This is a genomic window from Curtobacterium sp. RIT-PI-V (assembly GCF_025642935.1).
In the GTDB taxonomy this organism is placed as follows: domain Bacteria; phylum Actinomycetota; class Actinomycetes; order Actinomycetales; family Microbacteriaceae; genus Curtobacterium.
Map to the genome: position 1 here is coordinate 277,636 of NZ_JANZKM010000001.1, position 55,764 is coordinate 333,399.

Annotated in this window: 57 protein-coding genes (2 of these 57 cut by a window edge); 35 read left to right on the top strand and 22 right to left on the bottom strand. The window is 72.1% G+C overall.

The window, feature by feature from the left end; translation table 11 throughout:
- The 3 genes from OGL88_RS01455 to OGL88_RS01465 all read left to right on the top strand — a co-directional run.
- Positions 1–1,516, top strand: the 3' portion of a protein-coding gene (locus tag OGL88_RS01455; RefSeq protein WP_263055065.1) for an ATP-binding protein. 977 nt of this gene lie to the left of the window's left edge; the window shows 1,516 of its 2,493 coding nt (coding positions 978–2,493); the start codon falls outside the window, past its left edge; its stop codon occupies positions 1,514–1,516.
- The gene (locus tag OGL88_RS01460; RefSeq protein WP_263055064.1) at positions 1,513–2,193 is read left to right on the top strand and encodes a response regulator; all 681 of its coding nucleotides are present in this window, start codon (positions 1,513–1,515) and stop codon (positions 2,191–2,193) included. The genes OGL88_RS01455 and OGL88_RS01460 overlap by 4 nt, the downstream gene beginning before the upstream one ends.
- Positions 2,194–2,445: 252 nt before the next feature.
- Positions 2,446–5,934 (top strand): SdrD B-like domain-containing protein, encoded by a 3,489-nt coding sequence (locus OGL88_RS01465; protein ID WP_263089348.1) that lies wholly within the window; start codon positions 2,446–2,448, stop codon positions 5,932–5,934.
- Between the two features lie 3 nt (positions 5,935–5,937).
- Here the strand turns inward: OGL88_RS01465 and OGL88_RS01470 are convergent, their stop codons facing one another.
- A complete protein-coding gene (locus OGL88_RS01470) occupies positions 5,938–6,783 on the bottom strand; it encodes a helix-turn-helix transcriptional regulator (protein ID WP_263055062.1) in 846 nt (281 codons plus the stop codon).
- 111 nt (positions 6,784–6,894) lie between these two features.
- Here OGL88_RS01470 and hxlB point away from each other — a divergent pair, with 111 nt between their 5' ends.
- The 5 genes from hxlB (at position 6,895) to OGL88_RS01495 (ending at position 12,398) form a co-directional block, all read left to right on the top strand.
- Positions 6,895–7,458: a 6-phospho-3-hexuloisomerase gene (gene hxlB / locus OGL88_RS01475; protein ID WP_205463368.1), complete on the top strand. Its 564-nt coding sequence runs from the start codon at positions 6,895–6,897 to the stop codon at positions 7,456–7,458.
- A gap of 11 nt (positions 7,459–7,469) precedes the next feature.
- On the top strand, positions 7,470–8,093 hold the full coding sequence (hxlA, locus tag OGL88_RS01480; RefSeq protein ID WP_263089349.1) for a 3-hexulose-6-phosphate synthase: 624 nt from the start codon (positions 7,470–7,472) through the stop codon (positions 8,091–8,093).
- A gap of 123 nt (positions 8,094–8,216) precedes the next feature.
- Positions 8,217–8,957, top strand: a complete 741-nt coding sequence (locus OGL88_RS01485) for an alpha/beta hydrolase (protein WP_263055060.1) — start codon at positions 8,217–8,219, stop codon at positions 8,955–8,957.
- Positions 8,958–9,042: 85 nt separating this feature from the next.
- Positions 9,043–9,810 carry an HAD family hydrolase gene (locus OGL88_RS01490; protein ID WP_263055059.1) on the top strand — a complete coding sequence of 256 codons (768 nt, stop codon included), beginning with the start codon at positions 9,043–9,045 and terminating at the stop codon, positions 9,808–9,810.
- A 77-nt stretch (positions 9,811–9,887) separates the two neighbouring features.
- Positions 9,888–12,398, top strand: a complete 2,511-nt coding sequence (locus OGL88_RS01495) for a glycoside hydrolase family 65 protein (protein WP_263055058.1) — start codon at positions 9,888–9,890, stop codon at positions 12,396–12,398.
- A gap of 40 nt (positions 12,399–12,438) precedes the next feature.
- On the opposite strand, the gene OGL88_RS01500 is transcribed toward OGL88_RS01495, so the two are convergent.
- Together OGL88_RS01500 and OGL88_RS01505 are read right to left on the bottom strand one after the other, a co-directional pair.
- Complete coding sequence (locus OGL88_RS01500; protein ID WP_263055057.1) at positions 12,439–12,825, bottom strand: VOC family protein; 387 nt, start codon at positions 12,823–12,825, stop codon at positions 12,439–12,441.
- Positions 12,822–13,337 carry a DUF1697 domain-containing protein gene (locus OGL88_RS01505; protein WP_263055056.1) on the bottom strand — a complete coding sequence of 172 codons (516 nt, stop codon included), beginning with the start codon at positions 13,335–13,337 and terminating at the stop codon, positions 12,822–12,824. Before OGL88_RS01505 ends, OGL88_RS01500 begins: the two co-directional genes overlap by 4 nt.
- A 90-nt stretch (positions 13,338–13,427) precedes the next feature.
- Between OGL88_RS01505 and OGL88_RS01510 the strand changes: the two genes are divergently transcribed.
- Positions 13,428–14,000: an ArsR/SmtB family transcription factor gene (locus OGL88_RS01510; protein ID WP_263089350.1), complete on the top strand. Its 573-nt coding sequence runs from the start codon at positions 13,428–13,430 to the stop codon at positions 13,998–14,000.
- The gene (locus tag OGL88_RS01515; protein ID WP_263055054.1) at positions 13,997–15,256 is read left to right on the top strand and encodes an MFS transporter; all 1,260 of its coding nucleotides are present in this window, start codon (positions 13,997–13,999) and stop codon (positions 15,254–15,256) included. The genes OGL88_RS01510 and OGL88_RS01515 overlap by 4 nt, the downstream gene beginning before the upstream one ends.
- Positions 15,257–15,275: 19 nt before the next feature.
- Here OGL88_RS01515 and OGL88_RS01520 read toward each other — a convergent pair whose 3' ends face one another.
- Positions 15,276–15,539: a hypothetical protein gene (locus OGL88_RS01520; RefSeq protein ID WP_111083527.1), complete on the bottom strand. Its 264-nt coding sequence runs from the start codon at positions 15,537–15,539 to the stop codon at positions 15,276–15,278.
- Positions 15,540–15,671: 132 nt separating this feature from the next.
- On the opposite strand from OGL88_RS01520, the gene OGL88_RS01525 reads away from it, so the two are divergent.
- Positions 15,672–16,124, top strand: a complete 453-nt coding sequence (locus tag OGL88_RS01525) for a hypothetical protein (RefSeq protein WP_205463359.1) — start codon at positions 15,672–15,674, stop codon at positions 16,122–16,124.
- Positions 16,125–16,266: 142 nt separating this feature from the next.
- Here the strand turns inward: OGL88_RS01525 and OGL88_RS01530 are convergent, their stop codons facing one another.
- On the bottom strand, positions 16,267–17,739 hold the full coding sequence (locus tag OGL88_RS01530; protein WP_123339432.1) for an NCS2 family permease: 1,473 nt from the start codon (positions 17,737–17,739) through the stop codon (positions 16,267–16,269).
- A gap of 275 nt (positions 17,740–18,014) precedes the next feature.
- Between OGL88_RS01530 and OGL88_RS01535 the strand changes: the two genes are divergently transcribed.
- From OGL88_RS01535 to OGL88_RS01560, 6 genes are all read left to right on the top strand, one after another.
- The gene (locus OGL88_RS01535) at positions 18,015–18,938 is read left to right on the top strand and encodes a hypothetical protein (protein ID WP_263055053.1); all 924 of its coding nucleotides are present in this window, start codon (positions 18,015–18,017) and stop codon (positions 18,936–18,938) included.
- Between the two features lie 114 nt (positions 18,939–19,052).
- Positions 19,053–19,646, top strand: coding sequence for a GTP cyclohydrolase I (gene folE / locus OGL88_RS01540; protein WP_263055052.1), 594 nt, complete (start codon positions 19,053–19,055; stop codon positions 19,644–19,646).
- Positions 19,643–20,581 (top strand): dihydropteroate synthase, encoded by a 939-nt coding sequence (folP, locus tag OGL88_RS01545; RefSeq protein WP_263055051.1) that lies wholly within the window; start codon positions 19,643–19,645, stop codon positions 20,579–20,581. The genes folE and folP overlap by 4 nt, the downstream gene beginning before the upstream one ends.
- Entirely contained in the window at positions 20,578–21,348 is a 771-nt protein-coding gene (locus OGL88_RS01550; protein WP_263055050.1) for a pyrimidine reductase family protein, read from the top strand. The genes folP and OGL88_RS01550 overlap by 4 nt, the downstream gene beginning before the upstream one ends.
- A 150-nt stretch (positions 21,349–21,498) precedes the next feature.
- The gene (locus tag OGL88_RS01555) at positions 21,499–22,152 is read left to right on the top strand and encodes an HAD-IA family hydrolase (RefSeq protein ID WP_205463356.1); all 654 of its coding nucleotides are present in this window, start codon (positions 21,499–21,501) and stop codon (positions 22,150–22,152) included.
- A 115-nt stretch (positions 22,153–22,267) separates the two neighbouring features.
- The gene (locus tag OGL88_RS01560; RefSeq protein WP_263055049.1) at positions 22,268–22,810 is read left to right on the top strand and encodes a type 1 glutamine amidotransferase domain-containing protein; all 543 of its coding nucleotides are present in this window, start codon (positions 22,268–22,270) and stop codon (positions 22,808–22,810) included.
- A gap of 61 nt (positions 22,811–22,871) precedes the next feature.
- Here the strand turns inward: OGL88_RS01560 and OGL88_RS01565 are convergent, their stop codons facing one another.
- Complete coding sequence (locus tag OGL88_RS01565) at positions 22,872–23,429, bottom strand: molybdenum cofactor biosysynthesis protein (RefSeq protein WP_263089381.1); 558 nt, start codon at positions 23,427–23,429, stop codon at positions 22,872–22,874.
- Between the two features lie 310 nt (positions 23,430–23,739).
- Here OGL88_RS01565 and OGL88_RS01570 point away from each other — a divergent pair, with 310 nt between their 5' ends.
- The 7 genes from OGL88_RS01570 to OGL88_RS01600 all read left to right on the top strand — a co-directional run bounded on the left by OGL88_RS01570 (position 23,740) and on the right by OGL88_RS01600 (position 29,910).
- Positions 23,740–25,332 carry an AlkA N-terminal domain-containing protein gene (locus OGL88_RS01570; RefSeq protein WP_441315710.1) on the top strand — a complete coding sequence of 531 codons (1,593 nt, stop codon included), beginning with the start codon at positions 23,740–23,742 and terminating at the stop codon, positions 25,330–25,332.
- A complete protein-coding gene (locus OGL88_RS01575) occupies positions 25,329–25,841 on the top strand; it encodes a methylated-DNA--[protein]-cysteine S-methyltransferase (RefSeq protein ID WP_111083519.1) in 513 nt (170 codons plus the stop codon). Before OGL88_RS01570 ends, OGL88_RS01575 begins: the two co-directional genes overlap by 4 nt.
- Before the next feature lie 28 nt (positions 25,842–25,869).
- Complete coding sequence (locus OGL88_RS01580; RefSeq protein ID WP_263089351.1) at positions 25,870–26,130, top strand: type II toxin-antitoxin system Phd/YefM family antitoxin; 261 nt, start codon at positions 25,870–25,872, stop codon at positions 26,128–26,130.
- On the top strand, positions 26,127–26,387 hold the full coding sequence (locus OGL88_RS01585) for a type II toxin-antitoxin system RelE family toxin (RefSeq protein WP_263055045.1): 261 nt from the start codon (positions 26,127–26,129) through the stop codon (positions 26,385–26,387). Before OGL88_RS01580 ends, OGL88_RS01585 begins: the two co-directional genes overlap by 4 nt.
- Positions 26,388–26,539: 152 nt before the next feature.
- A complete protein-coding gene (locus OGL88_RS01590; protein WP_263055044.1) occupies positions 26,540–27,358 on the top strand; it encodes an alpha/beta fold hydrolase in 819 nt (272 codons plus the stop codon).
- A 12-nt stretch (positions 27,359–27,370) separates the two neighbouring features.
- Complete coding sequence (locus OGL88_RS01595; protein ID WP_263055043.1) at positions 27,371–28,243, top strand: hypothetical protein; 873 nt, start codon at positions 27,371–27,373, stop codon at positions 28,241–28,243.
- A gap of 191 nt (positions 28,244–28,434) precedes the next feature.
- Complete coding sequence (locus OGL88_RS01600; protein WP_111083514.1) at positions 28,435–29,910, top strand: APC family permease; 1,476 nt, start codon at positions 28,435–28,437, stop codon at positions 29,908–29,910.
- A 14-nt stretch (positions 29,911–29,924) separates the two neighbouring features.
- Here OGL88_RS01600 and OGL88_RS01605 read toward each other — a convergent pair whose 3' ends face one another.
- The gene (locus OGL88_RS01605; protein WP_263089352.1) at positions 29,925–30,644 is read right to left on the bottom strand and encodes a LysE/ArgO family amino acid transporter; all 720 of its coding nucleotides are present in this window, start codon (positions 30,642–30,644) and stop codon (positions 29,925–29,927) included.
- Positions 30,645–30,714: 70 nt separating this feature from the next.
- On the opposite strand from OGL88_RS01605, the gene OGL88_RS01610 reads away from it, so the two are divergent.
- Complete coding sequence (locus OGL88_RS01610) at positions 30,715–31,641, top strand: LysR family transcriptional regulator ArgP (RefSeq protein WP_263055041.1); 927 nt, start codon at positions 30,715–30,717, stop codon at positions 31,639–31,641.
- Between the two features lie 31 nt (positions 31,642–31,672).
- On the opposite strand, the gene OGL88_RS01615 is transcribed toward OGL88_RS01610, so the two are convergent.
- Entirely contained in the window at positions 31,673–32,452 is a 780-nt protein-coding gene (locus OGL88_RS01615) for an Fpg/Nei family DNA glycosylase (protein ID WP_263055040.1), read from the bottom strand.
- Complete coding sequence (locus OGL88_RS01620; RefSeq protein WP_263089353.1) at positions 32,445–37,235, bottom strand: Lhr family ATP-dependent helicase; 4,791 nt, start codon at positions 37,233–37,235, stop codon at positions 32,445–32,447. Before OGL88_RS01620 ends, OGL88_RS01615 begins: the two co-directional genes overlap by 8 nt.
- 162 nt (positions 37,236–37,397) lie before the next feature.
- On the opposite strand from OGL88_RS01620, the gene OGL88_RS01625 reads away from it, so the two are divergent.
- On the top strand, positions 37,398–38,054 hold the full coding sequence (locus OGL88_RS01625) for a PadR family transcriptional regulator (RefSeq protein WP_111083510.1): 657 nt from the start codon (positions 37,398–37,400) through the stop codon (positions 38,052–38,054).
- 150 nt (positions 38,055–38,204) lie between these two features.
- On the opposite strand, the gene OGL88_RS01630 is transcribed toward OGL88_RS01625, so the two are convergent.
- On the bottom strand, positions 38,205–38,825 hold the full coding sequence (locus OGL88_RS01630) for an alpha/beta hydrolase (protein WP_263089354.1): 621 nt from the start codon (positions 38,823–38,825) through the stop codon (positions 38,205–38,207).
- 73 nt (positions 38,826–38,898) lie between these two features.
- On the opposite strand from OGL88_RS01630, the gene OGL88_RS01635 reads away from it, so the two are divergent.
- Entirely contained in the window at positions 38,899–39,441 is a 543-nt protein-coding gene (locus OGL88_RS01635) for an NUDIX hydrolase family protein (protein ID WP_205463352.1), read from the top strand.
- Between the two features lie 83 nt (positions 39,442–39,524).
- On the opposite strand, the gene OGL88_RS01640 is transcribed toward OGL88_RS01635, so the two are convergent.
- Positions 39,525–39,734, bottom strand: coding sequence for a CsbD family protein (locus OGL88_RS01640; RefSeq protein WP_111083508.1), 210 nt, complete (start codon positions 39,732–39,734; stop codon positions 39,525–39,527).
- 143 nt (positions 39,735–39,877) lie between these two features.
- Complete coding sequence (locus tag OGL88_RS01645) at positions 39,878–41,479, bottom strand: DEAD/DEAH box helicase (RefSeq protein WP_263089355.1); 1,602 nt, start codon at positions 41,477–41,479, stop codon at positions 39,878–39,880.
- 288 nt (positions 41,480–41,767) lie between these two features.
- Here OGL88_RS01645 and OGL88_RS01650 point away from each other — a divergent pair, with 288 nt between their 5' ends.
- Positions 41,768–42,601, top strand: coding sequence for an endo alpha-1,4 polygalactosaminidase (locus OGL88_RS01650; RefSeq protein ID WP_205463351.1), 834 nt, complete (start codon positions 41,768–41,770; stop codon positions 42,599–42,601).
- A gap of 113 nt (positions 42,602–42,714) precedes the next feature.
- Here OGL88_RS01650 and OGL88_RS01655 read toward each other — a convergent pair whose 3' ends face one another.
- The 3 genes from OGL88_RS01655 to OGL88_RS01665 form a co-directional block, all read right to left on the bottom strand.
- Complete coding sequence (locus tag OGL88_RS01655) at positions 42,715–43,074, bottom strand: GntR family transcriptional regulator (RefSeq protein ID WP_165901018.1); 360 nt, start codon at positions 43,072–43,074, stop codon at positions 42,715–42,717.
- Positions 43,075–43,084: 10 nt separating this feature from the next.
- A complete protein-coding gene (locus OGL88_RS01660; RefSeq protein ID WP_205464333.1) occupies positions 43,085–43,657 on the bottom strand; it encodes a DUF1684 domain-containing protein in 573 nt (190 codons plus the stop codon).
- Between the two features lie 131 nt (positions 43,658–43,788).
- On the bottom strand, positions 43,789–44,271 hold the full coding sequence (locus OGL88_RS01665; RefSeq protein ID WP_263089356.1) for a hypothetical protein: 483 nt from the start codon (positions 44,269–44,271) through the stop codon (positions 43,789–43,791).
- Positions 44,272–44,345: 74 nt separating this feature from the next.
- On the opposite strand from OGL88_RS01665, the gene OGL88_RS01670 reads away from it, so the two are divergent.
- Positions 44,346–45,113: a carbonic anhydrase gene (locus tag OGL88_RS01670; protein WP_263089357.1), complete on the top strand. Its 768-nt coding sequence runs from the start codon at positions 44,346–44,348 to the stop codon at positions 45,111–45,113.
- Positions 45,114–45,116: 3 nt separating this feature from the next.
- On the opposite strand, the gene OGL88_RS01675 is transcribed toward OGL88_RS01670, so the two are convergent.
- Positions 45,117–45,749, bottom strand: coding sequence for a GNAT family N-acetyltransferase (locus tag OGL88_RS01675; protein ID WP_263089358.1), 633 nt, complete (start codon positions 45,747–45,749; stop codon positions 45,117–45,119).
- Between the two features lie 97 nt (positions 45,750–45,846).
- On the opposite strand from OGL88_RS01675, the gene OGL88_RS01680 reads away from it, so the two are divergent.
- The gene (locus OGL88_RS01680) at positions 45,847–46,452 is read left to right on the top strand and encodes a hypothetical protein (RefSeq protein ID WP_263089359.1); all 606 of its coding nucleotides are present in this window, start codon (positions 45,847–45,849) and stop codon (positions 46,450–46,452) included.
- 67 nt (positions 46,453–46,519) lie between these two features.
- Complete coding sequence (locus OGL88_RS01685) at positions 46,520–46,822, top strand: DUF427 domain-containing protein (protein WP_111083501.1); 303 nt, start codon at positions 46,520–46,522, stop codon at positions 46,820–46,822.
- 18 nt (positions 46,823–46,840) lie between these two features.
- Here OGL88_RS01685 and OGL88_RS01690 read toward each other — a convergent pair whose 3' ends face one another.
- The 6 genes from OGL88_RS01690 to OGL88_RS01715 all read right to left on the bottom strand — a co-directional run bounded on the left by OGL88_RS01690 (position 46,841) and on the right by OGL88_RS01715 (position 52,359).
- Positions 46,841–48,100 carry an Nramp family divalent metal transporter gene (locus OGL88_RS01690; RefSeq protein WP_263089360.1) on the bottom strand — a complete coding sequence of 420 codons (1,260 nt, stop codon included), beginning with the start codon at positions 48,098–48,100 and terminating at the stop codon, positions 46,841–46,843.
- Between the two features lie 451 nt (positions 48,101–48,551).
- Positions 48,552–49,247, bottom strand: a complete 696-nt coding sequence (locus OGL88_RS01695) for a CGNR zinc finger domain-containing protein (protein WP_123311680.1) — start codon at positions 49,245–49,247, stop codon at positions 48,552–48,554.
- A 47-nt stretch (positions 49,248–49,294) separates the two neighbouring features.
- Positions 49,295–49,786 (bottom strand): SprT-like domain-containing protein, encoded by a 492-nt coding sequence (locus OGL88_RS01700; RefSeq protein WP_263089361.1) that lies wholly within the window; start codon positions 49,784–49,786, stop codon positions 49,295–49,297.
- On the bottom strand, positions 49,783–50,613 hold the full coding sequence (locus OGL88_RS01705; protein WP_263089362.1) for a hypothetical protein: 831 nt from the start codon (positions 50,611–50,613) through the stop codon (positions 49,783–49,785). Before OGL88_RS01705 ends, OGL88_RS01700 begins: the two co-directional genes overlap by 4 nt.
- A 125-nt stretch (positions 50,614–50,738) precedes the next feature.
- A complete protein-coding gene (locus OGL88_RS01710; protein ID WP_263089363.1) occupies positions 50,739–51,401 on the bottom strand; it encodes a hypothetical protein in 663 nt (220 codons plus the stop codon).
- A gap of 115 nt (positions 51,402–51,516) precedes the next feature.
- Positions 51,517–52,359 (bottom strand): spermidine synthase, encoded by an 843-nt coding sequence (locus tag OGL88_RS01715; RefSeq protein ID WP_123339452.1) that lies wholly within the window; start codon positions 52,357–52,359, stop codon positions 51,517–51,519.
- Positions 52,360–52,501: 142 nt separating this feature from the next.
- Between OGL88_RS01715 and OGL88_RS01720 the strand changes: the two genes are divergently transcribed.
- The 4 genes from OGL88_RS01720 to OGL88_RS01735 form a co-directional block, all read left to right on the top strand.
- Positions 52,502–53,089, top strand: a complete 588-nt coding sequence (locus OGL88_RS01720) for a hypothetical protein (protein WP_263089364.1) — start codon at positions 52,502–52,504, stop codon at positions 53,087–53,089.
- The gene (locus OGL88_RS01725; RefSeq protein ID WP_263089365.1) at positions 53,086–54,498 is read left to right on the top strand and encodes a sensor histidine kinase; all 1,413 of its coding nucleotides are present in this window, start codon (positions 53,086–53,088) and stop codon (positions 54,496–54,498) included. The genes OGL88_RS01720 and OGL88_RS01725 overlap by 4 nt, the downstream gene beginning before the upstream one ends.
- Positions 54,495–55,145, top strand: a complete 651-nt coding sequence (locus OGL88_RS17955) for a response regulator transcription factor (protein ID WP_263089366.1) — start codon at positions 54,495–54,497, stop codon at positions 55,143–55,145. Before OGL88_RS01725 ends, OGL88_RS17955 begins: the two co-directional genes overlap by 4 nt.
- 356 nt (positions 55,146–55,501) lie before the next feature.
- On the top strand, positions 55,502–55,764 hold the 5' portion of the coding sequence (locus OGL88_RS01735) for a hypothetical protein (protein WP_263089367.1). It continues 349 nt past the right edge of the window; 263 of the gene's 612 nt are visible here — the first part of the coding sequence; its start codon is at positions 55,502–55,504; the stop codon falls past the right edge of the window.

Sequence of the window (55,764 nt, forward strand, 5' to 3'; positions counted from 1 at the left end):
TCGCAGTCGGCTCGCCGCGGCCCTGACCGGCCCGGGCATCGGCAACACCGTGATCCGTGAGTCCGGCGACATCGACGTGCACGTCGTCACGCACGAGCGCGCCGGTGGTGGCTTCGCCCTGCCGAAGCTCGGCGGCAGTCTGTCCCGCGGACGGGTCCTCGCCGCGTTCGTACTCTCGGTCCTGGTCGGGCCCCTGCTCACCTGGGTCCTGTCGATCGGCAGCGACCCCGACGCCATCACCGTGGACGTCCTGGCGTACCAGTTGCTGGTGCTCGTCGTGGCGCTCGTCGGCGGGATGTGGCCAGCGGTGTTCACCGCGGTGCTGTCCGGACTGAGCCTCGACTTCTTCTTCGTCCAACCCCTGCACATGGTCACGGTGCAGCAGCCGTGGCACCTCTTCGCCCTCGTCATGTACGTCATCAGCGCCGTGCTCGTCAGCTTCGTGGTCGACCGGTCCGCCAGACGTTCGCGTGCTGCCCGTCGCGCCGCGGCGGAGTCCGGCCTGTTGATGGGGATCGCCGGCAGCGTCCTCCGTGGCGACGACGCCCTGCAGGCCCTGCTCGACCGCACCCGCGAGGCCTTCGGGTTTGCCGGCGTCCGGATCCGGCAGGGGAACGAGGAACCCGCCACGTCGGGGACGTTCGGCGAGACGCCGGACGCGGCCACGAGCCTCCCGTCCGGCGCCGTGCTCGAGTTCGCGGGCGCTGCGGACGACCCGACCCAGCGCCGGTTGCTGCGTGTCGTCGAGCAGCAGCTCGACGCCGCGGTCGAACACCGCTCGTTGACGCGCACCGCGTTGGACGCGGAGCGGATCGCGGCGGCGGACCGCGTCCGCAGCGCGATCCTCGCGGCCGTCGGCCACGACGTGCGTCGGCCGATCGCGGCCGCCTCGGCCGCCGTCCAGTCGTTGCGTGCGCTGGACGTCGACCTGTCCAGGGCCGACCGGGAGGCACTGCTCGCGACCGCCGACGAGAGCCTCGGTCAGCTGGCGGTGCTGTTGGCTGACCTGTTGGACGTCAGCCGGGTGCAGGCGGGTGTGCTCGCGGTCGCGTCCGGGCCGCTGGCCCTCGACACGGTGGTCGCCCCCGCGCTCGACGAGCTCGAGCTCGGGCCCGACGACGTCGACCTCGACCTGCCGGCCGACCTGCCGCCGGTGCTCGCCGACCCGGTCCTGCTGCAGCGGGTCGTCGTGAACCTGCTCGCGAACGCCGTCCGCTACGCTCCCGACGGCACCCGTGTGCGCGTCGCGGCGAGCGCCTTCGGCGGCGGGGTCGAGCTCCGGATCGCCGACCACGGTCCGGGTATCCCGTCGGACCGGGTCGACGAGGTCTTCCAGCCGTTCCAGCGCCTCGGCGACACCGACAACGAGACGGGCCTCGGGCTCGGTCTCGCACTCGCGCGGGGCTTCACCGAGGGCATGGGCGGCACGATCGAGGTCGATGACACCCCGGGTGGTGGGCTCACCGTCGTGGTGCGGCTGCCGATCGCCGGGCACGTGGGAGTGGAGCTCCGGTGAAGGTCCTGATCGCGGACGACGACGCGCAACTGGTCCGGGCCCTCTCCGTCACGCTCGCCGCCCGCGGGTACGAGGTCGTGACGGCGAAGGACGGCCGTGCGGCGATCGACGCCGTCATCACCGAACGGCCCGACCTGGTGCTGCTCGACCTGGGCATGCCCCGGCTCGACGGCATCGGGGTGCTCGAGGGCATCCGGGGGTGGTCGCAGGTCCCGGTGCTCGTGCTGTCCGGACGGACCGACTCGTCCGACAAGGTCGACGCACTCGACGCCGGCGCGGACGACTACGTGACGAAGCCGTTCCAGATGGACGAGCTGCTGGCGCGGTTGCGGGCTCTCGGGCGACGCCGTGCCCCGGCCGGTGTCGACAGCGCGCCGACGATCCGGATCGGCGACCTCGTCGTGGACCTCGTCGCGAAGCAGGTCACCCCGGCCAGCGGTCCCGCGATCCGGCTGACCCCGACCGAGTGGCGCCTGCTCGAGGTGCTCGTCACGAACCCCGACCGGCTGATGACCCGCGAGATGCTCCTGACCGAGGTGTGGGGGCCTTCACACGGCAACGACTCCGGGTACCTGCGGCTGTACATGGCGCAGCTGCGGCGGAAGCTCGAACCGGACCCGGCGCATCCGCGCTACCTGCTCACCGAGTCCGGCATGGGCTACCGCTTCGCGCCGTGAGGGCGATGCCCGCTGAGCTGCTCTCGCAGTTCGTGATGGTCAGCGTCGTCGAGCCATCGCTCGACCGTCGGTACCCGTTGTCGCGGTCGCGCCGGGTCACGCCCGCGAAGTGAACGGAGCGAGTTCCGAGCAGACCTTGGCGGTCGCAATGTGTTGCGTGTGAGATATCGCACTCATATGATCCTGAGCGGGGGCTGATCTGCTCCCTCGAATCGGCAGCCGATTCCGGCGTCGACGAAGACTTGGAGTCACATGCGATCCCGCAGTCCTGCACGCACGGCCCTCGCGATGTCGGCCGCACTCGGCATCGTCCCCGGACTCGTGTTCGCCGCAGTCCCGGCCCAGGCAGTCGGAGGGGACAGCACGGCCGCCGCCGAACGCCCCGCGGGCACGGTCGACAGCACCGTCGCCGTCGCCGTCGACGTCCTCACGGACGGGAACGGCCCCTTCACACCGGACGCGGTGCCGGGTGGTGACACCGGTTCGAAGAACGGAACCGTCCGGACGATGGACGCGATCACCTACCGCGTCTCCTTGAACTCGAACGACGGCAGCAGCACCAACGAGCGGTTCACCGCCACCGCACCGAGCGGGACGACCTGGGCCGGCGTGCCGAGCCGCTGCACGGGTGCCGGCTCGGCGATCGCCGGCGCGGAGCTGCTCTGCAACATCGGGACACTCACCGAGGGCAACACCGTCTTCGTGCCCATCGTCCTCAACGTCTCCGGCGACATGCGGAACGGGGACGCGATCAGCGTGCCCGTCACGGCCACCGCCGACGGCGCTGAGAACGGCTCCGTCGGCGCCACGTCCGACACCGTCACCGTCTCGGCCGCGGCCCGCTACAACCTGAGCAAGGACGTCCACGCAAGTCGGCTCATCACCGACGCCGTCGGCCCGGACGGCTCGCCGGGCCTGCAGGTCACGTACCCGATCGCCGTCGACTGGCAGCCCCTGGTCGCTGGTCAGGGCCTGCTCGGGTTCGAGAAGAGCGCAGGGCCGATGACGTTCACGGACGACCTGTCGAAGATCCTGGGCGATCTGCCCTCCGGTGCCGTGCTCTGGAACGCGGGGCGCCCGGTCTGCGGACACAACACGAGCGGACCCGGCGTCCTGCCGGGCCTGCCCGCAGGAGCCGGCGGGGGCGCGACCGGGGTCGTCGACTCCGGCCGCATCACCTGCGTGCAGGACGCCCCGGGGAGCGCTGTGGAGGTCACGATCACCGGGACCATCACCGACCCGACCCAGTTCCCGACCAAGAACGTCGACGGCGGCCCCGTCGTGGGCGGCGACAGGAACTACGTCGTGTCCGGCTACATCAGCCTGTGGATGCCGAACCCACCGACCGGCACGAGCGTCGATTCCGTGAACACCTTCACGCCGCTCCGGACGACCTCGATCAGCGGTGCGCAGAACTACCCCGGCGGCACCGAACCCACCTCGGACAACAGTGCAGCGCGCACCATCACGGAGTACGGCTCCGGAGGGATCTCCAAGCAGCTCTACCGCGTGACGAACGACACGGGCGACGTCATCCCTGGTTCGGCCAAGGCCGGTGAGCCCTGGCACACCCCTGGTGACGCGGTACGCAGCGACATCGGCATGTGGAACGACGGTCTCACCCCGTACGAGAACGCGATCCTGTGCGACACGTTCGACCGCAGCACCCAGCGCCTCACGCAGGTGGACGGGCAGTACAGCTGGGTCTCCGGCATGACGGGTGACGTGAAGGTGCAGTACGCGGCGTACGAGATGTCGAGCCCGGCGGCCGGGCAGCGCCAGGCGACCTGTGAGGACGATGCGGGCCCGTGGTTCGAGGATCCGGCTGACGTTCCCGGCGGCATCGACGCGATCGGCGCCGTCCGTGCCGTCGGCGACGTGCCCGGCGGGAGCACCGGGGCGCTCTACAGCTTCACGGAACTCCAGGACGCTGCGGACGGCACACGGGCGTACGACTTCGGTCACGGGTGGTTCGGCGATCGAGATCCGCGCTGGCAGCACGACACCTGGTCCGACGCCGACCTCGGGGCCGGCCCCCTGTCGGACAGTGTGCTGATCACCGAGAACCTGGCGCGCATCCAGAAGAAGGTCGTCGATCCCGGGCACGACGCCGGCGACACCCCCAACGAGACCAGCTTCGCCCTCGCCGGCGACACCGTCGACTACGCCCTGTACCCGTCGCTCACGAACGGGAAGGCCAGCGGCAGAGCGTCCACGGTCACCGTCCGCGATGTCCTGCCGCACCTCACGCGCTACGTGCCCGACAGCGCGTCCGTCACCCCGGAGATCGACACCACGACGGACGAGCGCGGCAGGGACGTCCAGCGACTCACCTGGACGTTCGACACGGAGCCGAACCAGCAGGTCGCGCCGATCACCTACCGGGTCCAGATCTCCGAGCTCTTCCCCCCGGGCGCGATCACGAACGTCGCCGGCATCGACTCGCCGACCGACAGGTCTCCGACCGATCTCCGCACCGCCGCGCGTGCCCTCCAGATCGTCAACACCGGCGGCGTCGGGGTCGAGAAGACCGCCGTCGAGCCGGTCGTCATCACCGGCGACCGCCTCGAGTGGACCCTCGGGTACACGAACATCGACGCCACCCCGATCGACGGCATCGACGTCATCGACGTCATCCCCCACCGCGGGGATGCCGGCCGCTCGACCTTCCACGGAACGTCCGGCCTCGCCGAGGTCGTCACGGTGGACGCTGCTGCCGGCGAGCGGGCGCTGTACACCAGCCGTGCCCCGCGGGACGTCGTCAACGACGCCGCCGACCCGTCCAACGCACCCGGTGGCGCGACCAGGTGGTGCACGGAGGCCGAGCTCGGTGCCGTCGGCTGCCCGACCGACCTGGCTGACGTGACCGCCTTCCGCATCCAACGCTCGGCCCCGGTCGGTGTCGGCGAGACGGTGACGCACGAGGTCGCGGTCGCCACCGACGGCCAGCAGGACGGCGACACGCACACCAACCGCTTCGGCCTCCGCGCGTCGAACCTGGCGCTCCCCGTGCAGTCCAACCCGGCCACCATCACCGTCGTCGCTGGCTCGATCGGCGATCTGGTGTGGTCCGACGATGACCGCGACGGCCTGCAGGACGACGACGAACCCGGTGTCCCCGGTGCGACTGTCCACCTCGCCGGCATCGACGACACGGGCGCCGCCGTGGACCAGCGCACCACCACGAACGCTGCGGGCGCGTACGCGTTCGACGGGCTGCGCCCGGGCACCTACACCGTGCGCTGGACCGCGGTCGACGGCCGCGACTTCACGACGGCGCTGGTCGGCGACGACCGGTCGGTCGACTCCGATGCTGCCGGTGACGGCACCACCCGCGCGATCACGATCGCGACGTCGGAGTCCGCCGAGGGCAGGATCGAGGGGGTCGAGCAGGACCGCACCATCGACGCCGGACTCCTGCCGGCTCCGGAGGGACCGGTGGAACCGCCGGTGGGCCCGGAGGAACCCGAGGGGCCGGGGGTTCCCGGAGACCCGGAGGGCCCCGGGGACACGGGAGGCGATGCTGCTCCCGAGGTGCCGCCAGGTCCTGCGGACTCGGGGAGCCCCGTGGGTGCGGATCGTGGGGCGGCAGCCTCCGCGACGGGCTCGGAGGGTGCGCTCGCGTTCACCGGAGCCGCGGGGCTCAGCCTGATCGCCGGTGCCGCCGCCCTGCTCCTCGTCCTGGGGGCAGCGGTGCTGGGGTTCCGCCGTCACCGCGCAGACCACGTGCCCGAGGAATGAGCATCAGCGTGCGTGACCGAGGGCCGCGAGCTCGGCGCGGGTCCGGGCGCCGTGCTTCCGGAGCAGGTTCGCCACGTGGTACTTCACGGTGTTCACACTGATGCCCAGGCCCTCGGCGATCTCGCGGTTGCCGACGCCCGTCGCCACAAGGCGCAGGACGTCGCGCTCCCGCGGGGTGAGGTCGTCGTCCGCGACCGAGTCCACCTCGGTCGGCGACGGGTCGAGGGGCAACGAGATGTCGAGCACCGAGCCCCAGTCCGGCGTGCTCGAGACCTGCACCCGGCCGTCGAGCGTGACGACCCGCTCCGCGATCGGCCGCATGGCGTCGTCGTGCACGTCGAGGGTGCCGGAGCCGTCGTCGCGGAGCTGCATGAGCAGGTTCCGGCCGTCGCAGTCCCACTGGATGCGGACCCGCTTGGCCGCACCACCGTCGACCAGGGCGAGCACGGCGGTCCGGACGATGGCCCGGGCCGCGTGGGCGACGTCGCCGGGCAGCGCGCGGCCGGTGGTCGGCGGCTCGACGAACTGCACGTCGAGGTCGCCGAACCGGACGAGCGGGCGCAGGTCGGCTCGGAGGCGCGAGAACGCCCCGGTGACCGGCTCGAGCAGGGTGCTGCGCTGGTGGTCGGTCTCGGTGCGCAGGTCGACGAGTGCTGCCGACGCGATCTCGACGGCCTCGGCCCGCGCGGCGGCATCGGACACCCGCGGCGACCGGAGCACGGCGAGCACGGACTCGAGGGTGAGCGCCTGACGGTCCGCCTGCTCGGCGACGGTCCGGGCGTGCTCCGAGGCGGCGAGCCGACTGGCGGGCTCGCCGCGGGCCTCCCGGTCGGGTGCGATGGCGTCCATGGGTGCCGAACCTACCTGTCCCACCCGTGCGGACGGGGCCACCCGATCGGGTGGGATGCCTGCCGACGCGGGTAGCGGTGCGGCGGGCCGCGTGACGGCATGATCGTGGACATGGCAGAACCCACCGTCCCCGCAGCGTTCGACGTGATCGTGCGTGAGGTCACCGACCTCGCCGCGAACGTCGACGACGCGTCGGCTGAGCGCGCCCTCGACCTGATCGACCGCTCCGACCGTGTCTTCGTGCACGGCGCCGGCCGTTCCGGACTCGCACTGCGCATGACCGCGATGCGGCTCATGCACCTCGGTCGCGACGTCCACGTCGTCGGCGAGGTCACCACGCCCGCGATCCGGCCCGGGGACGTGCTCCTCGTCGCGAGCGGGTCCGGCACGACCACCGGCATCGTGCAGGCGGCCCGCACCGCGCACGACGTCGGCGCGTCCGTCGTCGCCCTGTCGACCACCGACGACTCCCCGTTGTCCGAGGTCGCGGACACCACCCTCGTGCTGCCGGCAGCGACGAAGACCGACCGCTCCGGCACGGCCTCGGCGCAGTACGCCGGCAGCCTCTTCGAACAGGCCGTCGCCCTGGTCGGCGACGCCCTGTTCCACACGCTCTGGTCCCGCGGCGGGCAGTCCGCCGACGACCTCTGGCCCCGACACGCAAACCTCGAATGAAAGGCATCCACATGCAGCTCCAGTTCGCCATGGACACCCTGACCACCGAAGCCGCCCTCGAACTCGCCGCAGCGGCCGCGCCCCACGTCGACGTCCTCGAGCTCGGCACGCCCCTGATCAAGAGCGCCGGCCTGTCCGCCGTCACCGCGATCAAGGAAGCCCACCCGGACAAGATCGTCTTCGCCGACCTCAAGACGATGGACGCCGGCGAGCTCGAGGCCGACATCGCGTTCTCGGCGGGTGCCGACCTCGTCACCGTCCTCGGTGTCGCCGGCGACTCGACGATCGTCGGCGCCGTCAAGGCCGCGAAGAAGCACGGCAAGGGCATCGTCGTCGACCTGATCGGCGTCCACGACAAGGCCGCCCGTGCCCGCGAGGTTGTCGCGCTCGGTGCCGAGTTCGTCGAGGTCCACGCCGGGCTCGACGAGCAGGCGGAAGAGGGCTTCACGTTCTCCACGCTGCTCGACGCCGGCAAGGAGTCGGGTGTGCCGTTCTCGATCGCCGGTGGCGTGAACGCGTCGTCCGTCGCCTCGGTGCAGGAGGCCGGTGCCCGCATCGCCGTCGCCGGCAGCGCGATCTACAGCGCGTCGGACGTCGGCGCAGCAGCCGCCGAGATCCGCGCCGCGATCAAGTAGCGGGTCACGGTCGCCCATCTCGGGCGACATCGTGAGCAGGAATGGTCGGGTGTGCACGCCGCACCCGACCATTCCTGCTCACGAAGCGAACGCCGCCGTGCCGATGCGCCGTACGGTGGTCGCATGAACCGAGCACTGCGGTGGACCGCGTGGATCGTCGCCGTGCTGCTGCTGGTCGTGGTGGTGTTCCTCGTCTGGGCGCACATCGTCATGCAGGGCACCCGGAGCGCTGCGCTGCAGGTCTGGCGCGACGACCGTGTGTCGGTCCAGGACGCCGGTGACTCCGTGGTGATGACGCCGACGGGGCAGGCCGACGGCAAGGGCATCGTGTTCATCCCGGGTGCCAAGGTCGATCCGTACGCGTACATGGCGACCTTCCGGCAGGTGGTCGCGAACGGCACGACCGTCGTCATCACGAAGCCGACGCTCAACCTCGCGTTCTTCGACACCCGGCCGCTCTCGACCTTCGAGGCGCACGCGCCGGACGTCGCGACCTGGGCAGTCGGCGGGCACTCGCTGGGCGGGGTCCGCGCCTGCCAGCTCGCGCAGGACGCGGACGGCCTGCTGCTGCTCGGCAGCTACTGCGCGAACGACATCAGCAGCTCGTACATCGACGTGCTGAGCGTCTCGGGCTCGCGTGACGGGCTCTCGACGCCCGACAAGGTCGACGCAGCCCGGCACCTGCTGCCGTCGACCGCGACGATGACCGAGGTCCAGGGGTCGAACCACGCCGACTTCGGCGCCTACGGGGACCAGCCGGGCGACCGCACGGCGACCATCAGCCGCGAGGCCGCCCGCGAGCAGATCTCCTCGGCGATCGAGGAGTGGGCGCGCGACCTGCCGCCGGCCCCTGGCCTGCGCTGACGGCGCGGCCTGAGCACCCGTGCTGGAGCGGTCCTAGACTCGACGAGAGCAACGTCCACGAACCCGGTTCCCTGAAGGGCTGCAGATGACGACGCCGACCCGGCGCACACCCGCGCGACTCGCGGACACGCGAGCGCTCCTGTTCGACCTGGACGGTGTCCTCACCCCCACCGCCGACGTGCACATGCGCGCCTGGAGCCGGCTCTTCACGCCGTACCTCGACGCGCACGGGGTCGCGCCGTACACGCAGGCCGACTACTTCGCGTACATCGACGGCAAGCCGCGGTACGACGGCGTGCGGTCGCTCCTCGAGTCACGGGGCATCGACCTGCCGCAGGGCACCCCGGACGACGGTGCGGACGACGACACCGTGTGTGGTCTCGGCAACCGGAAGAACGCCGAGTTCACCGCCGAGCTCGACGAGCACGGCGTCGAGCCGTACCCCGGCTCGCTCCGGTTCCTCACCGCCGCGATCGACGCCGGCTTCCACGTCGCGGTCGTCTCGAGTTCCGCGAACGCCGTCTCGGTGCTGCGGACCGCCGGCATCCTCGACCGGTTCACCGTCGTGGTCGACGGGCTCGTCGCCCGCCAGGACGGCCTCGCCGGCAAGCCCGCTCCCGACACCTACCTGGACGCCGCCGGGCGCTTCGGACTGACCGCCGCCGAGTGCGTCGTGGTCGAGGACGCCACCAGTGGTGTCGAAGCCGGCCGGAACGGGGCCTTCGGGCTCGTCGTCGGGGTCGACCGCGGAGCGGGCGCCGATGCGCTGCGTGAACACGGTGCCGACGTCGTCGTGACGGACCTCGCCGACCTGGTCGCTGACCTTCCCCGGGCGACCACCAGCACCACGTAGGCCAGCGGACCGGAGGCGATCCGCGCCTCCCGGTCGAACCGACGTCCCCACGCCACTCTCCCTTCCCACGGAGCACCATGAACCCCATCACCTCGGACCCGCTCGACCGCGTCCGGTACCCGGTCGACGAGTGGGCACTCGTCGAGACCGAGTACACCCCCGACCAGCAGGGCGTCGCCGAGACGAACTTCGCCGTCGGCAACGGGTACCTCGGCCTGCGCGGCAACCTTGACGAGGGCCGTGGCGGTGTGCAGTACGGCACGTACATCAACGGGTTCCACGAGACCTGGCCGATCCGGCACGCCGAAGACGCCTTCGGGTTCGCCAAGACCGGCCAGACCATCATCAACGCGCCCGACGCCAAGGTGATCCGCCTCTACGTCGACGACGAACCCCTGGTGCTGGCCGAGGCCGACATCCTCCGCCACACGCGGCGCCTCGAGTTCCGCGGCGGCTACCTGTTCCGCGAGACCGAGTGGTCGACGCCGTCCGGCAAGCGCGTGCTCATCCGGTCCCGCCGCCTGGTGTCGTTCACCGATCGACACCTCGCCGTCATCGACTACGAGGTCACCGTGCTCGACGCGGACGCCTCGATCCTGCTGTCCAGCCAGATCCTCAACCGCCAGGACGTGCAGGACGAGTACCACGCGGGGATGCGGGCAGCCGCGAACGCCTTCGACCCGCGCAAGGCCGAGGCCTTCACCGACCGGGTGCTCGAACCGAAGCTCAAGCGCAGCACCGGCGCCCGTTCCCTGCTCGGGTACCAGGCGTCGAGCTCCGGCATGACGATCTGCGTCGGTGTGGAACACCACCTCGAGACGGAGAACAGCTGGGACGAGTCGTCGTCGATCGACGACGACCTGGCGAAGCACGTCTACCGCGTCCAGGCGCGCGCCGGGCAGCCGATCCGACTCGTCAAGCACGTGGTGTACCACACCTCCCGCGGTGTCCCGGTGCGCGAACTCGCCGACCGCTGCGACCGCACGCTCGACCGGGCGCACGCCGAGAACATCGACGAGACGTTCGAGAAGCAGCGCGTCTGGCTCGACGACTACTGGGCCCGGAGCGACGTCGAGATCGCCGGGCAGCCGGAGATCCAGCAGGCGGTCCGGTGGAACCTGTTCATGCTCGCGCAGGCCACGGCCCGCACCGACGGGCACGGCATCGCCGCCAAGGGCGTCACCGGCTCTGGCTACGGCGGGCACTACTTCTGGGACATGGAGATCTACGTCCTGCCGTTCCTGTCGTACACGGCGCCGATCGTCGCCCGGAACGCGCTGCGGTTCCGCTACAACATGCTCGACGCCGCACGCTCGCGGGCACGCGAGCTGAACCAGCGGGGGGCCCTGTTCCCCTGGCGAACGATCAACGGTGAGGAGTCGAGCGCGTACTACGCCGCCGGCACCGCGCAGTACCACATCGACGCCGACATCGCCCATGCCCTGATGCAGTACGTGCGGGCCTCCGGTGACACCGAGTTCCTGAAGCGCGGGGCGATCGACGTGCTCGTCGAGACCGCTCGGCTGTGGGCGGACCTCGGCTTCTGGCGCTCCAACGGCGACAAGAAGTTCCACATCGACGGCGTCACCGGACCCGACGAGTACACGACCGTCGTCGACGACAACCTCTACACGAACGTCATGGCGCGGGCGAACCTGTGGTTCGCGGTCAACGCGTGCCGCGAACTCGCGGCAGACGACGTCGAAGAGTACGACCGGATGATCCGGCGCACCGGTCTGCGCCCCGACGAGCTCGTCGAGTGGGAGCACGCCGCCGAGTCGATGGAGATCCCCTTCGACCCGCACCGTGGCATCCACCCGCAGGACGCCCAGTTCCTCGACAAGGAACTCTGGGACCTCGAGAACACCCCCGAGTCCAAGCGCCCGCTGCTGCTGCACTACCACCCGCTGGTCATCTACCGGTTCCAGGTGCTCAAGCAGGCCGACGTCGTGCTCGCGCTGTTCCTGCAGGGGCACGAGTTCACCGCGGCCGAGAAGCGCCGCGACTTCGACTACTACGACGCGCTCACCACGGGCGACTCGACGCTGTCGGCGGTCGTGCAGTCGATCATGGCGGCCGAGGTCGGCTACCACGACCTTGCCGACCAGTACTTCCAGACGGCGCTCTACGTCGACCTGGCCGACCTGCACGGCAACACCTCGGACGGCGTGCACATCGCGTCGACCGGTGGCATCTGGGGTGCGCTCGTCAACGGGTTCGGCGGCATGCGCGACCACGGCGGCCGGATGACGTTCAACCCGCGACTGCCGCGGCACTGGGACTCGCTGACCTACCGACTGACCGTGCGCGGGTCGCGGGTCCGGGTCGACCTCGGGCAGGACGCCATGACCTTCACGGTCGAGACGGGTTCGGGCTTCACCGCGTGGGTGCACAACCAGCAGTGGGACATCGAGGCCGGCGAGCCGACCGTGGTCCCGCTCCCGCACCAGGGGCCGCGGATGTCCGGGCACGCACCGACCACGAGCGACATCCAGGGCACGCTCCGCGCCGACGGCTCCGTGATCACGGCGTCGATCCCGACGATCTCGCTCCAGCGCGACTTCGACGTGGACGAGACGACCGCGTAGGGCGTCACGTCGGCTGTCGGCTGGGGCCCGCTCGACCCGGTCAGCTCGCGACGAGCTCGACCTTGAAGCGTTCGGTGTCCTCCAAGAAGGCTGCACGGTGGTCCGGTCCGCCGGCGAACGGGTGCCGGTCCTCGTACAGGCGGGTCCACCCGTGCCTCGGCGCGTCCGTCCACAGTTGCTCGACCTGCTCGGCATCGCCGGCGTGGAACGCGAGGTGGCTCAGTCCGGGCCGTCGACGGTCGTGCGTGCCGTCGAGCGGCGCGGTCTCGAGCACGACGTAGACGTCTCCGAGTCGCCAGCTCCGGCCCGCTGGCCACTCCTGGAACGGCGTGTACCCGAGCTCGCCGAGCAGCCAGCCCCACGCGCTGCTCGCCGTGTCGAGGTGGGCGGTGCGGAGCTCGACGTGGTGCAGGGCGCCTCGGGTCACAGGAGCTTCCGGAGCGTGTTCGTGTTGCGCGTCGTGGTCGTGCGCTTGAAGCGTGCTGCTCCGGCCCGTTTCGCGAACACGGTGTCCGTGCTCGACCCCTTCGGGCAGGACCAGTACACGACCCCGCCACCCCGGGCGACCTGCTCGACCGTGGTGTCCAGCGCGAGGTCGGCGAGCAGCGCGTCGAGGGCGTCGTCGTCGGAGCCGAACACCACGTAGTCGTGCCGATCGTCGGCCCGGTCGAACGGGAACCGTTCGACGATGCCTTCGAGGTCGTCGTGCGGGACGAGCACGATCCACGCGTCGTAGCCGAAGCGCTCGCGGAGCGCCTGTTCGATCGTGGCCTTCAGGGTCCGCGCGTCGGCGTCCGCGCCGAACACCACGTTGCCGGACGCGAGCACCGTGCGGACGTCGTCGAAGCCGAGTCCGCGGAGCAGTTCCGCGAGGTCGGCGTTCTTGATCGTGATGCCGTTGACGTTCACTCCGCGCAGCAGCGCGATCCACTTCGCCATGCCGGAACCGTAGCGCGGTGGCGGCGGTCCCAGTCGATCAACTGCACAAGAAGCATTGCGCAAGAGTTCTTGTGCATATATTCTCAGAGCATGACCGTGCGCAGACTCGACGACGCCGCCCACATGCGCGCCCTCGCCCACCCGACCCGACTGCGGATCGTCGGGCTCCTGCGATCCGGTGGACCGCAGACCGCCGCGATGCTCGGCGACGAGATCGACGAGGCGCCCGGCACGATCAGCTACCACTGCAAGCGTCTGGCCGACGCGGACTTCATCGAGCCGGCGCCGGAGCTCGGCTCCGACCGGCGGGAGCGGTGGTGGCGTGCCACTGCGGACCACACGTCGTGGGACCTCGCCGATGCGTTCGACGACCCGGAACGGATGCTCGCCACGACGGCACTCGACCACACCGTCGCCGATGCGTACGCGGCCGAGTACGGGCGGTTCATCGACCAGGCGCCCGTGCTCGGCCGCGAGTGGGTCGCGGCGTCGACCAGTTCCGACGAGGTGCTGCGACTGACCGCCGACGAACTCACCGGGCTCGGCGCCGAACTGCGCGCCGTCGTCGAGCGATGGACGGCCGTGAGCGACGCGCACACACCGGGCGACGGGTCGGAGCGCGTCATCGCCGTCACCCAGAGCTACCGGATGGGGCGACCGTGAACGCCCGGGCACGGTTGCGTGCACTGCTCGCGGTCCAGGTCGTCTCGCGGACCGGCAACGTCGTCACGACCGTGGCCGTGCCGTTCGCCGTGCTGGCCCGGGGTGGCTCGGCGACGGACGTCGGGATCGCCGCCTTCGCCGCGACGGTCCCCATCGTCCTCGGCGGCCCGTTCGGCGGGGCGCTCGTCGAGCGGGTCGGGTTCGTCCGTTCGAGCGTGGCGTCGGACCTCGTCAGCGGTGCGACCCTGCTGGCGATGCCGGTCCTCGCCTGGACGGTGGGTCTGCCGTTCTGGGCGCTCCTGGCCCTCGTGTTCGTGAGCGGCCTGTTCGACCTGCCCGGGGAGTCCGCACGTCGAGTCCTGCTCCCGGGTCTCGCACGATCGGCCGGCGTGCCGCTGGAGCGCGCGGTCGGTCACTTCGAGGCGTCCCAGCGACTCTCGGTGCTCATCGGCGCGCCGCTCGGCGGGGTGCTCGTCGCGGCTGCGGGACCGATGGCCGCGCTCGTCTGCACCGCGGTGGCGTTCGGCACCGCAGCCCTGCTCGCTGCGGTGCTGGTCCGGCCGGCGGGCGACGACGCTGCGGCCGCGAGCGCTGAGGCGGCTCCGACCAGCGGGTACTGGCGGGACATCGCCGAGGGCTTCCGGTTCTGCGTCCGCGACCCGTTCTTCCGGCTCGTGATCGCCCTCGTGCTGATCACGAACCTGCTCGACGCGGCCCGATCGACGACGTTGCTCCCGCTCTACGCCGCCGACACCCTCGGTGGGGCGCAGGCGCTGGGCTTCGTGACGGGGACCTTCGGGGGTGCGGCGTTCCTCGGGTCGGTGGCCTTCGGGTACGTCGCACACCGCGTGCCCCGTCGGATCACGTTCGTCGTGTGCTTCGTGCTCGCGGGTGGGCCCTCGCTCCTGGTGCCGGCGCTCGGCCTCGGGCTGCCGTGGATGCTCGCGGCTTCGGCGGTGTCGGGCCTCGCCGCCGGGTCACTCAACCCGATCCTCGGAGCCGTCGAGCTCGAGCGCATCCCGGAGCACATGCGCGCTCGGGTGTTCGGGCTGCTCGGAGCCGGGTCGTGGGCGGGGATCCCGCTCGGCGGACTGCTCGCCGGGTTCGCGGCCGAGGGTGTCGGTGTGCAGGCGACGTTCGGGGTGGTCGTCGTGCTCTACACCGTCGTGACGCTCGCGCCGCTGACGGGTGGCGCCTGGCGTCTCATGGAACGACCGGCGCCGGAGCGGGCGCCGGTCGACCGCGTGACGACGTAGTCCGCATCCGGGGCGGCGCTCACGTCCACGTCCGCGCGACGCCCCAGCCGCTGCCCTCGGGCACGATGTCGACCACCAGCGTGTCCCCGTCGTCGGCCGTGGCCTGGAACCGCCAGCCGACCGTGCGCTCGGGGGCGTGGGTGATTGCGGTCGGCAGCTCGGCCCGCGTCACGGTCAGACGGGTCGGGGTGTCGCTCACCCGCCAACGGCGCCCGCCCCAGACCAGCCGGCTCGGTGCGCCCTCGGACCACCACACCGTGGCAGCCGTCTCCGTGATCATCATCGGGCCTCCTCGTTCGAACGTGTGTTCGAATGCTAGGTCGCCGGGCGAGACCCCGCAAGCGCTCGCCGACGTGACGGCGGGTCGCGGACGACACCGTCCGCGGTCGCAGACGCCCTCGTGTAGACGGGGAGCATGACGAACGATGATCACGGCCCCGACGCGCAGCACCAGGTCCCAGAGGGAGTGTCCGAGGCCACGGTCGAGGCGCTCGGCACACTGTCGGCCGCGGTCGAGGTCATCGAGCACGCCCGCGGCCTGCTCTACGGCTTCCACCGTCTGACGGGCACCGCCGACCTGAACCTCGGCGAAGCCGTCGAGCAGCTCCGGAAGGCAGGCCACACCGAACTGGCCGACCGCGTCGACACGGAGCTCGTGGGCCGCAACGTCATCGCCGGCCGCTGGACGTTCCAGGTCGTCGAGGACTACGACGACGGGTACTACGCCCTGGCGAAGGAGCTCGAGCGCACTGCGCGGGACGAGCTCGTGCAGGGGCGCCGCCACCTGTTCGAGGCGGGCATGAAGGAGGACCGGCGGTCCGGCGGTCGACGTCACCACGAGGCGACGCCGAGCGACCTGCCGGACTGAGCACGGGCCTCCCGGCCGAACGTCGGCACTCCCTGCACGACGGAAATCGGCTCGCACCACGGAATTCCGTGGCGCGAGCCGATTTCGGTTGTGCGGGAGGCAAGCGCACCGTAGGAGCGGACCGCGCGCGGTCCGCCCGGCCTCAGCCGACGCCGAGCAGCGCCTCGAGCGGCCCCCGCGCGAAGTACAGCAGGAAGCCCGCAGCGACGACGTAGAGCAGCCACGACACCTCGCGACCCCGGCCGGACAGCAGCTTGATGAGGACCCAGCTGATGAAGCCCACGCCGATGCCGTTCGCGATCGAGTAGGTGAGCGGCATGACGACGATCGTCAGGAACGCGGGCAGGGCCGACCCGAAGTCCGTCCAGGAGATGTCTGCCACCTGCGCCACCATCAGGGCGCCGACGACGACGAGCCCGGCAGCGGCGACCTCGAGCGGCACGACCTGTGTGAGCGGGGTGAGGAACATCGACGCCAGGAACAGCAGGCCGGTGACGACCGACGCCATGCCGGTGCGTGCGCCCTCGCCGATGCCGGCGGCGGAGTCGATGAAGACGGTGTTCGACGACACCGAGGCGCCGCCGCCGGCGATCGCGCCGACGCCTTCGACGACGAGCGCCGACTTCAGGCGGGGGAACGTGCCGTCGGGCTTCGCGACGCCGGCAGCCTTCGCCAGGCCGGTCATGGTGCCCATCGCGTCGAAGAAGTTCGTGAACACGAGGGTGAAGACGAGCATCGACGCGGCCAACGGCCCGATGCGGCTGAACGCGCCGAACAGGTCGGCGTGGCCGACGAGCGAGAGGTCGGGGAACGCGAACAGCGCGCTCGGCAGACCGGGGGCGTTGAGGTTCCAGCCCGTCTTCGAGTCGACCGACGTCGGCACCTGGAAGATTGCCTGCAGGATGATCGCGATGATCGTCGTGGCGACGATCCCGATGAGCAGGGCGCCCTTGACCTTGCGGGCCATGAGTGTGCCGATGATGACGAGGCCGATCAGGAACACGATGGTCGGCAGGGCGCCGACGGAGCCGTCCTCACCGAGCTGCAGTGGCGGCGACGCGAGCCCGGACGAGCGCACGAAGCCCGAGTCGACGAGGCCGATGAAGGCGATGAACAGGCCGATGCCGACGGTGATCGCGGCCTTCAGCTGCGCCGGGACGGCGGTGAAGATCATCGTCCGGATCCCCGTCAACGCCAGGACCACGATGATCACGCCGTTGATGACGACGAGTCCCATCGCCTCGGCCCAGGTGACCTGCTGCACGACGCTGACGGCCAGGAACGAGTTGATCCCGAGGCCCGCGGCGATGCCGAACGGCAGGTTCGCGATGACGCCCATGGCGATGGTCATCAGGCCGGCGACGAGACCGGTCGCGGCGGCGACCTGCGCGTTCTCGAGCCAGCCGCCGGAGACGTCCTTGGCGGCCTGGTCGGCGCTGAACCCGCCGAGGATCAATGGGTTGAGGATGACGATGTACGCCATCGTCACGAACGAGACGAGTCCGCCTCGCACCTCGCGCGGGATCGTGGATCCGCGCTTCGTGATGGAGAAGTATCGATCGAGGCCGGTCGCGAAGCGGTTCCGGGGTGGGGTGTCGGTCTGCGGGGCGCTCACCGAGCAAGTTTAAAGCCTGCTGGGTTTCCGGCATGTCACAGGATCCTCACAGAGCGCGAGCTTCAGCGCGATATACGAACTCTTGGGCGCTGGTGCAGGACGCTCCTTAGCCTGTGTGGATGCACAGCAACCAATCGAGTCACCGGCCCGCGATGCCCCGCCGTCGCACGCTCCTCCAAGCGGCGGGGGCCACCCTGCTCGGCGGATCGCTCGCTTCCGGGGGACCGCGATCGGCCGCGGGCGCGTCCGGCACGGCGGGACCGAGAGCGCGCGGGATGCCGTTGCGGTTCGGCGTCGGAGCACACCACCCCTGGATCGACGGCTTCTCCTACCCGGCAGCCGACGTGGTGCAGCAACTCCAACTCGCCAAGGTGTTCGGGTGCGACTCCTACCGGGTGGACTGGTTCGTGCCGCAGGCCATGTCCAGCCGATGGGACTGGCAGTGGTACGACACCGTCGTCGACACCGCCGAGCAGCTCGACCTCGAGCTGCTCTGCGTCCTCACGCCCGAGGGCGGGTACCGACGGTCGTACGAGTCGCTCCTCGACAACTGCGTGCCCGTGGTGGAGCGCTACGCGGGCCGGATCCCCTGGTTCCAGTTGGCGAACGAACTCGACAACGTGGCGATCAGGAAGGGGGTGGACGGATCCCGGCCCGAGCACTTCGACACCGAGGCGTTACCGATGGTCCGCAACGTGCAGTCGGCGCTCCGGGACGGCGTCCGGCTCGGTGACCCGGCTGCGCGCACCGTGGCGAACGTGGCCTGGAAGCACACCGGATTCCTCGAACGCCTCCACGAGGACGGCGTCCTCTGGGACGTCAACTCGCTCAACTGGTACGTCCAGCCGGAGCAGAACGAGCTGACCGGCGACGACCAACTGCTCGCTGTGATCGAGCGGCTGGGGGCGCTGCCGCAGGAGCAGGTGCTCATCACCGAACTCAACCTCGAGGGCGGTGCCGGGACGGACCGCTCCCGGCTCGCCGCCCAGTCGGGCCGACTCGAGGAGGTCATCGTCGCCCTCCGCGACCGAGCCCCCAGCGTACTGACGCACGTGTTCCTCTACGAGCTCCTCGACCAGCCCACCGCCGCCCCCGGACAGGACGTCTACGGCTTGGTGCCCGTCGATCGTGACACCGGCTTGTGGGGTGCGCAGAAGCCGGTCGCGACGACCTTCGCCCGGCACACCGTGTCCGACTGACGAAGTCGTCGTCCGACCGGGAGGCCCGCCCCGCGCGATCGGGGGACGTCACGCCGTGCACCGGCTCGCGTTCTCCGGCTACGGCTGGTGTTGGATGGTCGGGTGACGTCACGCATGGACCGTGCCCGCGTCGAGGCCGCGGTGCGCGAACTCCTGCTCGGCATCGGCGAGGATCCCGACCGCCCCGAACTCGAACGCACCCCCGCTCGGGTCGCCGACTCGTACGCCGACTTCTTCGCCGGCATCGGCACGGACGCCGTGGCCATCGCCCGCGACGGCACCGTGCACGCCGAGGACGGCGAACGCGGTCGGCTCGTCATCGTCCGCGACGTGAAGTTCCGGTCCGTCTGCGAGCACCACCTGCTGCCGTTCCTCGGGGTCGCGCACCTGGCCTACGCGCCGGGCGACCGGCTGATCGGGCTCGGCACCCTCTCGCGTGTGCTCGACGCCGTGGCCTCGCGTCCGCAGCTGCAGGAACGACTGGGCGAGCAGGTCGCCGCGACGATCGCCGAGGGGCTCGGCGCCGAGGGGGTCCTCGTGGTCCTCGACGCGCAGCACCAGTGCGTGACGACGCGTGGGGAGCGCCAGACCGGGTCGACGACCGTCACCGTCGCGGCGAACGGTTCGCTGGCCGACGCCGCGGGCCGGGCCGAGGCGATCGCGCTCATCGGTGCGGGGCGTGTGACGGACACCGGGGCGGACGCATGACGACCGACGGGCGCGCCACGGGCCTCCCCGACGGCACGGCTGGACACGGCTGGGTGGTGCCCGACCTGCGCGACCCGGTCCGCACGATCGGACGCCGTTCGTTCGACTTCGACCACCGCATCGCCGTGATGGCGATCGTGAACCGCACGCCCGACTCGTTCCACGACCGAGGTGCCACCTTCGAGCTCGACCGCGCCGTCGCCGCCGCCGTCCGGGCTGCCGAACAGGGTGCCGACTGGGTCGACATCGGCGGCGTGAAGTTCGCTCCGGGGCCCGAGCTCCCCGCTGCGGACGAGGTCGACCGCGTCGTGCCCGTCGTCGAGCAGCTCGCCCAGGAGTCCGACGTCACCATCAGCGTCGACACGTTCCGCCCCGAGGTCGCCGCAGCGGCGATCGCAGCCGGTGCGAGTGTCATCAACGACACCACCGGCCTGTCGGACCCCCGGATGGCTGCCGTCGTCGCGGACTCCGAGGCCACGATCGTCATCACGCACTCCACCGCCCCGCCGCGCCAGCAGCTGCCGGAGCCGCCCCGGTACGACGACGTCACGGCGTCCGTCGTCGGATTCCTGCTGGAGCGCGTCGACCGGGCGCTCACCGCGGGGATCCCGGAGTCGCGGATCGTCGTCGACCCCGGCCACGACCTCAACAAGAACACCGTGCACACGCTCGAGGTGACCCGGCGCCTGCCCGAGGTCGTGGCGCTCGGGTACCCGGTGCTCGCGGCGGTGTCGAACAAGGACTTCGTGGGGGAGTCGCTCGGACGCCCGCGCGGCGAACGCCTGGCGGGGTCGCTCGCCGTCGCGACCGTGAGCGCGATGCTCGGGGCGCGGATCGTCCGGATGCACGACGTCGTCGAGAGCGTCGACGCGATGCGCATGGTCGAGGCGACGCTCGGTTGGCGCGCGCCGGTGGAAGCGCGGCACAACACGTGAACCTCCTGCCCCCGTCGATCGCTGACCTGTCCGACGACGACTTGATCGACCTGTACACCGCGGGTGCGTCGGCGTCGTGGCTGCGGGTGAACTTCGTGGCGACGCTCGACGGGTCCGCCTCGGCCGCCGGGGTCTCGGGGTCGCTCGGCGGTCCGGACGACCTGCGCGTGTTCGACCTGCTCCGCCGGGTGGCCGACGTGGTGCTCGTCGCCGCGGGCACCGTGCGCGACGAGGGCTACGGGCCGATGGTCCTGCACGACGCCGACGTGGCCTGGCGCCTGTCGCACGGCCTGCCCGACCACCCGGTGTTCGCGATCGTCTCACGGTCGCTGTCGCTCGACGCCGGATCCCGGGTGTTCACCGAGGCCCCGGTCCGGCCCGTCGTCCTGACCTCCGCGGCTGCGGCGCCGTCGGACGCCGGGGTCGCGCTGTCGTCCGTCGCCGACGTCGTGCCGTGCAGCTCCGCGGCCGATCCCGAGTCGGTCGACGTGTCGCTCGTCCGCGACGCACTGGTGGCGCGGGGGCTCGGCACGATCCACTGCGAGGGCGGCCCGACGTTCCTCGGGTCACTGATCGCCGCGGACGCCGTCGACGAGTTGACCCTGACGATCGACCCGTCGCTCGAGGGCGGCACCGGGCCGCGGATCGCCCGCGGCGGTTCCCCGGAGCTGCGGCGGATGCGCCCCGCGCACGTGCTCCGCGGTGCGGGTGACGTGCTGCTGACCCGGTACGTCCGGGCGGTGCCGTCTGCACGAGTCTCGGCCTGAGCGACACTCCTCGCGCTCCGGAGGCCGCGAAGTGTCGCCGGGGACGAGACTCGGGGCCGCCCGCCCGAGTCTCGGGGCTGCCCACCCGAGTCTCGGGGCCGACCACCCGAGTCTCGGTACCGGTCGACCGCGTCGGCTAGGGTCGGGCGCGTGATCGACATCGTGGCGTCCGGGGTCCTCTTCGACATGGACGGGACCCTCGTCGACTCGACCGCGGTGGTCGAGGCGACCTGGACCCGCTTCGGTCAGGACCGCGGCATCGACCCGGCCGACATCCTCGCCTTCTCGCACGGCCGTCAGGCGATCAGCACGATCGAGCACTTCCTGCCCGACTTGGACCGCGACGAGCAGCTCCGCATCGCTGCCGGACTGGTCGCCGAGGAGAGCGCGAGCAGCGAGGGCATCTTCGAGATCCCCGGTGCCGCCGCCTTCGTGGACCGGCTCCTCGACGCCGGGGTCCCGGTGGCGCTCGTGACGAGTGCACCGCGCGACCTGGCCGCCGGCCGGATGGCGGCAGCGGGCCTGACCATGCCGACGGCGTTCGTGCCGTCCGAGGACGTCGAGCACGGCAAGCCGCACCCGGACGGGTACTTGCGGGGTGCCGCGCTGCTCGGTGTCGCGGCCACCGACTGCGTCGCGTTCGAGGACGCCCCCGCCGGCCTCGAGTCGGCCATCGCCTCGGGAGCGACCACCGTCGTCGTCGGCCCGCACGAGTCGGACGTCACGGCCGGGCTCTACCGGGTGTCGGGGTACGACGGCATCACCGTCGAGCCCGAAGGGTCCGCTTTCCGCATCCGCGGCTGAGGACCCGCTGCGTCCTGCGGGCACGCCCAGCGCTCCCCGACGACCCTCGGGTGTGCGGCCGGAACCACCGGGCCGCACGTGCGGCCGGAACCACCGGGCCGCGGAAGGAGCGACCATGGCAACCCTGGACGGCAAGAAGGTCCTCGTCATCGCGACGAACTACGGCGTGGAGCAGGACGAGATCGTCGTGCCCGTCGACCAGCTCCGCGAGCGCGGCGCGACGGTGACCGTGGCGGCGCAGGACTCCGGTTCGATCGAGACCCTCGTCGGCGACAAGGACCCCGGCAAGTCCCTCGACCCGGACACCACCATCGCCGGTGTCAACGTGACCGGGTACGACGCGCTCGTGGTCCCCGGCGGCACCATCAACGCCGACACCCTGCGACAGGACAACTCGGCGGTCTCACTGGTGACGGCCTTCGTCGAGGCGAACAAGCCCGTCGCGGCGATCTGCCACGGCCCGTGGACCCTCATCGAGGCCGGTGTGCTGCGCGGACGGACGATCACCTCGTTCCCGTCGCTGCAGACCGATGTCCGGAACGCCGGCGCCGAGTGGGTCGACCAGGAGGTCCAGGTCGACGGCGGCATCATCACCTCGCGGAACCCCGACGACCTGCCGGCCTTCGTCGACGCGATCGAGAGCGCGCTGACCGCGTGAGCACGGTGCGCTGCCGCTGACGGCCCTGCCGCTGGCGGCCCTGCCGCTGACGGCGCGGCTGTCAGCCCAGCGCGACGGGGCGGGTCGTCCGGAGCACCGCGGGTCCGAGGGCGAGCACGCCGTCGGACTCGGGGTCGCACCGCACCCCGCCCCGTCCACGCATCGCCCGGAACGCCCCCGGCGCGACCTCGTGGTCCATCCAGGCGCACGGGTTCGCCGGCCGGTACCCGCGGAACAGCACGGCACCGCTGCCGGGGTTCTGCAGCGAGAACGGCTCGCCCCGGAGCGCCTCGACGTCGGCGCCCCGCAGGAACACATTCCGCCGGGTCGCCACGGGATCGACCGGCACGCCGAGTGATCGTCCGACCTCCTCGAGGCCCTCGAGCCCGATGACCGTCACCGAGGCGTGCACGTGCGCCCGCGCCGCGAAGTACCGGTCGCCGACGATGCCGAGCCCGGTGCGGAGTTCGACGCGGTCCCGCAGCTCGTCCGGCTCGTCCGGCAGCACCGGCAAGGCGCCGTCGGCCGGCCTGCCCTCGTAGCGGTGGCGGCGCGACACGAGCAGCAGTGCGATCTCGACCTCGGTCCGGAACGGCAGGTCGACGGAGTCGGCGAGCACGTCGGAGCCGACCCGGTGGTCAGACCCGGCCACGTCGTCTCCGGAGGTCACCCGCCCAACGCTAGCCGGGCCTCCCGGTCGACGCCGTGCCGTCGTCGGTACCGCGGCGCCGAGGTTCCGCAACACGCCGTCGGTGCCGCGCCGAGGTTCCACGGGCGGGCGCACGGAGCGCCGACATGCCGAGATCTCGGAACCTCGGGCCCGCCCGCCCCACGCGACGCGCCACGGAGGCCCGCCCGCACGCGTCCGCCGCGCCGTCCGATTTCCGCCAGTCGCGGTCGGTGGTGCGTGTCAGGCTGGGCCCGTGACCATCCCCGGAACCGACCAACTGCACGCCGAGCGCTACCGCGTCGTCGCCTCGCGCGACGCACGCTTCGACGGCCAGTTCGTCACCGCCGTGCACTCCACGGGCATCTACTGTCGACCGAGCTGCCCGGCACGCACGCCCCGCGAGACCGGCGTCACCTTCTACCGCACGAGCGCGGCGGCGCACCTGGCCGGCTTCCGCGCCTGCAAGCGCTGCCTGCCCGAGGCGACCCCCGGCAGCCCCGAGTGGGACCTGCGTGAGGACGTCGCCGGTCGCGCCATGCGCCTCGTCCTCGACGGTGTCGTCGAACGCGACGGCGTCCCGGGGCTCGCCGCACGGGTCGGCTACTCCGAACGCCAGCTCAACCGCATCATGACGGCCGAGCTCGGCGCCGGACCGAAGGCGCTCAGTCGCGCGCACCGCGCCCAGACGGCACGCACGCTGCTGACGTCGTCGGACCTGCCCATCGCGGACGTCGCCTTCGCCGCCGGGTTCGCGAGCGTCCGCCAGTTCAACGAGACCGTCCGCGAGGTCTTCGCCGTCACCCCGTCCGAGCTGCGCGCCCGTCGGACGCTCCGTCCCGCGTCCGACGGCGCACTGCACGTGCACCTGCCCGCGCGGCCGCCGTTCGACGCGCAGGGGCTCCTCGACTGGCACGCACTGCACGCCCTGCCAGGGCTGGAGCAGGTGGACACCGACGGATCCGGTCGGGTCACCTCGTACGGGCGACTGCTCGACCTGCCGGGAGGCCCGGGCTGGTTCAGCGCATCGGCCGCGGTCGCGGGGGCGCCCGGCTCCACCGCAGCCGGTCGCGGCACCGGGATCGACCTGCGGGTGCGCGTCACCGATCTGTCCGACCTGCCGACGCTCGTCGCCCGCGTCCGGTCGTACTTCGACCTCGACGCCGACCCGGTCGCCGTCGACGCGGTGCTCGGTTCCGTGCCCGAGCTCGCCGCGGCGGTGCAGCGGGTCCCCGGCCTGCGGCTGCCCGGCGCTGTCGACGCGCACGAGATCGTGTTCCGCACCCTCCTCGGGCAGCAGGTCTCCGTCGCCGCGGCCCGGACGGCCCAGACGCGGCTCGTGGCGGCGCTCGGTCCCGCCGTGCCGTCGGCGATCCTGCCGGATGGCCTGCTGTTCCCGTCCGCCGAGGTCATCGCTGCCCGCGGCCACGAGGTACTGCGCGGTCCGGCCGCCCGCGTCGACACGATCCTGCGGGTCGCCGCGGCGCTCACCGACGGGTCGCTCGTCATCGACGGCGGACAGTCCCTCGACGAACTGCGCGAGCGGTTGCTGGCGGTGAAGGGCATCGGGCCGTGGACCGCCGACTACGTGGCGCTCCGGGTCCGGCACCACCCCGACGTGTTCCTCCACAGCGACCTCGCCGTGCGCAACGGTGCACAGGAACTCGGACTGCCCGGTACGGCGCGCGAGCTCTCCCTATGGTCGGAGCAGGTGGCGCCCTGGCGGAGCTACCTGACGATGCACTGCTGGCGACCGATCATCGACCGCGCGATCACGACGGCCGCCGGTGCACGGGCGCACGGCACCGACCGTGCGCGGCACGCAGACAACGACCCTCGGAAGGACGAACGATGACCGACGCAACCATCCAGACCCTGGACACCCCGGACGGGGCCTTCACCGTGCTCGAGGACGCCGAGGGCCGTGTCCTCGCCTCGGGCTGGACCGACTCCGTCGACCGGATCCTCGGGCGGCTCGCCGACCGGTACCGACCCAGTCGCATCGTCGACGGCACGGTCGCCGCTGCCGACGCCGTGGACGCCTTCTACTCGGGCGAGGTCGAGCACGCCATGCAGGTGCCGGTGCGGCAGTTCGGCACCGACCTGTTCACCGAGGGGTGGCGGCAGCTCCGGCGCATCCCCGCCGGCGGCACCTTGACCTACACCGAGTTCGCCGGGGCGATGGGTCGTCCGGACGCCGTGCGGGCCGCCGCCAGCGTGTGCGCACGGAACGCTCCCGCACTGTTCGTGCCGTGCCACCGGGTGCTGCGATCCGACGGCACACTCGGGGGCTTCGCATGGGGGCTCGACGTCAAGCGATCGTTGCTCGAGCGGGAATCAGTCGGCACCACGGCGCTCGTCTGACTTGTACAAAACGCTCTAGAATGTACAGGTGAGCGAAGTGTCGATCTCCGAAGCACGTGGCCGCCTGGCGTCGATCATCGACGACGCCCGGCACGAACCCGTCTACCTGACCCGGCGCAACAAGCGCGTCGCGGCGGTGGTGGACGCTGATGTCCTGGACCGCCTGCTCGAGGCGGCCGAGGACCTCGACGACCTGATCGCGTACGACGCTGCCATCGCGGAGAGCAAGCGCATCGGCGGCGAGAACGTGCAGTGGGACGATCTCAAGCGCGAGCTCGGGCTCGGATGACCTGGTCGGTCGAGGTCATCCCGTCCGCGCAACGCGTCATCCGCAAGCTCCCGCCCGACGGTCGTCGGCGGATCGAGGGCCTCCTCGCGATCCTCGCCGACCACCCGCGGCCCCCGGCAGCTCGGAAGCTCGTGAACCGACCCGGTTGGCGGGTCCGATCGGGCGACTACCGCCTGATCTACGAGATCGACGACGGCCGACTCATCGTGGTGGTCGTCGATGCCGGCCACCGCCGAGCGATCTACCGCGACCGCTGAGCGTGGCACGAGCAGGAGTCGGACCGGTCGTCTCCCCCTGGTTGTGGGTGTCGACGTGGGAGCGCTCCGATGCCATGCTTCGAGGACCGACCCGCCCGGTCCCTCCCGAGGACCCGACGCAGCGCCGTCGAACCACCCTCGGAAGGCCCCCAATGGACCAGCACGTCGACCGCACGGTCGTCTCCGCCGACGGCACGGTGATCGCCGTGTCCGACGCGGGCACCGGTCCGGCGCTCGTCGTGGTCGGTGGCGCCTTCGACCACCACGGCACCCCCACCGTCGAGCGCCTGACCGAAGCGCTGCAGGACCGCTACCGGGTCATCACGTACGACCGGCGGGGCCGCGGTGCGAGCGGCGACACCACCCCGTGGACGATCGAGCGCGAGGTCGAGGACCTCGCGGCCGTCGTCGGGAGCGTGGACGGACCCGTCGCCGCGCTCGGCCTCTGCGTCGGCGCGGGGGTGGTCCTCCGGGGCCTCGCCGCCGGTGTCCCGCTCGGGGCCGCCGTGCTGTGGGAGCCGCCGTACCGCGCGACCGTCGACCCGCACGCCGACGACGTCGTCTTCGCCGACCTGCTCGACGAGCACGTCGCCGCCGGCCGTCGTGCCCAGGCCGTCCGGGCGTTCCTCGCGCACGTCCTGGGGGTGCCGATGGGGCAGATCTCGGCGCTGCGGCTGCGGGGTGCGCTCTGGCGGTCCCTCGTCGTCGACGCCCACGTGCTCAGCCGCGACGTGCGGGTGCTCAACGGTCTGGCGATCCCGGAGCGGGTCGCCGCAGCGGTCGGTGTCCCGGTGCTCGTCGCCGCGGGCAGCGACGGCCACGAGTGGATGCGGCAGGCGTCCCGTGCGGTCGTCGAGGCCGTGCCGGGGTCGGACTACGTCGAGGTCCCAGGGCAGGGCCACGTGCCCGACCCGGCTGCGATCGGCGCCGTGCTCGACGGGTTCACCGCGAGGGCGGTCACGCGGGGCTGAGAGGATGGTGCCGTGAACCAACCTCGTCTCGGTCTCCTGCTCGACGTCGACGGGCCCATCGCCAGCCCGGTCTCCCGCACCATCGCGATCCCGAGCATCATCGAGGACCTCGTCGCCCTCGCAGCCGAGGGCATCCCCGTCGTCTTCAACACCGGCCGGAGCGACGCCTTCATCCGGAGCGAGGTGGTCGGTCCGCTGCTGGCGGGTGGTCTCGCCGAGGGTGGCCGCGTGCACGCCGTCTGCGAGAAGGGCGCCGTCTGGTGCTCGATCGGCCCGCAGTACGAGGGTGGCATGAGCGAGCTCACCGTCGCCGACGACCTGGCGCTCCCGCGCGACTACGCCGACGAGATGCGCGAGCTCGTCCGCTCCGAGTACGCCGACCTGGTGTTCTTCGACGAGACGAAGCGCGCCATGGTGTCGATCGAGCAGCGGGTGGAGGTGCCGAACGCCACGTACCTGGCTCGGCAGCCCGAGTTCGACGCGAAGGCGATGGCGGCCCTCGAGCGCCGCGGCCTGGGCGTGCGCCGTCTCGCCGACGTCCGACCCGACGCCGACGGCGCCGTGCAGTGGCGGATCGACCCGACGATCATCTCGACCGACGTCGAGTCCGACCGCAGCGGCAAGGACATGGGCGCCGAGCGGTCGCTCGAGCTCCTGGCGCAGGACGGCGAGCTGCCGACGGCCTGGCGCACGATGGGCGACTCTCGCAGCGACTACGCGATGGCGGACTGGCTGCACGCGAACGGCCACGAGGTCGCGCACGTCGACGTCCGTCCCTCGGACGGCGTCCCGGTGACGCCGTACCCGGTGCTCACCGCACCCGACGGGGTGATCCACGACGAGGCCGGAGCGCGGTTCCTGCGCAACTGGCGCCGATCCGCCTGAGCCGAGCCGGGCCTCCCGGTCGACCCGCCCTGCGCACGGAACCTGGTTCCGGACACGGCACCGCGCCGTTCCCTGGTTCCATGTCCGGAACCTGGTTCCCGCGCGCCCAGCGGCTCCGCTGTTTGCGTGTCGGGGTGGTACACCAGTAATGTCACGGGGTCCGCCGCCCAGCCGATGACGGGATCCACCCCATGGCAACGAAGCTCCGCATCAAGTCGATCGAGGCCTCACTGGCCGACTCCGAGGAGCAGGGCCGATCCCTGAAACGCTCCCTGAAGACGTTCGACATCGCCGCGATGGGCATCGCGGTCGCCGTCGGCGCCGGCATCTTCTCGGTCGGCGCGAACGCCGCCGCGAACTTCGCCGGGCCCGGCGTCATCATCTCGTTCCTGCTCGCCGCCGTCACGTGCGGCCTGGCGATCATGTGCTACGCCGAGTTCGCCTCGACGATCCCCGTCGCCGGCTCGGCCTACACGTTCACCTACGCCACGATGGGCGAGCTGCTCGCCTGGATCGTCGGCTGGGACCTCATCCTCGAGACCCTCACGGCGAGTGCCGTCATCGCGAAGTACTGGGGCATCTACCTCAGCACCGCGTTCGACGTGTTCGGGGTGAGCCTGCCGAGCACGATCCAGCTCGGCCCGATCCCGTTCACCTGGGGCCCGGTCCTGATCGTCGGCATCTTCACGGTGCTGCTCGCGTTCGGCACCCGCCTGTCGTCGCGGGTCTCGGCGGTCATCACCATCATCAAGGTCGCCATCGTGGTGTTCGTCATCGTCGCCGGTGCGTTCTTCGTCAAGGCCGCGAACTTCACCCCCTTCATCCCGCCGTCGGAGCCCGCAAAGGGCGCCGAGGGCAGCGTCTGGACCCAGTCGCTCGTGTCCTGGTTCACCGGTTCCGAGCCCGCGCAGTACGGCGTCTTCGGGCTGCTCGCCGCGGCGTCGCTCGTGTTCTTCGCGTTCATCGGCTTCGACGTCGTCGCGACCAGCGCGGAGGAGACCGAGAACCCGCAGAAGACGCTGCCCCGCGGCATCTTCATCGGCCTGGGCATCGTGACGCTGCTGTACGTCGGCGTCAGCATCGTCATCACCGGCATGGTCTCCTACCAGCGCCTGGCGCAGGAGGACGCGCCGTCCCTGGCCTCGGCCTTCGACATCGTCGGGCTGCCGTGGGCGGCCGGCATCATCGCCATCGGCTCCCTGATCGGCCTGACGACCGTCGTCATGGTGCTGCTGCTCGGTCTGTCCCGCATCGTCTTCGCGATGAGCCGTGACGGTCTGCTGCCGCGCTGGTTCTCGAAGACGAACCCGAAGACGCAGACGCCGGTGCGCGTGCAGGTCGTCGCGGGGGTCGTCGTCGCGCTGCTCGCCGGGTTCACGGCGGTCGACAAGCTCGAGGGCATGATCAACATCGGCACGCTGTCGGCCTTCGTGCTCGTGTCGATCGGCATCATCGTGCTCCGCAAGTCGCGCCCGGACGCCCCGCGCTCGTTCCGGGTGCCGTGGTCGCCGGTGATCCCGATCCTGTCGGCCGTGCTGTGCTTCTGGCTGATGCTGAACCTCGAGGTCGAGACCTGGCTGCGGTTCGTCGTCTGGCTCGTCATCGGCTTCGCGATCTACTTCGGCTACAGCCGCCGCAACAGCCGGGTCGGCAAGGGCCAGCAGTAGCGGGCTCCGGCCTCCTAGGCGCCGACGACCAGCAGCAAGCCGAAGCCCAGCATCACGACGGCGACCAGGCCGTCGAACACCCGCCACGTCACCGGCTTCGCGAACAGCGGCCGGAGCAGTCGCCCGCCGAACCCGAGCGCGCCGAACCACAGGCAGCTCGCCGCGACGGCGCCGACGGTCCACAGCCAGCGGTCGTCCGGCCCCTGCTGGTTCGCGACGGAACCGAGGAACACCAGCGTGTCCAGGTACACGTGCGGGTTCGCCCACGTGAAGACGAGCATGGTCGCCACCGCCGTGCGCATGGTCACCGCCTGGCCGGGAGGCACGGTGCGCGTCCGCCCCGCCACCACCGTCCCCGGGCACTCGGGTGCACTGCCCGCGGCCGGCTCCGGCACGCCGTCGTCCGCCGCCTCGTCGGCCACTCGCATGGCGTCGCTCGACGGCCGCAGCGCCCGTCGCGCGGCGAGCACGCCGTAGGTCACGAGGAACGCGGCCCCGACGAACCGTACGACGACGAGCGCCACCGGGAACCGCTCGACCACGGCCCCGACGCCGAGCACCCCGGCGACGATGAGCACGGCGTCCGACACCGCGCACACGACGACCGCCGCCGTCACCACCCGCAGCCCTGAGCTGACCGCCAACCGGAGCAGGTAGGTGTTCTGCACACCGATCGCGACGATCAGGGCGAGTCCGGTGCCGAGGCCGGCGAGCAGGGGGAGGAGTGCGGTCACGTCCACGACGCTAGGTGCGCCGTGGTCTGTAGACCAGCTCACGTTCCTTCAGCACCGTAAGCTGCACTGCATGGTCCGGTTCCAGCGCGAGCACCTCGAGACCCTGTTGGCCGCCGTCGACCACGGCACGCTCGACGCGGCCGCCCGGGCCCTGGCGATCACCCCGTCGGCGGTCTCGCAGCGCATCAAGTCGATGGAGCAGCAGGTCGGTCGGGTCCTGCTGCAACGGACGACCCCGGTCACCCCGACGGCCGACGGCGCGGTCGTGCTCCGGCACGCACGTCAGGTGCGGTTGCTCGACGACGAGACCGCCCGCGCCCTCGGCGAGACCGATGCCCGGGGTGCGGGGTCCGCGGTGCCGTCGATCCCGCTCGCCGTCAACGCCGACTCGCTCGGCACGTGGTTCCTCGATGCGCTCGCACTCGTCCGTGTCGACACCGAGGTGGTCTTCGACCTGCACCGCGAGGACCAGGACCGCACCGCCGAGCTCTTGCGCGCCGGCACGGTGATGGGTGCCGTGACGGCCGAGGCGGACCCCGTGCAGGGCTGCTCGTCGGTGCCGCTCGGCATCGACCGGTACCGGGCGGTGGCATCGCCGGCGTTCGTGGACCGCTACCTGTCCGACGCCGACACCGAGCGGCGGATGCTGAGCCGCCTCGACCGGGTGCCGCTCGTCGACTACGACCGTGATGACGACCTGCAGCAGGGCTACCTCCGCCGGGTGCTCGGCCACGCGCCCTCCGGCCCACGCCACTTCGTCCCGACGTCGGCCGACTTCGCACGGGCGGTCTCGCTCGGCTTCGGGTGGGGGATGCTGCCCGAGGCGCAGTGCCTCGATGCCCTGACACGGGGCGAGCTGCTCGAGCTCACCCCGACGCGCCGGGCCGACGTCGCCCTGTGGTGGCAACGGTGGAACCTGGCGTCGCCGCTGCTCGAGCGGGTGACGGACGCCGTGCGGACGACTGCCGCCGAGCGGCTGCACCCCGTCGCCCGGTGAGCACGCCGGTGCTCGTCCCTGCGCCCGTGGCTCAGGTCTGGCAGCGCGGGCACCAGTAGGTGTCCCGCAGGGTGAGCTCCGAATCGCCGAGGTCTCCTCGTCGGATCCGGGTGCCGCACCGCAGACACGGCTTGCCCGCTCGTCCGTAGACCCAGAACCGACGCCCCGGGCGGTCGATCCCGGTCGTCACCCGGTGGCTGCGGTCCCGGTTCGCCAGGATGAGTCGGCTCGCCAGGGCGATCGTGCGGCCGGCGTCGTGCACCTCGGCCACCGGGCGGGTCGGCAGGACCCCGCGCAGGAAGCAGAGCTCGTTGCGGTAGACGTTGCCGAGGCCGGCGAGCACCCGCTGGTCGAGCAGGGCGAGTCCGACCGGACGTGCAGGATCCCGCGTCAGGTTCTCGAGTGCCAGGTCGGCGTCCCAGTCGGGCCCGAGCAGGTCCGGGCCGAGGTGCCCGACGACCTCGGACTCCTGGTCGCGGGGGATCACCTCGAGCACCCCGAGCGTGAAGCCGACGGTCGAGACGTCCTCGGCGTCGAGGATCGCGCGCGCCTGGTGCGCCGGGCGTCGCCAGCGCTCTCCGGGGGCGTAGACGTCCCACCGCCCCTCCATCTTGAGGTGCGAGTGCACGGTCAGGTCCCCGATCCGGTGCAGCAGGTGCTTGCCGCGGGGCACGACCTCGTCGACGGTGCGGCCGACCAGGTCGACGGTCGCGAACGCGGGCACCCGGAAGTCGCTCCGGGTCAGGACCTTGCCCGCGAGCGCCGTGTGCAACCGATGTGCCGCCCGGTAGACGGTGTCGCCCTCAGGCACGGAGCCGGAGTCCCTGCGGTGTGGCGGTGAACCCGGCGTCGCCCAGTGCGGTGCCGAGTGGGGTGCCGAGCACGAACTCGCCGTCGACGCGCTCGACCGCGAGCTTCCGCAGCCCAGTGCGCACGATGCCCGCGATCGACGCCGCTGCGACGGCCAGGTCGGCGGGGTCGTCGGTGAAGGTCAGCACCGACTTGCCGCCCCGCTCGACGTACACCGCGAGCCGGCCGTCGACCGTGGTGATGAGCGCTCCGGCCTTGCGTCCGGGCCGGTGCCCGCGCACGCCCGTGGCAGTCGGTGCCGAGGCCTTCTGCGCAGCCGCACCCACAGGGGCGGCGTCGGCGGACGTCTCGTCCCCGTCGACGGCCGCGCGGTCGTCGGACGGCCAGGGCAGCGATGCTCCGTACGGGTTCGCGGGGTCGGTCGCGGCCAGGGTCAGTGCTTCGCGCTTCCGGTCCGGATCGACACGTTCGTCGTCGTCGAGTTCACGGGCGTAGGTGCGGAGCCGGTCGATCGTCGGGCCGGTGGCGAACTGTGCTGCCCCGAGCCCCTCGATGAAGTACCCGCGTCGCGCCCGCCCGGACTCCTCGAACCGCGACAGCACCCGGTACACGCCCGCGAACCCACCCCGGACCCCCTCGACCTGGACGGCACCGCGCGTCACGACCCCGTACCGCTCGAGCAGCTGTTCGGCGGTCGCCGCAGCCCGCACGGTCGAGTCGGACTCGGCGAGCGGCAGCAGGGACCAGCGACCGCCGACGGACGGCGGACCGGACTGCGTCGGCATCGTCGGACGGCGGCGCCCGCGGTAGGCGCGGGCCCGAGGCGCACTGGTGCTCTTCGCCTTGCCGCCGAGCATCGATCGCAGCGGGGCGAACGTGTCGTTCGTGATCTGTCCGGCCCAGACCAGGTCCCACAGCGCCGTCGTCATGGCCGGGTCGTCGGTGCTGCCGACGGCCTGCCCGAGCTGGCGGAAGAAGTACGCGCCACCGCCGGCCAGGGCCCCGAGCACGTCGCGCTGCAGCTCGGTGGTCTCGTCGCCGGAGGGCTCCGCGAGGGTCGTCGAGGCGGTCTCGGCCAGGTGCAGGCGCACCCAGCCGTCGTTGCCGGGCAGGGTCCCGCCGCCGGACCACAGGACCTCGCCGGTGGCGGTGAGCTCGTCGAGCATGTTCGTCGAGTAGTCGGTCACGCGCGCGGGCAGCACCAGGGTCTCCCAGGCGCTGGCGGGCAGGGCGACGCCGGCGAGCTGGTCGATCACCTGCAGGACTCCGTCGACCCCGCGCAGGCCGCCGCGGGTGCCGGGGGTCTGCACGTGCTGCCAGGCGGGCAGGAAGCGCGCGAGCGTGTCCGGTGACACCGGCTCGACCTCGTGGCGGAGCGCGGCGAGCGACTTCGTGCGGATCCGCCGCAGGACTTCGGCGTCACACCACTCGGCGCCCTGCCGATCCGGGCGGAACTCGCCCTCGACCACACGCCGGTCGGCGACCAGACGGCGAAGGGTGTCCTGCACGACGGCGACCCCGAGGCCGAGGCGCCCCGCGGCCTCCTGCGCCGAGAACGGCCCGTGCGACCGGGCGTACCGGCCGACCAGGTCACCGAGCGGGTCGGCGACGGGTTCGACGAACGCGGTCGGTACACCGATCGGCAGCGGGACCCCGAGGGCGTCACGCAGGCGCGAGGCGTCCTCGATGACGGCCCAACGGGTGGACCCGGCGTGCGAGAACGACAGGACGCGGCGGTCCCGTTCGAGCGCGGTGAGCACGGTCTGCACCTCGGTCGTAGCGGCGGTGCGGTCGTCCGACGCCGCCAGCCAGCTGCGGTCGACGGCTTCGTCGACGTCGAGCGCGCCGACGAGCCGCAGCACGTCGACCAGCCCCTCGGCGTCGCGGGCGCGGCGGTCCGGCGAGAGCCGCTGCAGGTCCTGTTCGACCGAGGCGATGACCGCCGGGTCCAGCAGCTCCCGCAGCTCGGCCCGACCGAGCAGTTCGCCGAGCAGCGTCGAGTCGAGCGAGAGCGCCGCAGCCCGACGCTCGGCGAGCGGGGAGTCGCCCTCGTACATGAACGCGGCGACGTACCCGAACAGGATCGACCGTGCGAAGGGGGACGGCGTCTCGGTCTCGGTCTCGACCAGGCGGATGCGGCGGCCGGCGATCTGGTCGGCGATGCCGAGCAGGGCGGGCAGGTCGTAGACGTCCTGCAGCACCTCGCGCACGGTCTCGAGCACGATCGGGAACGACGGGTACTTCCTGGCCACCTCGAGCAGCTGCGAGGCCCGTTGCCGCTGCTGCCACAGGGGCGACCGCTGCCCGGGGTTCCGACGGGGCAGCAGCAGGGCGCGCGCCGCACACTCGCGGAACCGCGCGGCGAACAGCGCCGACCCACCGACCTCGTCCGTGACGAGTGCCTCGAGGTCGTCGCGCTCGAACACGAACAGGTCGGCACCCGGCGGTTCGGCGTCGGTCTCGGGGATGCGCACCACGATGCCGTCGTCGGCGGCCATCGCGTCGCCGTCGATGCCGTGGCGTTCCCGCAGACGCGCCGCGACGGCCAGGGCCCACGGCGCGTGCACCTGCATGCCGTACGGCGAGTGCAGGATGAGCCGCCAGTCGCCGAGTTCGTCGCGGAAGCGCTCGACCACGAGCGTGGTGTCGTTGGGGACGTGACCGGTGGCCGCGCGCTGGTCGCGCAGGAAGGTCAGCAGGTTCGTGACGGCACGCTCGTCGAGGCCGCCGGCGGCGACCCGGGCCCGGGCGTCGTCGTCCGAGGCGCCCTCGACCTCGCGCACGAACGCCCCTGTCGCGCGACCGAGTTCGGCGGGGCGGCCGATGCCGTCGCCCTTCCAGAACGGCACCCGACCGGGCTGTCCGAACGCCGGGCTCACGATGACCCGGTCGTGGGTGATCTCCTCGATCCGCCAGCTCGTGGCACCGAGGGCGAAGACGTCGCCGACGCGGGACTCGTAGACCATCTCCTCGTCGAGCTCGCCGACCCGGGACGCCTTCTCGCCGACCATGAACACGCCGAACATGCCGCGGTCCGGGATCGTGCCACCGCTCGTCACCGCGAGCCGCTGGGCACCGGGGCGTCCGGTCAGGGTGCCGTGCACGCGGTCCCACACCAGCCGCGGGCGGAGTTCGGCGAACTCGTCGCTCGGGTACCGCCCGGTCACCAGGTCGAGCGTGGCGTCGAACGCCGACCGGGGCAGGCCGCTGAACGGAGCGCTGCGCCGGACCAGGTCGAACCACTGCTCGACGTCGACGGTGTCGATCGCCCCGGCGGCGACGGTGTGCTGCGCCAGGACGTCGAGGGGGTTCGCCGGCACCGAGATCGACTCGATCTGCCCCGAGACCATCCGTTCCACCGTGACCGCACTGTTGACGAGGTCGGCGCGGTGCTTCGGGAACAGCACCCCGCGGGAGATCTCGCCCACCTGGTGCCCGGCACGCCCGACGCGCTGCAGGCCGCTCGCGACCGAGGGCGGCGCCTCGACCTGGACGACGAGGTCGACCTCGCCCATGTCGATCCCGAGCTCGAGCGAACTGGTCGCGACCACGCACCGCAGTCGACCGGACTTCAGGTCGTCCTCGATGATGGCGCGCTGGTCCTTCGACACCGAGCCGTGGTGGGCGCGGGCGAGCACGGGCACTGCGGTGTCGGAGCCGCCGCCACCGGTCTGCCCGGATGCGCCGATCACCTGCGCCGGCGGTCGCTTCGTGCCCTGGGGTGCGACCGCGTGTGCCGAGGTCCGCGCGGGCGACTGCGGGCGACCCCGCGCCACCGGCAGCCCGTCGTCGGCCGGCGAGACACCCGCCGGCACCAGCGCATCGCCCATCGCGGCCGAAGCCGGAGCCGCCGCAGCGAGGACGCGCTCTTCGTGGATCTCGTTCAGCCGCGCGGTGAGTCGCTCGGCCAGTCGCCGCGAGTTCGCGAACACGATCGTCGACCGGTGCTCCTCGACGAGGTCGACCACACGTTCTTCGACGTGCGGCCAGATCGAGCCGTTCGAGGGTGCGTCGGACGCGTCCGCACCGACCGGCGGAGCACCGAGCTCGGCCATGTCGTCGACCGGCACGACGACGCGCAGGTCGAAGGTCTTCTGCGCCGGCGGCGCGATGATCGTCACCGGTGCCCGACCCCCGAGGAACCGGGCGACCTCTTCCGGCGGCCGGACCGTGGCGGACAGCCCGATGCGCTGCACCGGCTTGTCGAGCAGGTCGTCGAGCCGTTCGAGCGAGACGGCCAGGTGCGCCCCGCGCTTGGTCGACGCGACGGCGTGGACCTCGTCGACGATGACGGTGTCGACGTTCACCAGGGTCTCGCGCGCTTGCGAGGTGAGCATGAGGTACAGCGACTCGGGCGTGGTGATGAGGATGTCCGGCGGCTGGCGGAGCAGCTTCTGCCGGTCCGACGACGGGGTGTCGCCACTGCGCACCCCGACGGTGACCTCGGGTGGTTCGGTGCCGAGCCGCCGGGCCGTCTGCGTGATGCCGACGAGCGGGCTGCGCAGGTTCCGCTCGACGTCGACGCCGAGGGCCTTGAGCGGCGAGACGTACAGGACCCGCGTGCGCTGCTTGGCCGGGGGCCGGTCGGTCGCGCTGATGAGCCGGTCGATCGACCACAGGAACGAGGCCAGGGTCTTGCCGGAACCGGTCGGCGCGATGACGAGTGCGTGCTGCCCCGTCGAGATGGCGTCCCACGCGCCCGCCTGTGCAGGAGTGGGGGCGTCGAACGCACCACGGAACCACTCCGCGGTCGCGGGGGAGAAGCGCTCGAAGACGTCCGTCATGGTCCGTCCCATCCTGCCCGTCACCACCGACAGCAGCCCGAGCGGGGAGTACCCCTTGACAAGACGATAGTTAGCGATCTATCGTAAACACATCGCGATACGACGAAGACGAAACCAGTCAGACCGATCGCGAGCCGACTCAGCAACAAGGAAGGACGCATCATGCGCCCCATGCACAACGACAACGACAGCAACCACCACCCGCGCGGCCCCCGTTTCGGCGGCGCGCGGCAGCACCACGGCGCCGGCTTCCCCGGCCGCGACCGCGGTGACCACGAGCACGGCGGCCGAGGTGGCCGCGGCTTCGGCCCGGGCTTCGGGCCGGGCATGGGCTTCGGCCCCGGCTTCGGTGGCTTCGGCGGACCCGGCTTCGGTCGCGAACGCCGCCGCCGCGGTGACGTCCGCCTCGCGATCCTCGGCCTGCTGGCCGAGGGGCCGCAGAACGGCTACGCCGTGATCAAGACCATCGCCGAGCGCACCGGCGGCGCCTGGAAGCCGAGCCCCGGCTCGGTCTACCCGACGCTCCAGCAGCTCGTCGACGAAGACCTCGTGGTCTCGTCGGGCGACGGCCGCAAGACGCTCTTCGAGCTCACCGACGCCGGCAAGGCCGAGGCCGAGGCGAAGGCCGACGAGATCGCAGCGGCGCTCGACGCGGCCCCCGGGATCCCGGACGCGCAGCGCGAGTTCTTCGAGGCGCTCCGGAAGACCATGGGCGTCCTGCAGATGTACCGGACGACCGCGACGGAGGACCAGGCCAAGGCCGCCACCGCCAAGGTCGACCAGCTCCGCAAGGACCTGCTGCAGATCCTCGCCGACTGACGTCGGAACCCACGAACGGGAGGCACGGTGCCAGCTGGCACCGTGCCTCCCGTCGATCGTCTGGTCCCGCCCACCGCGAGACTCGGCCTGAGCGGCATCACTCGCGCTCGCGAGCGCGAGCGATGCCGCCAAGCCCGAGTCTCGGGGCTCCTACGCGCCGTCCATGAACGCCGCGACGTCCGACAGCTCCGCTGCCGAAACCGCGTGCGGCAGGCCCGCGTACGTCCGGTCCGTCACGGTGGTGTTCGCCGCCGCCCACGCCTGCGTCCGCGCAGTGGCCTCCGCCGGGATCACCGGGTCGAGGTCGCCGTGCCCCAGGAAGACCCGCGGGCGGACGGCGGCGACGGCGTCGTCACGCGGGTCCGTCACCCCCGGCACGACGAACCCGGACAGCGACACCGCGAACGCGAACGCAGCCGGTCGTGCACGCAGCAGCTGCAGCGCCATCGACCCGCCCTGCGAGAACCCGAGCAACCCGATCCGCTGGTGGTCGGCGGCGACGGAGTCGACCCACGCGAGCACCTCGGCGACCGCGGCGTCGACGGGCTCGAGTGCGGGGGAGCCCGGCGTCCCGAGCGGGTACCAGCTGAACCCCTGGCCCCACGGCATCGGTGCCCGCAGTGACGCCATCGTCCAGGCCGCCGGCAGCGCGGGGGCGAGTCCGAGCAGGTCGCGTTCGTTCGACCCCACCCCGTGCATGGTCACGAGCAGCGGTGTCCCTGCGCGTTCTTCCGCGGGACGGGTCCACTGCACCAGGTCTGCATCGATCATGTGGACAACGCTAACCATCCCCAAGTCCCGCGCCTTCCGCCGAACTCGACGCCGTCCCTGGTAGACACGGTGCATGGCCTCGTTGCAAACCCCCGACCCCGACTCCGGCTGGCTGTCCGACGAGGAACTCGCCAACGCGCGTCGTCGACTCCCCATCTGCTACGTCGAGGCGATCCCCGTCCGCACCGACGGGCTCGGCGTCGTGACCGAGGTCGGGGTGCTCCTGCGCGTGGCCCCGAGCGGTTCGATCGTCCGCACCCTGGTGTCCGGTCGCGTGATGTTCGGCGAGTCCATCCGCACGGCGCTCTTCCGCCACCTCGAGAAGGACCTCGGCCCGATGGCGTTCCCGCAGCTGCCGTCGAGCCCGACGCCGTTCACCGTGGCCGAGTACTTCCCGCTACCCGGCGCCTCGGTCTACACCGACGAGCGGCAGCACGCGATCTCGCTGGCCTACGTCGTGCCGGTCACCGGCACGTGCGAGCCCCGCCAGGACGCCCTCGAGCTCACCTGGATGACCCCGTCGGAAGCGGCGTCCGACGGCGTCGCCGACGACATGGAGGGTGGCCGCGGCGCCCTGCTCCGCGCGGGCCTCGCGTCGGTCGGCGCGCTCATGTGACGCACGGCCCGTAGCCGCACACGACGAAGCCCCCGGATCCGATCGGATCCGGGGGCTTCGCAGCGCGGTACTGGACCGGCTTGTTACTTCGTGTCGCGGTCGCTCTTGAGGCTGTCGGCGACGCCGGAAGCGGCGTCCTTGACGTTCGTACCCGCCTGCTTGGTGTCGGCCTTGACCTGGTCGGTCTTGCCCTCAGCCTTGAGGTGGTCGTTGTCCGTCGCGTTCCCGACGGCCTCCTTGACCTTGCCTGCCGCCTTCTCAGCGGCGTTCTTGATGTCTTCGATCCCAGCCATAGGCACTCCTTCCAACAGCGGACGTTTCCCCGTCAGCCGCTTGCGCGGCATCCGGTGAAGGAGAACCTACGCCTCGGGGGCGTCCGCTTCGCAGGCGCCCCCAAGGTTGTCCCCCGCTGGTCAGCGCGAGCCGGGTCGACAGATCAGTGGCGGTCGGCAGCGCCGGCCGGACGGGAGGCACGGCGCGACGAGCCACGACGGCCCCCGCCCGACTCCTGGCCGGCTCCACGGCCCGCGGCGTAGCCACCGTCCGAGGACCAGACCGCAGAGGACCCACCGCGCACGGTGTCGCTGCCGGCGCGACGGCTGCCGCCGCTGCGGCGACCACCCGTCGAGCCCGCGGCCGCGGAACGCCCGGTGCCCTCGGAACGTGCGCCGCGAGCCGGACGACCCTGACGGCCCCCGGCCGAACCGGCGGACTCGGAAGCCGAGCCGGAGCGCGCGGGCTGCCCCGAGCCTCCCGGACGGCCGCCGCGACCACGACGACCACGGTCACCGGCGGAATCGGCGGAGCGCTGCTTCGGCTGACGCTGCTGCTGCGCGGGCTGGTCCTCGGCGACGTGGCGGATCGGGGCGACCTCGCCGACGAGCGTGGTGACCGCCGGGGAGTTCGCGGTGACCTGCTGCGGGGTGACCTTGATCGCTGCGGCACGCATCATCTGCGCGACGTCGCGACGCTCGGCGGGCATCGTCACCGTGACGACGTCACCGGACGAACCGGCACGGGCGGTACGGCCCGAGCGGTGCAGGTACGCCTTGTGCTCGGTGGGCGGGTCGACGTGCACGACGAGCTCGACGTTGTCGACGTGCACACCACGGGCGGCGACGTCGGTGGCGACGAGGACGAGGGCCTCGCCGGACGAGAACTTCGCCAGGTTCCGCTCACGGGCGCCCTGCGACAGGTTGCCCTGCAGGTCGACGGCCGGGATCCCCTGGCTGCTGAGCTGCTTGGCGAGGCGCTTGGCGTGGTGCTTCGTGCGCATGAAGAGGATGCGGCGGCCGTTGCCCGAGGCGAGGGTGCTCACGAGGTGCTTCTTCGCGTCGGCGTCGGCCACCTCGAACAGGTGGTGGGTCATCGCCTCGACGGGGCTGTTCGCCTCGTCGACGGAGTGCATCACCGGGTTGTGCAGGAACTTCTTGACGAGCTTGTCCACGCCGTTGTCGAGCGTCGCGGAGAACAGCAGACGCTGCCCCTGCTCGGGCGTCGCCTGCATGATCTTGGTCACGCCGGGCAGGAAGCCCATGTCGGCCATGTGGTCGGCCTCGTCGAGGACGGTCACCTCGATGTCACCGAGGTTGACGTGGCCCTGCTGCATGAGGTCGGCGAGGCGACCCGGGCAGGCCACGACGACGTCCACGCCGCCGCGCAGGGCGTCGACCTGACGGCCCTGTCCGACGCCGCCGAAGATGGTCGTGGTGTTGAGGCCCATGGCCTTGGCGAGCGGGGCGAGCGCGACGTCGATCTGGGTCGCGAGCTCACGGGTGGGGGCGAGCACCAGGGCACGGGGGCGACCGGCGCGGCGCTTGCGGCCACTGGCGGCGAGGCGGGCGACGAGCGGGATCGCGAACGCGATCGTCTTGCCGGAGCCGGTGCGGCCACGGCCGAGGACGTCCTTGCCCTGCAGGGAGTCGGGGAGCGTGTCCTCCTGGATCGGGAACGCGGTCTCCTTGCCCTGGTCGGCGAGGACGGCGACCATCGGGGCGGGGACGCCGAGGTCGGAGAAACGGATGTCTTCGGTGGTCATGGTGACCTTTCGAGCCGGATGAGACCGGCTGTGGGCGCGCTCTGAGGCAGCGCGCGGGCGGGATGCGCGCCAACAGAGGTGGCTGGCGCAGTCGCCGCAGCAGAGAAGCCTGGGCACCTTCGGGAGGTGCTCGATCATCGACCAGAGGATCAGTGGAACGTGGTCGGGAGTTCGGGGCGTCCGTACGACGCACGAGACGATCGGCGTCTCGAGTACCACCAGCATAGCGCGTGCGCCCCGCAGAACCCAGGACCGGTCCGTTCGCCGTGTGCATGCGAGGATTCCCGGGTGCGCACGCGAACCGTCCTGATCACCACCGCGATGGCCCTGGTGGCCGTCCTCGGCACCGCCGGCTGCGCCGAGGCCGCTCCGACCAGCGCTGCGGCGAGCTACCGGAACCTGCCGACCTCGGGGCGCCCGGACTACCAGCTCGGCGGCTCCTACACGCCGCCGTCCGGGGTGACGATCGTCGAGCGGGACAGCACCGCGAAGCCCGCGAAGGGCAAGTACGACATCTGCTACGTCAACGGGTTCCAGACGCAGCCCGAGGCCGCCCGCACGTGGACGAAGTCGTACCCCTCGGCGATCCTGCGCGACCGGGCCGGCAAGCCGGTGTCCGACCCGGGCTGGCCGGACGAGATGCTCCTCGACACCCGGACGGCGGCGAAGCGCGCGCTCATCACGAAGGTGCTCGCGAAGTCCATCGCCCGCTGCGCCGACCGCGGGTTCGACGCGGTCGAGTTCGACAACCTCGATTCGTGGACCCGGAGCGGGAAGCGGTTGACGCGCGCTGGCAACCTGGCGCTCGCGAAGGCACTCGTCGACACCGGGCACCGCCACGGTCTGGCCGTCGGGCAGAAGAACACGCCGCAGCTCGGGGCCTCCGGCCGGAAGCAGACCGGGTTCGACTTCGTCGTCGCCGAGGAGTGTGTGCAGTACCAGGAGTGCTCGGCGTACACGAAGGCCTACGGCAAGCGGGTCATCGACATCGAGTACGCGGACACCCTCGAGCGCTCGTGGGCATCGGTGTGCGGGCTGGAGGACCGGCCCGCGATGACGATCCTCCGGGACCGCGACCTGGTGACCCCGGCGGACGACGCGTACGTCTTCGAGCACTGCTGAGCGCGGGTTCCTTCCCAGAACGCTCGCGATGGAACGTCGAATCGGGCGTACTGGGTCGGAACTTCGGACCAGGTACGCCCGGAAGCACCAGGTACGCCCCCGAAGCCCCGCGCCTACGCGGGCCAGGCGTCCTTGAGCGCCGTCGCTGCCTGGTCGGCGGACAGCCCCGCAGCGCGGGCAGCGGCTGCCAGCGCGCGGGCCGCATCGGCCACGGCGTCCGGCACCTCGGCCGGCCGCACCACCCGGGTGCCGGCACCACGCGCGGTGTGCACGAGCCCGGCCTCCTCGAGCAGCTGGTAGGCCTTCGCGACCGTCCCTGCCGCCAGCCCGAGCTCGTCGGCCAGCCCTCGCACGCTCGGCAGCCGTTCGCCGTCGACGAGGTACCCCGCGCCGATCTGCGCCGCGATCTGCGAGCGGACCTGCTCGAAGGGCGGTACGCGTCCGCCGGCGTCGAGTGCGACCAGTCCTGCCATGCGTTCCACCCTAGAAGTCGTACTGCTCGCCGACCGGGATCGGCACCGGCACGGTGTTGCCGGGAGGCGCGAGCGGGCACGCCCACGCCGGGTCGTACGCGCACGACGGGTTGTACGCGAAGTTGAAGTCCAGCACGAGCGAGTCGGCGTCGTCGCCGCCGAGGTCCGAGCCCTTGATCGTGTCGAGCAGGTAGCGTCCGCCGCCGTACGTACCGCGGGCCTTGCCGGCGCTGGAGTCCTTCACCGGGACGAACAGCCCGCCCCCGTAGCCGCCGTGCGACCAGACGTCGAGCGTGCCGACGCCCGGGACCGTCACGATGCCGAGGCGGTCGAAGTGCACGGTGCCGTCGGTACCGGTCTCGTAGTCGAACTCGGCGGGCTCGGCCGGTTCGATGCGCACCTGGAACCGCCAGGCGGGGTCGTAGTCCGGCACCGGCAGCGACTCGAAGTCGCGGGCATCGTCGTCCAGGAGCGGCGACGCGGGGTGCTCCGCGAACATCGCGTCGCGGGTCTCCCGCCACAGTGCGTGCGCCGTCTGGGGATCGGGCGTCGCGCGGACGCGGCGGTACAGGTCGAACGTCATGCGCCGCCAGTCCACGGTCGCCAGCGTGCTGCGCACACGGTCGTCGGTCGTCGGCTCCTGGGGGCGCGTCTGGCTCACGTGGTCGAGGCTACGCCCGCTCCGCGGTGGACGGGAGGCCCGACTCGCCTCGGTCAGGCGGCATCCGTCCGCCAGGTGGGTGCGAGGGCACGCATCCGGTACGCCCGCCACTGCCAGATGACCCACATCCCCGGCCACAGCAGTGCGCCGAGTGGCCACGGCCGCATCCGGTAGGTCAGGCGGTCGATGAGCAGCGTCCGTTCTCCTGGAGCCGGCACGACCGCCATCCGGTGGCGCATCGTCATGCGGCCGAACAGCCCGCTCGTACCGCCGCCGTTGTCACGCTGCACGGGGACGCCGTCGATCTCGTACAGGTCGAGGTCGACGTACGTGTCGCCGCTCGGCACCAGACCGAACGCACTCGCGGTGATCGGGTGCGGGTGCCCCGGTTCCCACCGCTCCGGGAACCCCTCGGGGCTGCGCGAGCGGTACACCAGGAACGGCTTCGTCACCGCGACCATCACGGACGGGGACAGCAGGGCATCGCGCACGGCGTCGACCGGCGCATCGAGGACGATCCGGATACCGACGTTCATGCCCAGGACCCTACGCTCGCGGCCGACGACCACTCTCGGCAAATGTGAAATACACGTATGTGAGTGTGTACAGCATGCGATCCACTCACCACCGCCTCCCCTTGCTCGCCGCCCCAGCAGTCCTCCTCGCCCTCGCCGGCTGCGCGGCCGGAACGCCTCCCGAGGCCGACGCGCACGACGCCGGCACGTCGTGGTCGTACGAGGGAGCGGGTGCCCCGCAGCACTGGGGTGGTCTCACCGACGAGTACGGCACGTGCGGCGCCGGCGACCAGCAGTCACCGATCGACCTCCCGGCGGCCCGCGGTGGCGCCGACCTCGACCTCGTGGGCTCGGGTGCTGTCCGGGGGCTGACGGCGGACAACGGGCACACCGTGCAGTTCACCGCTGACGACGGCGCCTCGACGACCGTCGCCGGCGAGGAACTCGACCTGGTGCAGATGCACTTCCACGCGGGCTCGGAGCACACCGTCGACGGCGATCCGGCCGACGCGGAGTTCCACTTCGTGCACGCCGACGACCGCGGAGCCCTGACCGTCGTCGGGGTCCTCGCCGAGCGGGGCGTGCACAACCCCGCGTACGAGAGCTACCTCGCCGGGGCGACGGCAGGGGCGGGTCGCGAGAGCACCGTGGACGTCGAGGCGATGCTGCCTGCGTCGCGATCCTTCGCGACCTACGAGGGCTCGCTCACCACGCCGCCGTGCACCGAGGGGGTGCGGTGGATCGTGCTCGAGGACCCGATCGAGCTCGGCGCCGACCAGCTCGCCGACCTCGAGGCAGCGCACGTCGAGAACGCGCGTCCGGTCCAGCCACTGGGCGACCGGACGGTCCGTCACACGCTCTGACGGTCAGGCGTGCCGGGCGGACCGTCGGCGCGACCCCTCGGCGCGGTCGTGCCGCCGGAGCCGCTCGGCCAGGGACAGCCGGACCGCCGGCCACTCCGAGGCGATGATCGAGAACACCACGGTGTCGCGGAGCGTGCCGTCGCGACCGATCGAGTGGCTCCGCAGCACGCCGTCCTGCTTGGCGCCCAGACCGGCGATCGCGGCGCGGGACTGGTGGTTGTGCCAGTGCGTGCGGAACTCCACCGCGATGCACTGCCAGGCCTCGAACGCGTGGGACAGCATCAGCAGCTTCGCCTCGGTGTTGATGCCCGATCGTTGCGCCGACTTCGCCAGGAAGGTGCTGCCGATCTCGACGTGCCGGTTGCCCGGGTCGATGTTCATGAAGGTCGTCGAACCCACGACGCGGCCGGTCGGACGGTCACGCACCGCGAAGGGCACCATGCGGCCGGCCTCGTGCTCGGCGAGGCGGCGGTCGATCTCGTCCTCGACCTGGGCCGGCGCGGGCACCGAGGTGTACCAGGTGCGCCACAGATCGCCGTCGGTCACCGCTGCCCGCAGGTCGTCCGCGTGCTCCTGCGACAGGGGCTCGAGCGTCACACGGTCGCCGGTCAGGGTGGGCGCGGGGGCGATCTCCATGGAAGTGCATCCTACGGTCGTCGACCATGGTGGAGCCTGTCGGGACGGCCACCCTGTGGAGAGGGACAGCATCGTCCGGGCGGCTATCGTGACGGACGTGGCAGAACGCACCCAGGAGCAGTACCAGGTCCGGTTCGCGTGGGGCGCCGGTGGTGCGGCACGCATCGTCCACGGCGCACACCTCGTCGTCTGGGTGGACGTCCTGCCGGCCTCGCCGGACGCGGCGGCGCAGCGCCGCGCGTTGCGGAACGCGACCGCCCAGCTGCCGGACGGTCCGGAGGTCGTGCTCGGCCACCTCGGCAACGCGAGTGCGATCGCCGAACGGGTGACGGGCCTCCAGGCCGATCGCGGCGACCGGTGCGTCGTCGCGGTCGTCGCCGCCGGACTGCACCATCCCGGAGCGCTGGACGACGCGGCCGAGGCCGCGGGCGAGACCGTCGACGTGCCCGACGCACCGGACTTCGCCGTCGAGGACCTGCTCGCCGCCGGCGCCGTCGTCGACGCACTCGCCGCGGTCGGGATCGACCACACCTCGCCGGAGGCCGCCGCGGCCTGCGCGGCGTACACCGGGCTCCGGCGCGCGGTGAAGCACCTGGTCACGGCGTCCGAGAGCGCGGCCGTCCTCGGTCGCGAGCAGTCGCACGCGGCGCTCGCCGTCGGACCGGACCTCGTCGTCCTGCGGGAATCGCGGGGCCGGGCGTAGCGTTCGGGCGGACAGGGACCGGAGCGCCGTCCAGGCCGTCCGGCACCAGCGAGCGAAGGAGCAACGCATGAAGGCAGTCGTCGGCGACACGGTGATCGCGGAGGCCCCCGAAGAGGACCTCATCAAGATCGAGGGCAACTGGTACTTCCCGCCGTCGAGCGTGAAGTCCGAGCTGTTCACCGAGAGCCCCACCCAGTACCACTGCCCGTGGAAGGGCGACACCCAGTACTTCACGGTGAACGTCGACGGACAGGCGCTGCAGGACCGCGCGTGGTCCTACCCGACGCCGATCCCGTCGTCGTTCGACCGCGTCGGCAAGGACTACTCGGGCTACGTCGCGTTCTGGAAGGACGTCACGGTCGTCGAGTGACGACCGACGTCATGGCGCTCACTGCGTCACCGTCAGCACGATCAGCGCGACGTTGAGCGCCACGATGACCGCCGCGATCACCCACGCCACCACGCGGGTGGTCGCGGCGTTCACGTCCGTGCCCATGATGCTGCGGCGCGACGTGTAGACGACCAGCGGGATGATCGCGAACGCGATCCCGAAGCTCAGCACCACCTGGCTCACCACCAGCAGCATCGTCGCGTCGGCACCGATCGCGAGCAGCACGATCGCCGGCACCAGGGTGATCACGCGCCGCGCCACGAGCGGGATCCGGACGTGCAGCAACCCCTTCATGATCTCGGCGCCGGCCATGCAGCCGACCGAGGTCGAGGCCAGTCCGGACGCCAGCAGCCCCACCGCGAACAGCACTCCGACGACGGGCCCGACGTGGTCGGCGATCGCCCGCTGGGCACCGGGGATCGAGTCGGTGCCGGCGACGCCGGGCAGCGTCGCCGCGGCGAGGACGAGCATGCAGATGTTGACGCCGCCGGCGACGACGAGCGCGAGACCGACGTCCCACCGGGTCGCGACGAGCACGCGGCGGCGCTCGGGGCCGGCGGGCACGTCGCCGTGCCGGTCGCGGGCGAGCGCCGAGTGCAGGTAGACCGCGTGCGGCATGACCGTCGCACCGAGCATCGACGCCGCGAGCATCACCGACTCGGAGCCCTCGAACCGCGGCACCAGGCCGCTGACGAGCTCGGCGGGGGAGACCCGCGCGAAGAGCAGTCCGGCGCAGAACCCGACGGTCAGGATCGCGAGCATCGCCGTGACGACGGCCTCGAAGGTGCGGGTCCCGCGGCGGCTGTGCAGGGTCAGCAGGAGCATCGAGACCACGCCCGTGATGAGCCCGCCAGCGACGAGCGGCAGGCCGAAGAGCAGGTGCAGGGCGAGTGCGCCGCCGATCACCTCGGCGATGTCGGTCGCGGCCGCGACGATCTCGGCCTGCCCCCAGAACAGCAGTCTCGGGGTGCGACGCATCCGCAGGCCGAGGTGCTCCGGCAGGGACTTGCCCGTGACGACGCCGAGCTTGGCGGACAGGTACTGCACGACCACGGCGCTGGCGTTCGCGGCGACCAGGACCCAGAGCAGCAGGTAGCCGTACTTCGCACCGGCGGTGAGGTTGGCGGCGACGTTGCCGGGGTCGACGTAGGCGATGGCCGCGACGAACGCCGGGCCGAGCAGGGTCAGGCTCGTGGCGCGGCGGCGCGGCGTACCGGAGGGCTGCTCGGTGGTCCTGGCGGCGGCGGTGTCGGTCACGGGACCAGCATGCCAGAGAATTCGGCATGCCGAATCTTTATCTTCGATACGGCGTTGCGCTGGCCGGTCGCCACTTGCGCGTGAGTGTGTCGGGTGGTCACAACTCATCGCTTGCCTTACGTCGGCTGGTCGCAATCTGTCGGCTGCGCCGCTGTCGGGCGACGGTTGGTGACCGCTCGGCGGTGGTGAGCGGGGTGTCGTGACCGCTCGCGAAGGGTGGACGGGAGGCCCGTGGCGGCGCGGCCACGCGCCTCCTGTGCGGTCGGGTGGTCACGACTCGTCGTTTGCTTCTCGTCGGCTGGTCGCAATCTGTCGGCTGCGCCGCTGTCGGGCGACGGTTGGTGACCGCTCGGCGGTGGTGAGCGGGGTGTCGTGACCGCTCGCGAAGGGTGGACGGGAGGCCCGTGGCGGCGCGGCCACCAGAGGTGGTCACGCCGTGCTCACTCCGCGGTCAGGCCGCCGCGCGCCGAGCGCGGTGCGCACGGACCTTGGCGCGGTTCCCGCAGCGCTGCATCGAGCACCAGCGACGCGTCCCGCCCCGCGAGGAGTCGTAGAAGACCAGCGCGCAGTCGTCCGCCGAGCAGCGGCTCAGACGCGTCGGCCGGCCGTCGGCCTCGACGTCGTCGAAGCCGACCTCGGTGAACAGCGCGACGGCGTCGCGCGCGACGCTGGACAGCGCCTGGGCCAGTCGGACGCGGTTGGCTCCGGCACGACGTCGGCCACCCGGGAGGCTCGGGGGCACGTCCGGCAGGGCGGCGAACAGGTTGACGGTGTCGATGTCGTCGGGCGCGGGGCGCGTGCGGCCGGTCCCGGCACGCAGGCCCGCCGCGACGGCGGTGCGCTCGGCCGCGGTGGTCGCCGGGCCGGGGGCCGCGGCGACGGCCAGGCGGGCGATCGCCGCGCGGAGCGCGCGGGCGTCCTGGAGCTCGCGCGCACTCGCCCCGACGTCGATCGGCTCGGTGTGGTCGCTGAGCCACTCGTCCAGGTCCGCCGGGCTCGCGAGCAGCTCACCGAGTTGCGATCGGGGACGCCGGCCGTCCGGGTCGTCGGCGAACCCACCCGTGTGCGCGAAGTCCAGGGCGATCCGACCGGCGTCGAAGAACCAGGTGGATCCGGCGTCCGTGCGGATGTGCTGCCCCGTGTGCATCCGTCCAGGCTAACGGGTTACCGGCGCGCCTCCGAGCGCGGACGGACTCATGCGGTAGTCGAGGCCACCGTCGACGGGGTGTCAGCGTCGCTCCGGCGCCGCCAGACGATGGCGTTGCGCGCGTCGAACCGGCGGGAGCACCGCGCACAGGCGAGCTGGCGGGTGGGCGTTCGGTACCGGAAGTGCTCGTGTCCGGCGGGACAGGTCCCGATCCACGGTGCGAGTTCGCTGGCGATCGGGCCGTCGTGCAGCCGCGACCCCGTGTACCCGATGGCGGCCGCGGTCCGCTTCCACTTCGGGCCGTGGCCCGCACGTGCCCCGGCGAGGGCGTGGGCGACCTCGTGCAGCAGGACCTGCTCGACGTCGTCGTCCGAGAACCGCGCGGCCAGGTGTCGGCTGACGGTGATGCGTTTCCGGGCGAAGTCGCACTGTCCCGCGCGGGTCTTCGCGTGGTCGAAGCCGAAGGCCCACGAACCAGCGCCGAGGTGCTCGGTGATGAGTGCCTCGGCCCGGGAGCGGACCGTCTCGAGTGCGGTCACTGGTCGGCGCGGGGGTCGGCCTGGCCCTTCTTGGCTGCTCGTGCGGCGATCCGGCCCCAGATGTCGTCGGCCTCGGTCCGCGCGGCGTCCGGCGCACCGAGCACCCGGCGGCGGATCGGCGGCACCTGCTTGACCGGCTCGGCGACGCGCATCGTCGGTTCGTCGTCCTCGGCGCGGCGGGCGGCGACCTCGCGGGCCGTCCGCGGCTTGTCGGCGGGCGCGGCGGGGTGCGTGATCGATGCGCGCATGGCCGCCTCGACCGCGGTGCGCAGGGCGTCGGTGCGCTCGGACGGGGCTCCGGCCTGGCGGAACGCCTGGTAGGCGCGGGACAGCGCGGCGCGCGCCTCGTCAAAGCGGTCGTTCTCGAACAGCGACCACCCCTCGATCTCGGCGGCCGCGCCCTCGAGCTCCGGCCACTCCTCGGTCGCCGCGGTGTCGCGGGCCAGGGCGGCCTCGGTCGCGGCACGGTCGTGCCGACCGAGGTCGTGCAGGATGTGTGCGCGCCGGATCCGGGCAGCGACCTTGTCCTGGCGTTCGCCCGTGAACATCGCGAGGCGGAAGACCTCCTCCGCGACGACGAGTGACTCGTCGAGGCGGCCGAGCAGGCGGAGGAGCTCGGCGCGTTCCGCGAGCGCCTCGGTGCTGCGGCTCTGACCGAGGTCACGCAGACGCTGGTGCACGGCGTCGACGTCGACCGCCGGCCGCAGGCTGATGGGCGCGAAGGTGCTGCCCGGGCTGACCCCGGCCGTCACGGGAGCCGCGTGGCGCGGTTCACGGGACTGGTCGGACGGGTCGGGCTGCTGGCGGTCGTCGGGCGGGAGGGACATCGGTTCGAGGGTAGCCGCGCTCTGCCGGGAGCGGCCGGTGCGACGCGCTCGGGCTTCGCGTCGGTGGACGCGGAACGGCCCGCCGTGCCGGAGCACGACGGGCCGTTCCGGACCGGTTCAGCGGGTCAGGACATCCCACTCGCCGCAACCGCAGCGACGCCGACCGCGACGACGAAGACGATGAGCGCGACGACGGCGAGGACGATCGCGAAGACGCCCCAACCGCGGCCACGCTTGGTGACGGCAGCGATGATGCCCTGCACGATCGCCCACAGCCCGAGCGCCGTGCCCAGGTAGAACATGAGGGACCCGGTGATGACGTTCGACGAGGTCATCAGCTCGGTGATCTGCGCATCGCTCGGCGTCGCCCCGCTGTTCTGCATCGATTCGCGGAAGGCGTCGGAAGCGCCGAACGACTGCCCGAACAGGTACCCGCCGATGGCTCCAACGACCAGGGCAGCGAGGCCGACCACGAACGCGATGACGCCGACGGTCTTCTTCTTGGCCTTCGGCTCCTCGTAGCTCTGCCACGCGGGGGAGCCGGAGCTCGCGGGCGCCGCGGCGTACGGCTGCTGGCCGTACTGCTGCTGGCCGTACTGGTTCTGCTGCTGCCCGTACTGGTCCTGCTGCTCGCCGTACTGCGGGGCGGACTGCCCGTACTGCGGCGTCGGGTCGCTCCGCTCGCCGTACCGCGGTGTGTCGGCGGCGGGCTGCTGCGGGGCCCCGCCCCAGCTCGGCGCCTGGCCGTCGCCCGTCCGGTCCTGGTTGCTCCGGTCGTCGTTCGTCATCAGGGGATCCCATCGCTCGGTCGCGCACCTGCGCGGTCGTTCAGACCATCCTGACAGCCGCACCCGCCGAGTGCCCGGGAACGGCCCCGCGCGCCGCCCCGTCGTCGTCGCGGGGTCAGGCGCCGAACACGCTCCGGTTCGGCTCCGGTGACGCCACGGCCGTCGCGTCGGTGACGATCGGCGCCCCGGCGATGAACGCCCGCAACTCGGCCCCGTGGACCACCTTCGCCGGCATCGGGTCCGACGAGTACCGCCGCGGCATCTCGGCGATCGGCAGGTCGGTCGGCGAGCCGAGCAGCACGATGTTCCCGAACCGCCGCCCCTTGAGCATGCCGGTGTCCGCCACCGCTGCCACCGACGGCAGCACGGCCTGCAGCGTCGACGCCTGCCCCCGCGCGAACGCGAGGCCCGCGCCGTCGGCCACGTTCACGGCGACGATGCCGGTCGGTGACAGGAACGCGGCGACCTCGCGGTAGAACTCGATGCTCGTCACGTGCGCCGGGATCTGCGACCCGCCGAAGACGTCCACCACCGCCAGGTCCACCGTTCCGCGCAGCCCGGAGGGGAGCTTGCCGAGCACCTCGCGCGCGTCGCCGTACCGCACCCGGATCGACGCACCGCGGGGGAACGGCAGGACCTCGCGGACGTGGTCCACCAGGTCGCGCTCGAGCTCGATGACCTGCTGGCGGGAGCCCGGCCGGGTCACCGCGACGTACCGGGGGAGCGTCAGGGCGCCGGCGCCGAGGTGCAGCGCCGTGACCGGGCCGGACGGCAGCAGGTCGATGGCGTGGCCGATCCGCCGGATGTACTCGAACGCCAGGTGGGTCGGGTCCTCGAGGTCGACGTGCGACTGCGGCGTGCCGTCCACCACGAGCGTGAAGGACCCGGGGCGGTGCCGGTCCGGCTCGACCACCGAGTACCCCGCACCGATCCGGAACCCGTCGAACGCATCAGCCATGCCGTCAATCGAACACCACCCGACCGGTACCGCGATCACCACCCGGGCCCCCACCCCTGGTTGGTGTGCCCGCGGACCCGCCGGAACGAGTCTGGATCCATCGGTCGGGAACGTCCCGCCGGGTCACCTCGAAAGGCACACCATGTCGGTCCAGCTCCTCGTCAACGTCCTGATCGGCGTCGCACTCGTCGGCTTCCTCGGGTACCGCCAGGCCACCTGGCAGTACCTCGACCCGGCGCGCATCTGGCGCACGCCGATGATCATGGCGATCGTCGGCGTGGTGGTCCTGGCGCAGTCGGGGGCGACGATCACCACGACCGACGTCGTGTTCCTCGGCATCGAGGCCCTGATCACGATCGGCGTGGGCCTGACGATGGGCACCATCACCCGGTTCCGTACCGCCGCCACCCCGGACAGCAAGGGTCGGACGATCCAGTCCCGCACGGGGTGGCTCGGGGCGTCGCTCTGGATCGTGCTCATCGCCGTGCGCGTCGGCCTCGACGTCCTCGGCGGCCACCTCGGTGCGCACCTGCTCACCTCGACCGGCGCGATCCTGCTCGTGCTCGCCCTGAACCGCGCCGCACGCGCCGTGGTCATCGACCAGCGCATCCCTCGCGGGCACGGCGGAGACCGAAGCGACCGCGGAGACCGGAGCGACCGCGGAGACCGGAGCGACCGCGGAGACCGGACCGCCAGCGGCCGCGCCACCCGCGGCATGATGGTCCGGTGACCCTGCTGAGCGGACAGGACCCGACCGACCTCCCCGGGGGTCGGTCCCGTTCGGCAACCGCCTGGGGACTCAACGCCCTCGGCATCGTGATCGTCGGGTTCTGGTTCGTGAAGAACGGACTCGAGCTGCAGCCCCCCGCGTGGGTGTGGGTGCTCGGTGCGGTGGCGCTCGCCGCGTGGGCACTCCGTGAGTCCGGCCGGACGCCGCAGCTGCTCGTCGTCGCGGGCGCGGTGATGATCGTCGCCGGTTCCCTGACCGTGGTGGTGACCGACTCGCTCATGATCGTCCCCGTGATCGTCGGGATCGTCCTGCTCGGCGCGAACCTCCGGGTGCCGGTCTGGGTCGCAGCGGTCACCGCGGTGGGGGCGGTGGTGGTCATCGCCGTCTGCGCCACGATCGAGCACGCCTCGGTCCAGTTCGTCCTGGGCACGAGCGGCGGGTTGCTGCTCGGCGTGCTCATCGGGTTCAGCCGCCGGCAGTTCCGGGTCGCGGCGCAGCGTGCGCGGCAGGCCGAGCGGGACCAGCAGCGGGCACAGCTCCTCGCCGACCGGTCCCGGGCCTCGCGGGACATCCACGACGTGCTCGCGCACTCGCTCGGCGGTCTCGTGCTGCAGCTCGACGCGGTCGAGGCCCTGCTCGAGGCCGGCCGGGTCGACGACGCGACGAAGCGTGCCGGCGAGGCCAGGACCCTGGCGGCGGACGGCCTTGCCGAGGCCCGCCGAGCCGTGCACGCCCTCCGCGACGACGCGGACGCCGAGCCCGATGCCGCCCCGGACCGCACGACCGCCCCGGACACGACGACCGCCCCGGACCGCACGACCGCCCCGGACCGTGCGACCGCCCCGGACCCGGCCACGGCGCTGCAGCCGGCCACGCGGACCGACGGAGCCGACGTGCCGGACGCGAGCCGGGCCTCCCGGTCGTCCGCCGGCCACGTACCGGACCGTACCGACCACACGAACCGCACCGACCACACGAACCGTACCGACCACACGAACCGCACCGACCACACGAACCGCACCGACCTGACCGACCTGACCGCCCTGGTCGACGCCCACCGCTCGTTCGGCGGCACCATCGTGGTGCAGGGCGACGCGACCCTGGCCGCACTCGACGAGGCGCACCGCGCCGCCGCCGTCCAGGTCGTCCGCGAGGCCCTCAGCAACGCCCGCAGGCACGCCCCCGGCCGACCCGTGTCGCTGTCCGTCATCCGCGACGGCGACGCCGTGGACGTCGTCGTGGCCAACCCGCTCACCGGCGGCGGCCAGGGCCTGCTCGGGATGCGCGAGCGCGTCGAGGAGCTCGGCAGCGGCGCGACGGTCGAGGCCGAGCGGTCCGACGACGAGTTCGTCGTCGCGCTGCACCTGCCGGTGGACGCCGTGGTCACCACCGAGGGGGACGCCTCGTGACCATCCGTGTCCTCGTCGTCGACGACCAGGCGATCGTCCGCGACGGCCTGGTGACGGTGCTGTCGCTCGTGCCGGACCTGCAGGTGACGGGTGAGGCCGCCGACGGCGCCGCGGCGATCGCGGCGGTGGACGGTGACGCCCCCGACGTCGTGCTGATGGACCTGCGCATGCCCGGTACCGACGGACCGACGGCGACCGCGCGCATCGTGGCCGACCACCCGCAGGTGGCGGTGCTCGTGCTGACGACCTACGCAGACGACGAGTCGATCGTGACCGCGCTCCGGGCGGGCGCCCGCGGCTACCTGACGAAGGACGCCGGACGGACCGAGATCGCGACGGCGATCCGGGCGGTCGCGTCGGGGCAGTCGACGTTCGACGCGACGGTGGGGGCGCGGCTGGTGGCGCAGCTCGCCGGCGGCGGGGCGACGGCGTCCGTGCCCGCTGTGCCGGCGCTGCGTGAGCGGTTCCCGGACCTCACCCCGCGCGAGGCGGACGTGCTCGAGCACATCGCGGCGGGCCGGACGAACCCGCAGATCGCGGCGGAGTTGTTCCTGACGGTGCCGACGGTGAAGTCGTACGTGAACCAGGTGTTCGCGAAGCTCGGGGTCGCCACACGCGCCGAGGCGGTCGCGCGCGTCCTGCGCTGACGCCACCGGGCGCGGCTCGCGCTGACGCGGCCGCGCGCGTCTCGCGCTGACCGGCCCCGCCCGGCACATGAATGCGTACACATGGACGGCCAGCGGACGCCAAGACTCATTCCGTACTGTTCATCCGGTCGTCACGCGGGACCGCGTCGATGCGTGCAGTGCCCCACACCTCGCGCGTCCGTCCTCCCGACGTGACCACGACGTGCCGTCGAGCGCCCCCACCGCGCGAGCGTGCGCGCCGTCGGCGCGCGTCCGCGTGCCCCTTCCGGTCACCCGCGCGCGCTGGCCGTGATCACATCGCATCCGTCATGTAAAATACGGGATGCAACACTCCGCCGAGCCGCAGGAGACCCGACATGACCGCCGACACGATGAGCGTGCCCACCGCACGCCTGGCCGCACCGACGGCACGCGCCACCGTGCGCACGACCGCGAGCCGGTCGATCCGGGTGCCCCGCGCCTCCCGTCCAGCCCACGCCGACCACGAGACGGCGCCCACCTGGATGCGTGTCGTCGGTGCGGTCCTGCTCCTCGGCGGGCTCGGCCTGACCGCCGCGGTGACCGCATGGCCCGGCGACGCGCCGGAGACCGCGCTCATCGTGCCGGCGCTGGTCGCCGT

Excerpts from the sequence above, each read along its gene's own strand:
- OGL88_RS01465 (WP_263089348.1), top strand. The coding sequence starts at position 2,446 with ATGCGATCCCGCAGTCCTGCACGCACGGCCCTCGCGATGTCGGCCGCA.
- OGL88_RS01470 (WP_263055062.1), bottom strand. The coding sequence starts at position 6,783 with ATGGACGCCATCGCACCCGACCGGGAGGCCCGCGGCGAGCCCGCCAGT.
- hxlB (WP_205463368.1), top strand. The coding sequence starts at position 6,895 with ATGGCAGAACCCACCGTCCCCGCAGCGTTCGACGTGATCGTGCGTGAG.
- hxlA (WP_263089349.1), top strand. The coding sequence starts at position 7,470 with ATGCAGCTCCAGTTCGCCATGGACACCCTGACCACCGAAGCCGCCCTC.
- OGL88_RS01485 (WP_263055060.1), top strand. The coding sequence starts at position 8,217 with ATGAACCGAGCACTGCGGTGGACCGCGTGGATCGTCGCCGTGCTGCTG.
- OGL88_RS01490 (WP_263055059.1), top strand. The coding sequence starts at position 9,043 with ATGACGACGCCGACCCGGCGCACACCCGCGCGACTCGCGGACACGCGA.
- OGL88_RS01495 (WP_263055058.1), top strand. The coding sequence starts at position 9,888 with ATGAACCCCATCACCTCGGACCCGCTCGACCGCGTCCGGTACCCGGTC.
- OGL88_RS01505 (WP_263055056.1), bottom strand. The coding sequence starts at position 13,337 with ATGGCGAAGTGGATCGCGCTGCTGCGCGGAGTGAACGTCAACGGCATC.
- OGL88_RS01510 (WP_263089350.1), top strand. The coding sequence starts at position 13,428 with ATGACCGTGCGCAGACTCGACGACGCCGCCCACATGCGCGCCCTCGCC.
- OGL88_RS01520 (WP_111083527.1), bottom strand. The coding sequence starts at position 15,539 with ATGATGATCACGGAGACGGCTGCCACGGTGTGGTGGTCCGAGGGCGCA.
- OGL88_RS01525 (WP_205463359.1), top strand. The coding sequence starts at position 15,672 with ATGACGAACGATGATCACGGCCCCGACGCGCAGCACCAGGTCCCAGAG.
- OGL88_RS01535 (WP_263055053.1), top strand. The coding sequence starts at position 18,015 with ATGCCGTTGCGGTTCGGCGTCGGAGCACACCACCCCTGGATCGACGGC.
- folE (WP_263055052.1), top strand. The coding sequence starts at position 19,053 with ATGGACCGTGCCCGCGTCGAGGCCGCGGTGCGCGAACTCCTGCTCGGC.
- folP (WP_263055051.1), top strand. The coding sequence starts at position 19,643 with ATGACGACCGACGGGCGCGCCACGGGCCTCCCCGACGGCACGGCTGGA.
- OGL88_RS01560 (WP_263055049.1), top strand. The coding sequence starts at position 22,268 with ATGGCAACCCTGGACGGCAAGAAGGTCCTCGTCATCGCGACGAACTAC.
- OGL88_RS01575 (WP_111083519.1), top strand. The coding sequence starts at position 25,329 with ATGACCGACGCAACCATCCAGACCCTGGACACCCCGGACGGGGCCTTC.
- OGL88_RS01585 (WP_263055045.1), top strand. The coding sequence starts at position 26,127 with ATGACCTGGTCGGTCGAGGTCATCCCGTCCGCGCAACGCGTCATCCGC.
- OGL88_RS01590 (WP_263055044.1), top strand. The coding sequence starts at position 26,540 with ATGGACCAGCACGTCGACCGCACGGTCGTCTCCGCCGACGGCACGGTG.
- OGL88_RS01600 (WP_111083514.1), top strand. The coding sequence starts at position 28,435 with ATGGCAACGAAGCTCCGCATCAAGTCGATCGAGGCCTCACTGGCCGAC.
- OGL88_RS01610 (WP_263055041.1), top strand. The coding sequence starts at position 30,715 with ATGGTCCGGTTCCAGCGCGAGCACCTCGAGACCCTGTTGGCCGCCGTC.
- OGL88_RS01620 (WP_263089353.1), bottom strand. The coding sequence starts at position 37,235 with ATGACGGACGTCTTCGAGCGCTTCTCCCCCGCGACCGCGGAGTGGTTC.
- OGL88_RS01625 (WP_111083510.1), top strand. The coding sequence starts at position 37,398 with ATGCGCCCCATGCACAACGACAACGACAGCAACCACCACCCGCGCGGC.
- OGL88_RS01630 (WP_263089354.1), bottom strand. The coding sequence starts at position 38,825 with ATGATCGATGCAGACCTGGTGCAGTGGACCCGTCCCGCGGAAGAACGC.
- OGL88_RS01635 (WP_205463352.1), top strand. The coding sequence starts at position 38,899 with ATGGCCTCGTTGCAAACCCCCGACCCCGACTCCGGCTGGCTGTCCGAC.
- OGL88_RS01640 (WP_111083508.1), bottom strand. The coding sequence starts at position 39,734 with ATGGCTGGGATCGAAGACATCAAGAACGCCGCTGAGAAGGCGGCAGGC.
- OGL88_RS01645 (WP_263089355.1), bottom strand. The coding sequence starts at position 41,479 with ATGACCACCGAAGACATCCGTTTCTCCGACCTCGGCGTCCCCGCCCCG.
- OGL88_RS01655 (WP_165901018.1), bottom strand. The coding sequence starts at position 43,074 with ATGGCAGGACTGGTCGCACTCGACGCCGGCGGACGCGTACCGCCCTTC.
- OGL88_RS01660 (WP_205464333.1), bottom strand. The coding sequence starts at position 43,657 with ATGACGTTCGACCTGTACCGCCGCGTCCGCGCGACGCCCGATCCCCAG.
- OGL88_RS01665 (WP_263089356.1), bottom strand. The coding sequence starts at position 44,271 with ATGAACGTCGGTATCCGGATCGTCCTCGATGCGCCGGTCGACGCCGTG.
- OGL88_RS01670 (WP_263089357.1), top strand. The coding sequence starts at position 44,346 with ATGCGATCCACTCACCACCGCCTCCCCTTGCTCGCCGCCCCAGCAGTC.
- OGL88_RS01675 (WP_263089358.1), bottom strand. The coding sequence starts at position 45,749 with ATGGAGATCGCCCCCGCGCCCACCCTGACCGGCGACCGTGTGACGCTC.
- OGL88_RS01685 (WP_111083501.1), top strand. The coding sequence starts at position 46,520 with ATGAAGGCAGTCGTCGGCGACACGGTGATCGCGGAGGCCCCCGAAGAG.
- OGL88_RS01695 (WP_123311680.1), bottom strand. The coding sequence starts at position 49,247 with ATGCACACGGGGCAGCACATCCGCACGGACGCCGGATCCACCTGGTTC.
- OGL88_RS01705 (WP_263089362.1), bottom strand. The coding sequence starts at position 50,613 with ATGTCCCTCCCGCCCGACGACCGCCAGCAGCCCGACCCGTCCGACCAG.
- OGL88_RS01710 (WP_263089363.1), bottom strand. The coding sequence starts at position 51,401 with ATGACGAACGACGACCGGAGCAACCAGGACCGGACGGGCGACGGCCAG.
- OGL88_RS01715 (WP_123339452.1), bottom strand. The coding sequence starts at position 52,359 with ATGGCTGATGCGTTCGACGGGTTCCGGATCGGTGCGGGGTACTCGGTG.
- OGL88_RS01720 (WP_263089364.1), top strand. The coding sequence starts at position 52,502 with ATGTCGGTCCAGCTCCTCGTCAACGTCCTGATCGGCGTCGCACTCGTC.